We start from the raw sequence: 56,697 nt of genomic DNA on the forward strand, positions 1-56,697 counted from the left end.
TGGATCACCAACGGGTTCATTCCATCGTCGCGTGGCCGTGGATGATTGATTCACTATTGAATTAGAAATGGAATAAGCCACTGCATGGCAGCGCCGGAGACAAGCGACGGGCCTTTCGATGCCGTGTCCGCGCCGAGCTGCCCGTCATCAACGACGAGCTTATAAGCCATGAAAAACAAAAACGCCACTCCTGCCCATTGAATGATCCTGGTTAGATACGGCCAGTGGCTTAGCACTTCATGCAAGCCCAAACCGGTGAACAACAGCAACAACGCGAAGCCAAAGGTCGCCCCGGTAACATGCCGCATGCTTGCCGCAAGTCCGTACTGTGCGCCGGCGCCCAGCGCGACAATATTGACAGGTCCGGGTGAAATGGATGCAGCGAGCGCAAAGGCCGCCATGGAAAGGAAAATGCTCATCTACTACCTCTCGTCTACTAAGCCGCTTCCCTCATTAGGGAAGTCCTGAAGACCGAAGGTATAGGCGGCACGAGTCCCTGTATTGAAGAAAATTACCCTTTGAGTTTTTTAGAGCCGAGTCTTTGCAGGAAATATCCGCTCGTTAAACCTGGAGCAACACGCTCATTTCGATGCGCCATGCCGGCCTGCACCAGCGGCAAAGCGGTCCGCGCCGGCAAGTCCTTCTGCAAACACCGCAGCATAGCCACCCGCGCCTTCGTGGCGCAGTGCGCCGGTCAGATCATCGCCGAACGCGTTGTCATAGACCGAGCGCCGGTCGGCACGCATTGCCGCTTGTGGCAGCGCGGCCAACTCACGGGCAAGCTTTTCAGCGGCTGCGCGCGAGCCGTCGTGTTCCACCACGCGATTCGCGAGACCGATCGCCAGCGCCTCGCTGGCATCGACAGGTCGGCCGGTAAGAATCAGGTCCAGCGCACGCGACATCCCGATGAGCCGAGGTAGCCGCAGCGTTCCGCCATCGATCAGGGGTACGCCGAAACGCCTGCAGAAAACGCCCAGCACCGCATCCTCTTCGACAACCCGCAAATCGCACCACGCCGCGAGTTCCAGGCCGCCTGCCACAGCGTGCCCTGAGATTGCGGCAATGACAGTTTTGCCGAGCATCATTCGCGTGGGTCCCATCGGTCCGGGACCTGTGCCGTTGGCATGAATCTCGTTGCGCCGCGTGTCGTCATTCAGCGCAGTAAGGTCCGCGCCCGCGCAGAACGTGCCACCCGCTCCCCACAGTACAGCGACCGCCAGGGAGTTGTCGGCGTCGAAGGTTTCAAAGGCCGCGCGCAGGGCATCGGCGACCTGCCGGTCGACCGCATTGCGACGCTCCGGCCGGTCGAGCACGACCGTTGCAACGCGCGGATCCATCGGATGCAATTCGAGCCGGACGTGGTCGCCGAAACGAGTGACAGGTGGCATGGTTTGGCTCCCGGGCAAACGGTGTTCGAATTCGAAAAAGGATACGCCGCCGGCGTCCAGGTCGCACACGGGTGGGCGATGGTTCAAAAAATAATCGATGAGGGTTGTCGATTTCTCGGCGTGCTGTGCGTCGTGTGGATAGGGCCGTGATGCCAGGGCGGTGATCCGGCAATGCAACGCGACCCGGCCTGAACAACGTCGCTTTGTGCCCCTAATTATCGATATCGAAAATGGAGAGCGTTCATGACTTATGTAGATGGATTTGTCGTCGCGGTGCAGACCGCCAATCGCGAGACGTACAGGAAATTTTCCGAGGCGGCTGCGGTCGTCTTCAAGGAAAACGGTGCGTTGAATGTGGTCGAATGCTGGGGGGATGATGTTCCGGAAGGGAAGCTGACGTCGTTTCCAATGGCGGTCAAGCGCGCGGACGACGAGACGGTGGTGTTCTCATGGGTCACCTGGCCGTCGCGTCAGGTGAGGGATGAAGGGATGAAAGCGGTAATGGCCGATCCCAGATCGCAACCCGACACGAACCCGATGCCTTTCGACGGCAAACGGCTGATCTACGGCGGCTTCGAGGTGATCGTGAACGTGTGAGTAGCGACCGGGCGGTCCGGTCGCGACAGAAAAAGTACGGCCGCCCGTTCTACTTCGCAGAAGCCCGGCGCCGCGTACCCATGCCGGGCAGCCACTTGATCACGCCCGTCACAAGCGCCGTACCAATGAGAATAGTGACGCACGCGTTGATCCCCATTGAAAGCTGGTTTAACAGCTTTAAAAACGAGCGGTTTCATTGCGTGCATGCCGCCAAACCCCGACATAAAGGTGGAAAATTTCGAAGTTTTTTCTAATCGCAATAGAAGCATTCAACGCTTGGCTACATTCACCAATCCAATATTTCAAACGCTGTATCAATGAATAAAATCAGCGCAAGCAGATTGCATAAAATTCATCTGCTGCGATAAAAAATATCAGCGGAAACTCTGTCAGTTGACTATTTATCACCTAAAACGAAAACGAAAACGGTGCCCCTCCGCAAATTCCAATGCAAAAACCTCGGCCTGGGCCCCTATGGTCTTTGTAATCGGGATGGTGAAGGCCATTCCTCAGGTCCCAAATAGGTGTGGGTGCATAAACTACGAGATTACCGTCGGTCTGGAATGCGAAGATGGATCCACTGTTACCACCGGTATATGTGGCCCATACCGGGGTTGACCCGGCATAAACCGCAAAATTACCGTCACTTTGCATAACAGCATGAGTGACGCCCCTGTTTTGCGTGTATGCAGCCCAGACAAATGCGCCGCCGTTCTTGTATAGAACCAGGTTACCGTCAGACTGCAAAATAATGAAGTAAGCTCCAGCGGAGACGCTTTGCCCAGCCTGAAGCGATTGTCCGGAGGAGAGCACACGATTCTGGCTACCCGGTTGGATATTGTTGGGGTCTTGGGTATTACTCGCCCATATTGGCCGTTGCCAATAGATGGCGATGTTACCGTCGTCCTGTACCGCTAGCGTTGAATTGGGGCGAAACGTCCCGGTACTCCACACTACTTTGTTAGCAGAGTTGTAAAGGACAAAGTTACCGTCGGTCTGCATTACTGCGACCGTCGCACCTTTCCCGCCAGTCTTTGTAGCCCACACGGTGCTTGATGGTCCGTACATTACCAGATTACCGTCGGCATGGAGTGTCAGAACGTATTGGCTATTATCTGACCACAGTTGTGCACCCTGCTGAAGAGATTCTCCCGGATTGAGGTTGCGGGCAGAGACACTTCCAAACGACAAAAACCAGAGACTGATGACAATAAGCAGCAGTTTTTTCATTTTCTTCCTTCTAATCTTATAGGTGACCAGCGTCTCCGACTCAGTCTTTCAAAGCGTTGGGCAGTTTGATAACGGGGAGCTTTAAAGCGCTTTAATCGTAGCTGCGTTGTCATTGAATCTTTCATTAATATGCCAAAAAATGACAATCGCGGACTTGGGCGCACGTGAAACTGGCGGAAAATACAATCAGGAGCTGTCTTGGTTTGTGGCATGGCGCGCTGCGAACGGGAAGCATTTTCACGACATCGAACACCCTCTACATTGCCTCATGAAGATATTAAAAACTGTTGACGAATTAGACGAGGAAATACGCAAATGCGATGCTGTAAGCAGCGATACGGAGCTGAGAGCGTTGTTCCGCACTTTCAAGATGAAATATTCCAAGGCTGACGAAGATCCATTCAGCATGGCGTACGCGACTGCTCAATTTAAGCTTTACGAAGAGATATCCGGACAACCGTACCGACTTCAGAACGAAGAAACGAAATTTGATTTGGACGCGGTCGCTGTCAGGCCGTTTCCCTATAGCACCGGGAGCACGCAGGTAGTAGGAGACCAGCTTTTTGCAATCGGTTCGTTGATGCGTCGAATGAAGATCCCAAGCGGCGGCCGGATCCTGGAATTTGGGCCCGGATGGGGCAATACGACTATCGCATTTGCCAAGGCGGGATTTCAGGTCACAGCTGTCGACATCGAAAAGCGATTTTGCGAATTATTGGAACGCCGTGCCGCCCAGGCTCATGTGTCGCTGAGCGTTATCAACGATGACTTCATGTGGGCCGAGTCTGTTTCCGAACCGTATGATGCGGTTGTCTTCTTCGAATGTTTTCATCATTGCGCCGATCACATGCGTTTGCTGCGGGCCTTGCAAAAAACCCTGAAGATAAATGGGCGCATCTACTTTCTGGGGGAACCCATTACCCGCAGATTCCGCATCGCCTGGGGATTACGTCTCGACGGGGAATCGCTTTGGGCAGTACGTAAGCACGGTTGGCTCGAGCTGGGGTTCAATGAAACGTACTTCGAGAGGGCGCTGGCTGGAGCTGGTTTGCGCGGCATGAAATATCAGTCTTTAACAACGACCGCTACTGTTTGGGAAATCGGTCGAATCGACGAATTTCATCCGCGGGTCCTGGACGTATGGATTAGCAAAACGCTCTCAAGGCTGGCGTCTTTCGCATCGAGGGGACGGGACGTGCTACGCGCGAGAAAGGCCCGCAATTAATCGACAAAAGGCCGCACGGGCGGCCTCTCGTCGTCATATCTGAATGCTTTCCACATGGGCTTTTCCTTTCTCATAGAACTTGCTTCAAGAAAAAGTACGCCCGCCCGTTCTACTTCACAGAAGCCCGGCGTCGCGCACCCATGCCGGGAAGCCACTTGATCACGCCCGTCGCAAGCGCGGTCCCGATGAGAATAGTCACGCACGCCTTGATCATTCCGGGCGACACGTGCTCGGAGAGAAACAGCGCGCCCCACAGGATGCCGAAGATCGGGATGACAAACGTGACGCTGATCGTGCGTGCGGGGCCGGTTGCCGCGATCAGCCGGAAGAACAGCATATAGGCGATGCCGGTACACGCAACGCCAAGCGCGATCACGGCTTCCCACGACTGCGCCGAGATGGGGGTAGCCGGCCACCAGAACACCGCGAACGGCAGCAGCACGACGGTGGCGGCGGACATGGTGCCGGTGGCGACGACGAGCGAATCGACACCGGTGAGATTGCGCTTCGTGAAGCTCGCGGCAATCCCGTACAGCAGCGTGGCGCCGAGCGCAGCGGCCGCGGCAAGTGCGGTGGCCGCCGGCGTCACGCTCGCTCCTGTGCTGGCGCCCCCATCCATCTGATTCCAGACCAGCGCGACCACGCCGACAAAACCAATCACGAGCCCTGCAATGCGCAACGCGCTCAGGCGATCCTTCAGCCACAGGAATGCGACGATTGCACCCCATAGCGGCGTGGTGGCATTGATCACCGATGTCACGCCCGCCGACAGCGTGAGTTCCGCGAAGGCGAAGAGGCAAAACGGCGCGGCCGAGTTCAGGATGCCGACAACAAAAAGCGGCCATGCATGGGTGCGCATGACGCGCAAGGAGCCGCGCGCGGACCCGCGCATGAGTAGTACGGCGAGCAGGAACAACGCGCCGATGCCCACGCGCAACGCCATCAACGGCGCGACGCCAAAGTCGGTGACGCCGACACGGATAAAAAGGAACGAGCCTCCCCACAGAGCGGCGAGGATGAGCAACTGGACGATGTTTATAGGATTCATTTGAGGGCGTCGAGCGCAGTGGGGTCGCGACGCGGAACCATCGTAACGGTGCCGTGGCGCGAGATGGTTCAGTCCGGCGTGAAACGATAAAAGAGAACACGTGGTGGTTCGCTGTATGGCTGTCATCGTAGTCGTGGGGCCGGAACACGCCAAACGAACAATTCTCACGCCTATGTGAGAAAAATTGCGATCAGATTGCACAGCAAGAGAAATCCGCCCATGACGCAGGCCGTTCTCAGGGTTATCTCTAGTATCTCAATAAGTTTGCAAATTTGTATGATGACCACATCACCCAACAAATAAGAGACTGCATGTTCGAGAAGATTCCTGCGCAAGCCTTGAGCGACACGGTCGCGCAGCAGCTTCAGTTGCAAATCGAAAAGGGCAGCTTCGTAAAGAGCGGCAAGTTGCCCACTGAAGCCGTGCTCGCGCAGGAGTTCGGGGTCAGCCGCACGGTCATCCGCGAAGCGATCTCGCGGCTGAAGAACGAAGGCATGGTCGAGCCGCGCCAGGGCAGCGGCGTGTTTATTGTCGAGCGGGCAGGGATCAGGCCTCTGCGGATCGACTACGCGCAAGCGGTCGAACCGGGCGCGGTCGTGCAGATCCTGGCGCTGCGCCGGGCGATCGAGGCGGAAGTGGCATCGGAGGCGGCCATGCGCCGGACCGATGCGCAGATGGACGTGATCGAAGCAAAGCTGGCGCAGATCGATGTTGCTGTTGCGCAAGGCGAGGACGGCGTGACTGAGGACGTCGAGTTTCATCGGGCGATTGCCAGCGCCACCGGCAACCCGTATTTCCTGACCACGCTGGCATTCCTGAACCAGTATCTCGAAGCCGGCACGCTCGTTACGCGCCGCAACGAAGCGCTGCGAGAAGACTTTTCGCGGCAAGTCCGCGAAGAACACGCACGGATCGCGGCCGCCATTCGCGCGGGCGACCCCATGGCTGCGCGCAATGCCGCACAGACCCACCTTTACAACGCCGCTCGCCGCCTCGCGGAAGCCGGCATTTTCTGACCGGTTGATTCAAAGGATAACTAAATGTCCAGAAATGTGGGAGTGATCGGCTTGGGCGCAATGGGCCTGGGCGTCGCGCGTTCGTTGTTGCGCGCGGGCTTCAAGGTTCATGCGTGCGACGTGCGTACTCAAGTGCTCGACGCGTTCGCGGGCGAGGGCGGCATTGCCTGCGCCACGCCTGCCGAGCTGGGCGGCCAGTGCGAGGTGGTGGTGACGGTCGTTGTCAATGCGGCGCAAACAGAGACCGTGCTGTTTGGCTCGCAATTGCAAGCAGGTCAACGCGGCGCCGTCTCCGCGATGAAACCCGGCGGCGTGGTTCTGGCCTGTGCGACGGTGTCCCCGGCCTTTGCCATCGAACTCGGCAAGCGTGTGGAAGCAGCCGGCCTGCATATGCTCGATGCACCGCTGTCCGGTGGCGCGGCACGCGCCGCATCCGGCGAAATGACGATGATGACCTCAGGCCCCGCATCCGCGTATGAAGCTTGCGAGGATGTGCTCGAAGCGATTGCGGGCAAGGTTTACCGGCTGGGCGGTGAGCATGGCGCAGGCTCGAAAGTGAAGATCATCAACCAGCTTCTGGCGGGCGTTCACATAGCCGCGGCGGCCGAAGCCATGGCGCTTGGGCTTCGCGAAGGCGTGGACCCGGACGCGCTCTACGACGTCATTACGCATAGCGCAGGCAACTCGTGGATGTTCGAGAACCGCGTGCCGCACATTCTTGCGGGAGACTACACGCCGCTGTCAGCCGTCGATATCTTCGTGAAGGATCTCGGTCTCGTACTCGATACGGCGCGTTCGTCGAAGTTTCCGCTGCCCTTGTCGGCCGCGGCGCACCAGATGTTCATGATGGCGTCGACGGCCGGGCACGGCGGCGAAGATGACTCGGCCGTGATCAAGATTTTCCCGGGCATCGACGTGCCGAAAGGAGTCCAACAATGACCACGGCCCTGCTTGGCTGCATTGCCGACGACTTCACCGGCGCGACCGATCTTGCCAACATGCTCGTGCGCGGCGGCATGCGTGCTGTGCAGACCATTGGTGTGCCGGCATCGGATACGAGGATTGAAGCGGACGCGCTGATCGTCGCATTGAAATCGCGCACCATCCCCGCGCAAGAAGCGGTTGAGCAATCGCTGGCGGCGCTCGAATGGCTGCGTGCGCAGGGTTGCCGGCAGTTCGTGTTCAAGTACTGCTCGACCTTCGATTCCACCGATAAAGGCAACATCGGCCCGGTCGCCGATGCACTGCTCGACGCGCTGGGAGAGGACTTCACGCTCGCGTGTCCCGCGTTTCCGGAGAACGGCCGCACGATCTTTCGCGGCAACCTGTTCGTGGGTGACGTGCTGCTGAGCGAGTCGGGCATGCAGAACCATCCGCTCACGCCCATGACCGATCCGAACCTCGTGCGCGTGCTGCAACGCCAGACGAAATCGAAGGTCGGGCTGATCGCTTATGACGTGATCGCCAAGGGGCCGCAAGCCGTGCGCGACAGGATCGCCTTGTTGCGTAACGACGGCGTACGCATGGCCATCGCCGACGCAGTCTCGGATGCCGATCTCCACGTGCTGGGCAAAGCGTGCGCGGATCTGAAGCTGATCACCGGCGGCTCGGGCATCGCACTCGGCTTGCCGGATAACTTCCGCGCGGCGGATCTGTTGACTGAAGCGAGCCATGCGTCGGACCTGCCCAGGGTCGAAGGCGGAGCGGTCGTGCTGGCGGGCAGTGCGTCGAAGGCGACCAACGAGCAGGTCGCCGAGTGGCGCGCGACAAAGCCGAGCCTTCGAATCGATCCGCTTGCGCTGTCGCGTGGCGAGTCCGTGGTCGAACAGGCGATTGAATTTGCGGCGAAGCATGCCGGTGAAACCGTGCTGATCTATGCCACGTCCACGCCCGACGAAGTCAAGACCGTGCAGAAGGAACTGGGCGTTGAGAAAGCCGGACATCTGGTCGAACAGGCGTTGGCGTCGATTGCAGCCAGGCTTCGCGCTGCGGGCGTGCGGAAATTTGTTGTTGCGGGCGGCGAGACCTCGGGCGCGGTCGTGCAGGCGCTTGGCGTGAAGTCGCTGCGCATTGGCGCTCAGATCGATCCGGGCGTGCCGGCAACGCAATCCATTGGCGAAGAACCGCTGGCGCTCGCATTGAAGTCGGGAAATTTCGGCACGCAGGATTTCTTCGCGAAGGCGCTGAAGGCGCTCGACGGAGGCGCGTGATCATGGCGACGAACGAGAACCGTATACGCGAGGAAATCTGCGAGACGGGCGCGAGTCTTTACGAGCGCCGTTATACCGTTGGCACGGCTGGGAACATCAGCGCGCGGCTTGACGACGGCTGGCTGATCACGCCGACTGACGCCTGCCTCGGCCGACTCGATCCAGCCGATATTGCGAAGGTCGATGCAGCGGGTAACCACGTGTCCGGCGGCAAACCGTCGAAGACGCTGGCGTTGCATCGCAAGATCTACGAGAACAATAGTGAGGCGCAGGGTGTCGTCCACACGCACTCCACGCATCTGGTCGCCTTGACGCTCTCCGGTATCTGGCGCCGCGATGACGTCTTGCCGCCAATCACGCCGTACTTCGTGATGAAGGTCGGGCATGTGCCATTGATCGCCTACCGGCGCCCGGGCGACCCTGCCGTCGCGGAACAGGTCGCGGCGCTGGCGTCGACGGTGCGGGCCGTGCTGCTGGACAGGCTAGGTCCCGTCGTCTGGGAAAAATCGGTCAGCCACGCGTCATACGCGCTGGAAGAGCTGGAGGAAACCGCACGGCTTTGGCTCCTTGCGCGCTCGATCAACGCACCGGTTCCCGAGCCGCTCGACGAAGCGGCTATCGATGATCTGCGCAAGACCTTCAACGTGCGCTGGTAGCGCCCAAGGCCCCAAGTCACTTCACTGACGCAACAGAATCGCTGAATCGACGAACACGAAACTGCTTCCCGGAGACCAAGCATGACCCCTGACCAAGCTGTGCCTGGCGGCCCGCGCACGCCTGCGGCATCTGCCTACGACAACAAGGAACTCACCCGCACCTATTCGAAGGTGTTCTGGCGCATCGTGCCGTTTCTCATGCTGTGCTATGTGGTGGCCTACCTGGATCGTGTGAATGTGGGGTTTGCGAAGCTGCAGATGTCGCAGGATCTCGGTTTCAGCGAGACCGTATTTGGTCTTGGGGCAGGCGTATTCTTCCTCGGCTATTTTCTGTTCGAACTGCCAAGCAATATCCTGATGCACAAGATCGGCGCGCGTATCTGGATCGCGCGGATCATGATCACGTGGGGCATTCTCTCGGCGCTCTTTGTGTTTGTGAAGACCCCTACGCAGTTTTATGTCCTGCGTTTCCTGCTCGGGCTGGCCGAAGCCGGTTTTTATCCCGGCGTGATCCTTTACCTGACGTACTGGTTCCCGTCGCACCGGCGGGCGAAGATTGTTGCGGTGTTCATGTCGGCTATTCCTGTGGCGGGCATCTTCGGCAATCCATTGTCAGGCTGGATCATGCAGACGTTCTCGGACAGCCGGCACTTCGAAGGCTGGCAGTGGATGTTCCTGATCGAAGCGGTCCCGGCGCTGTTGATCGGCATTGCGACTATCCTTTATCTCGACAACAACATCCGCAGCGCGAAGTGGCTCAGCGAACGCGAGAAGCGCTTGCTGGAAGATGAAATCAGCGCGCAGCCCCAGCATGCCGGCGACAGCACCAAACATTCCCTGCGCGCGCTTTTCGCCGACAGGCGCATGTGGTGGATGTCGCTGATCTACTTCGCGTTCGTCACCGGGCAATACGGCCTGACGTTCTGGATGCCGACCTTCATCAATTCGACGGGCGTGAGCGGGGCGTTCAATATCGGCTTGCTGAGCGCGATTCCGTTTCTGGTCGCCATCGTGGTGATGAACGTGCTGGGCCACAGCGCGGACAAGCGGCGTGAGCGTCGCTGGCACCTGATCGTGCCGGCGCTTGCCGCAGCAGTCGGCTTCTCGGTGGCCGCATCGTTCTCGGGCAATACGGCAATATCGATTATCGCGCTCTCGGTTGCCGCCGCCGGTGTGCTGACATGCGTGCCATTATTCTGGTCGCTGCCCACGGCCTTCATGTCAGGCGCAGCAGCAGCGGCCGGAATTGCGGTGATCAATTCGATCGGCAATCTGGCAGGCTTCGCGAGCCCGTACATGATTGGTTACCTCAAGGATCTGACGCACAGCACGGCGACGGGCATGTATGTGCTCGCCGGGATGCTGGTGATCGGCGCCATTGCCACGTGGCTCGTGCCTGCCAAGCTTGTGAATCGCTGAACTCATTCAAGGAGTCGATGTTATGCCCCGTTTTGCCGCCAATCTCACGATGATGTACACCGAGCACGCGTTCCTCGACCGTTTCGCCGCCGCGGCGAAGGATGGTTTCAAGGCCGTGGAGTTCCTGTTCCCCTATGACTTCGCCGCAGCCGAAATCAAGGCGCGGCTTGACGAACACGGCCTCACGCAGGCCTTGTTCAACGCACCGCCGGGCGACTGGGCGGCAGGCGAACGCGGGATCGCTTCGCTGCCGGGACGCGAGGACGAATTCGCACGCGCACTCGATAAAGCGCTGGACTATACCGCCGTGCTCGGCAACAAGACCTTGCATGTGATGGCGGGTCTGATCACGCCGGAACAGTCGCGCGAAAAACATCGCGCGGTGTATCTGAAGAGCCTTGAACGGGCGGCGAACGCCGCACGCGCGGCGGGCATCACGATCGTTATCGAACCGATCAATACCCGCGATATCCCCGGGTTTTTCCTCAACCGCCAGGACGACGCGCAGGCGATCTGCGAGGAGATCGGCGCGCCGAACCTCAAGGTGCAATTCGATTGTTACCACTGCCAGATCGTGGAGGGCGACCTAGCGGTCAAACTCCGGCGCGACATGAAACGTCCGAATGCGGGCATCGGCCATATCCAGATCGCGGGCGTGCCGGAGCGGCATGAGCCGGACCTGGGAGAACTGAATTATCCGTACCTGTTCGACCTGATCGATTCGCTCGGCTACGAGGGCTGGATCGGCTGTGAATACCGGCCGAAAGCCGCCACCTCCGACGGGCTCGGCTGGATCAAACCTTATCTGCAACGTGCGTGAGGGCAACAACATGAACATCCTCATTACCGGCGGCGCCGGTTTCCTCGGACAACGGCTCGCTCGCCGTCTTCTCGAACGCGGCACGCTGCTGGGCAAGCCGATCACGGGACTCACGCTGCTCGACGTAGTGCGTCCACCGGACCTGGGCGACAAGCGCGTGCGCGCCGAGACCGGCGACATTGCGGATCGCAGCGTGCTGCAACGGTGCATTGGCGCGGACACTCATGCGATCTTCCATCTGGCGGCGATCGTGAGCGGTCAGGCGGAAGCGGATTTCGAACTGGGCATGCGTATCAATCTGGACACGTCGCGCCTGCTGCTCGATGTGTGCCGCTCGCTTGGCCACGCGCCGCGGGTGTTGTTCACGAGTTCGGTCGCGGTGTACGGCGGCACACTGCCCGACGTCGTCCGCGACGATACCGCGCTGAATCCGAAGTCATCCTACGGAACGCAAAAGGCGATTGCTGAGTTGCTGCTGTGCGATTATTCGCGACGCGGTTTTGTCGATGGCCGCGTGCTGCGGCTGCCGACCATCAGCGTGCGTCCGGGCCGGCCCAATGCTGCGGCATCGTCATTTGCCAGCGGCATCATTCGCGAGCCGTTGAATGGCGAGCGCGCGGTGTGCCCGGTCGGCGGCGACGTGCGTTTGTGGCTGCTGTCGCCAAAGCAGGCAATCGAGTCGCTGATCGCCGGTTGCGAGCTTGAACAGGCCGAGCTCGGCACATGGCCGGTCGTCAACATGCCGGGATTGTCGGTCAGCGTGACGGAAATGGTCGATGCATTGAAGGAAGTGGCGGGGGAGGAAGTGGCTGCGTTGATCGACTGGCAACCGGACCCGAAGATCGAAAAGATTGTCGGCAGTTGGCCGGGTGCATGGGAGACGCAGCGAGGCGAAAAGCTGGGGCTGGCGGCAGACCGCAACTTCAGCGATGTCATCCGCGCGTTCATTGAAGAAAGCAAACCCGCTGGCGCTTGAGTGCTCACTAAAGCCGAGCGTTAAGGGCATCCGCTAAAGCGTTAAAGGCGAGGCGCCCGCTAAAGTTCCAGCCGATACCCCACGCCGTAGACCGAAACAATCGGTTCGCTGTCGGGACGCACGACCTGCAGTTTGCGGCGCAGGTTCTTGATGTGACTGTCGATCGTGCGATCGGTCACCACGCGGTGGTCGTCGTAAAGCTGGTTGAGGAGGTAGTCGCGCGGGAAGATCCTGCCCGGCGATTTCATCAGCAAAGCCAGCATGCGCAACTCGACCGGCGTGAGCTTCAGTTCCTCGCCGTCGAGCCGTGCGCTATGGAATTGCTGGTCCACCTCAAGGCCCGTTGCCACGGGTGCGGCGGCAGCAGGTGGGGCGGCGCGGCGCAGGATTGCCTTCACCCGCGCGACGACTTCCCGTGGGCTGAAGGGCTTGCAGACATAATCGTCCGCGCCAATTTCGAGCCCGCGCAGACGATCCGCTTCATCCACACGTGCCGTCAGGATGATCACCGGAAGCGTGGAGAACTGGCGTACCTCGCGGCATATATCCATGCCGTTGCGCCCGGGCAGCATCAGGTCGAGCAGCATCAGCGAGGGCGGGGTGGTGCGAATGAACGGGATCACTTCGGCGCCGTCGCTGATCGACGTCGTTTCGAATCCTTCGATATGCAGATAGTCCGCCATGACCGCGGCCAGTTTCGGCTCATCCTCGACGATCAGGATACGAACGCCGCGTCGCTCGGTACTCATGCCGCCACTCCTTCCGGTTCAAAATGTGCCGTTATCCAGACACCGCCAAGCGGTGACGGCCTGGCAACCGTGGTCCCGCCGTGCGCGGTCACAATGGCCCGGCACAGTGCAAGGCCCAAGCCTGCGCCACCGCTCTGGCGGCTGCGCGATTCATCGACTCTATACAGGCGTTCGAACAAATGCGGCAACGCCTCGGCAGGCACGCCCGGCAGGGAATCCTGGATATCGAGCTGCCAGCCGCGCGGGCCGACGCTCACCGAGACACACACGCTTCCGCCCGGATCGGTATAGCGCAACGAATTGAGCAGCAGGTTTTTAAGCAACTGCACAAAGCGCGCAGGGTCGACCTGGAAGACCATGCCCGTTGACTCGATTGCCAACTCATTCGCCAACTCATTCGCCGACCCATCCCCGGACGCTTCCGGCAGCGTCAGGCTCAATGCGATCTGCTTGGCCCTGAACGACTCCCGCATCGCGTCGACCGATGCGCGCACCAGCTGGCCGATATCGGCCGGCACCTTCCGGTAGCTCAACGCACCGACATCGCTCAACGATAACTCGTAAAGGTCCTCGATCAATTTGTTGAGCATCGCGACTTCGTTTTGCAGCGAAGCCAGCGAATGGCGGTCAAACGCATGCACGCCGTCCTCGATCGCTTCCAGTTCGCTGCGCAACACCGCGAGCGGCGTGCGCAATTCGTGCGAGATATCGGCAATAAAATCCCGGCGCGAGCGTTCCGCGCGCTGCAGCGAATCCGCGAGTACATTGAAGTCGCCCGCGAGCCGGTCCAGTTCATCCCGGCGTCCGGCTGCCACGCGCGTGGTGTAGTCGCCGCCCGCGAGCCGGTGGGTTGCGATCATCAGGCGCTTGACCGGCGCCAGCACGATCCGCGCAAGCAGCATGGCAACGAGTGCCGCCACGATCACAGCCACGCCGGCAATCTCCCACGTGGCCCGCGCCTGCTGTGCCTGGAACGCGATATCGGCGGCGTCCGAGAGCGTGTTGGGCGCGTTGGCCGCGACCCAGCCGACTATCTTGCCGTTGTAGATCACCGGCTTCAAGGCGACGTCAGGCGGGGGTTCGGAGTCCGTGGTCGCGACCAGGTCATGGTTGGCGTCGAAGAGCGTGGCAGGCTGGGGAGCGCCACGTCCGCCGCGCCCTGGCGGCGGCCGCGGCGCAGGCGGACGGTCATAGGGCGATTCGTCGAACGTCACATCCCGTCCGACCCCGCGGTCGCGGCTTGCCGCCACCCCGGAGTCGGCGAACGCCGGGGCCGGCAGCCGCATTCCCCAATGCGGTCCCTCTTCCTTACCCGACAAAGGTCCGAGCATTTGCTGCACGCTGGCGCTGCCGGGGAAGGTGCGCCAGCTCGGCAGCTTGTTTGTCTGCGCCTCGACCATCTCCTGCCTGAGGGCCTGATCATGGGCGGCGTCGAGCAGCGTTACCCATTCTTCGGGATGCTGGCGCAGGAAATTCCAGCTGCCGTGAGCGGCATATTCGGCAGTCACCTTCGCCATGACGGCGTTCAGCCGTCCGGCGTCGCGCGCGCGGACGTAATGCAGGAAGCCGTTCTCGAAACTCAGGCGCAGCGCGTATCCCATTGTGAGCGAGATGGTCAGGCAGGCGATCAGCACCGCGAGGAACATCTTCCACGTAATGCCAAAGCGAATCTTGCCCGCCCGTGCCCGGGAGCGGGTTCCAAGTGCTTTCCAAATATTACGCGAGCTGCCGAGCGGCGTTTGGGCCGTGGGTGAGACTGCCTGTGCGCCGAGGGGTTCGCCATGTGTTTCGCTGTGCATTCGCGGATTCTAGTGGAAACAGGGGAGCTGTCCCACGTTCCAGGGACGTTCCCGGCCAACCTCCACGATTTCTCCTTCTTTTGTTCATTGTCAGTGCGTGATGCCTGACTAGTATCTGATCCCGCAGATAGCGTCATTCATTCCGACCCGCTCGGCTACCGACTCATTCACCTGCTCATCCACCTATTCAACCGCCGATTCACTGTCGATTCTGGAGAGAACACATGCATACCGCGTCGAGCGTGCAGCACACCCCGTCGAAGGTCTTCGGACGCGTTGCGGCGCCGCCCCGGGAAAGGGGTACGCGTTCCGCACCGAAAGCGCCCGAGGCCACGGCCGCGAGCGCTGCGCAGCGGGTCATCAAGCTGCGTGGCGCCCGGGTGTCGGAAACGCTGCCGCGGCCCTGGGGCGTGTGCTGCAGGATCGTGGAATGGGTCAATCGCGAAGGCCAGTATTCATGTCTTGCGGTACCGGGCGACGCGTCGGAAGACGAGATCCGCCATCGCATGCGCTCGCACAGGAACGGCCCGCAGTACCTCGTGACGGACGACCGCGAGTTGCCGGCGCGGGTGGTGTTGCCGCGTGCTTAGCGGCATGACGATAGCGGGCGACGCATCGCCCCGTTTGCGGGCGCTCATGATGACGCCCAGGAAGTTCCTCAGGAAACACAGATGAAAACACGCATCTTTTTTGTCGAAGCCAATCCGGCAATCCACGGGAATCTTCGCGATGTGCTGGAAAGCCGCTACCTGGACGTCCATACGCTCAGCAGCGGCCGCGCGTTGATCGGACGCATGCAGCACGACGTCCCGGCGCTGATCGTGCTGCGGGACGGCTTGCCCGACATGAGGGCGTCGGCCGTCCTGCGCGAGCTGGAACAGGCCGGCCATGACACGCCGGTGATCGTGATCGGAGACACGCTTGACTCGGTGGAACTGATCGTATGCCTTGAACTGGGCGCCGATGATTACGTCAGGATGCCTTGCAATCCACGCGAACTGCTGTCGCGGGTCGAGAACGTGTTACGCCGCGCGCCGCACAAATCGAACTCGCCGGTCGATGCCACGGGGCGGTGCGACATTGGGGACTTTGTCATCGACTTCCGCGCCCGCATGCTGACGCGCGACGGCGTGCCCGTCGCGCTGCATTCGAGCACCTTCGCATTGCTGCGCCTCTTCGCCGAACATCCGCTCGAGGTGCTGTCCCGACGGATCATCGCCGATAAATTGCGCGGCGCCGGCGAAGGGCACTGCGACCGTTCGCTGGACGTGCTGGTCTGCCGGCTGCGGCGGATTGTCGAACCCGACCCGTCCACTCCGCGCCTGATCCAGACCATTCGCGGGCGTGGTTATGTCTTCACTCCAGCCGGGCTGAGCGCCGGCGCTATCGACTTCGACGAACTCGATGTCATGCCGTCGGAACCCGCCTGGAAACGCGCCGAAGCAGTGAACAGTTACGCTTAGCCGCCGCGTGGTTCACTCTCTCTGAGCGTTCCCTCTGATCGCTCCCTCTAACCTAGGGTGCGGGAGGCTTGCCGGGTCAGCCGCGCAAACGCTGCGAGCACGCGGTTGCACGTGAGCGTTTGCCGCCATAGCTTCTCTTTCAGATACGCGGTCGGCACCCACTGCCACGGCAAGACCACATCGACCACGCCCCACGCGGGCCGCCACCGCTCGGCTACCCCGCGACGCCGGAAAAGGCTCAGGCTCGGAATGCCAAGATTCGACGCGAGATGGCCAATGCCCGAGTCGTTGCCGATAAACCAGCCCGACTCATACACGCAGCAAGCAAGCTCGTGCAGGTTCTCAAAACGGGGCGCGGGAATATCGAATGCCGCTAGATGGCGCCAGCGTTCGCGCTCATGCGGCGCGATCACGAACTGCACGTCATAACCGCGCTTGCGCAGACGCTGGGCAAGCCGCACGAACCGGTGCGAGAACCAGCGTTTGTCCTCGGTGCTGGCCTCGGGATGAATCATGACGCGCTTGCTGTTCCTGCGATGCACGAGGCCCGCAGGCGCTGTAATCCCGTTATCGAGCACCGGCTCGCGCAGCGCCAGGTCATCCCGGCAAAAGTCAGCGAAGCGCTGCGCCATGCAGCCCGGCCGGTTGCCGAACTCGACGTCGTGCAGCGTGACCACGTGAGGATGGACATCGACGAGATCGCGCAGCGGCTGGTTCCATTGCATCTGGAAAACCGTGTCGTAACCAGCGAACGTGGTGGTCAGGCCGTCCTGCGGAAGCGCGCATATGGCGACGCCGGGGAACCAGTGCCGAAGCGTGTGCGCGGGCGTGCCGTACACGGTGACGTCGACACTGTTGTCCATCAGGTTCCTTACGATCACCATCGACACCAGCGTGTCGCCTATCGCATTGGACGTGACGAACGCTACCCGGCCGACCGGGGCGCGCAGAGCCGACGAGAGATTGGTGGAATGGGTCATGCGTTCGTGCGTTCGTGCATTCATGCGTTGGAGGTGAGCGCACGCAGACGGTCGAAGGCGTCGCACACCTTGTTGACCGAGAGCATGTATTTCCAGTAACGCTCCTTGAGCCGGCCGGTCGGCAGATACGCGCTGCCGATCAGCACCTGGCCCACGCCCCAGCCGGGACGCCATGTGCGTGCCGTGCCACGGCGCATGAAGAGCGACAGCGTGGGGATCTGCAGGCTCGACGCCAGATGCCCGATCCCCGAGTCGTTGCCGATGAACCAGCCGGACTCGTAGAGCCACGCGGCGACCTGATCGAGCGGTCCGAGATCGGCGAGCGTGAGTCCGAATTGTTCAATGTGGGTCCAGTGCGCGCGCTCCTCCGGCGCCACGACGAACTGCGGGTCGAAGCCGCTGTCCCGCAGCTTGATCGCGAGTCCGATGAAGCGTGACGCCAGCCAGCATTTGTCGGACGTGCTTGCCATCGGGTGAATAGCGACGCGCAGCGAGCGCTGGCGATGCGTCAGGCCGGGCAGGGGCGTGATGCCGTTGCCTTTGTCGACGAGCGCGAGGCGCAGTTCGTCGCGGCAGAAGCGCGTCAGGCGTTCCGCCATCGACTCCGTCGAATTGGCGCTGCACAGATGGGCCAGGACGATGACTTTCGGATGCAGCCGCTCAAGGTTCACGAACGGCTTGTTGGCGTGAAGCTGGATTACGGTGTCGAAGCGGGCGAGTTTTTCGGCGCAATCGTCCAGGTGCAGTTCGGGTTCGATGTCCGTGCCGGGAAACCAGCTACGCATGTTATTGATTTGCTGGCCGAACACGGTGACCGCCACGCCGTTCAGCCTGAGGTTGCGTGCGACCGTCATCATCAGCAGCGAGTCGCCGAGGGCCGACGACAGGATCAATGCCACGCGGGACAGTGGCTGGGTTGCGTGCGACATACGTGCCTCTGGAGAGGCGCTCCGCTGCGGGGGAGCGCTTTGCGCTCAGGATGGATCCCTGAGCCGGAGGCAGTCTAAGATCACACTCCATTACGTGGGTTACGGCATAACTTACCAATACTTAAGAGCCCGGGCAATTTTAGGGCAAAAAAAATTCCGATGCAGCTCGGCGTGTCCCGGATCAATGGCGAACCAAAGCTTGCGGTAAGTCCGTGACCACCGTGTGTCTGTTCGCTGTTTCAGGTGTGTCCGCCGGCACGCGATCCGGCATCAGGCACGCGTGGCGCACGAGTTCGGGATAACGGAATCCGAGCCGGAATCCGAGCCGAGACATCCGCCTGACCAAGGGCGCGCAATCAGGTAGCAAATATCCACTCGCTCAAACGGGTAGCGGTAAAGCATGCTGCTACCCGCATTCAAATCAGATGGTTGAACACGCCTATTCGCAGGCCTATTCGCAAGCCTATTCGCCCCGTGTTGGAAAAAACGGCTTTCGGTGCAAGCGCCGCGTTATGGCAGCGGCGTGCGGGAAAACATTCGCAGAAACCGGTTGATTGACCGGCGTTAAGAACTATATTTAAGGGAATAAAAAAACACGGTCATGCAGGCGATAGCATTGATTGCAATCTGACTATCGACCCAACGCGCACCGGAAAGACGAGCGGACAGACAGGCCATCGCGACAATTCATTGATCGCCGCGCCCGTGTGTTCGCTAAAGGCGGTTCCCCGCCACGGCCGGCAACAGCCACATTGGGCACGTTGCAATCCGCGGGAGTGTCACACATTCGCCGGCAGGCGAGGAGGTTCCATCATGGATCCGGAAAGCGCCATTCCCTATGGCCGCAAGACTCAACACGCCCCTGCACTGAACGAAGTCCATATCCTGTGGATCACCGCGGGCCTCGGCTGCGACGGCGATTCCGTATCGATTACCGCCGCCACGCAGCCCAGCATTGAAGACGTCCTGCTCGGCGCAATTCCCGGACTACCGAAGGTTCATCTGCACAATCCGGTGCTGGCTTATGAAAACGGCGCGGAGTTCATGGCGCCGTTTCATGCTGCGGCGCGGGGTGAGATGGATAACTTCGTGCTGGTCATGGAAGGCTCGATCCCGAACGAGAAGATCAACCGGGAAGGATACTGGGCTGCCATGGGAACGGACCCCGACACGCATGAACCCATCACGATTCCGCAATGGCTCGATCGCCTGGCGCCTAAAGCGCTGGCTGTCGTCGGCGCGGGCACATGCGCGACCTACGGCGGCATTCATGCGATGGAAGGCAACCCCACGGGTTGCATGGGCCTGGCGGACTACCTTGGCTGGGACTGGAAATCGAAAGCGGGCCTGCCTATCGTGAACGTCCCGGGTTGTCCGGTCCAGCCGGACAACTTCATGGAGACGCTGCTATACCTGCTGTATCAACTGGCGGGCCTCGCGCCCATGATTCCGCTGGACGCGGCACTACGTCCAAAGTGGCTGTTCACGCGCACCGTTCATGATGGCTGCGACCGCGCGGGCTCCTACGAACAGGCTCTGTTCGCGACGGAATACGGGAGTCCGAACTGTATTGTGAAGCTTGGATGCTGGGGCCCGGTGGTCAACTGCAACGTGCCAAAACGCGGCTGGATCAACGGCGTGGGCGGTTGCCCGAACGTGGGCGGAATCTGCATCGGCTGCACCATGCCGGGGTTCCCGGACAAGTTCATGCCGTTCATGGACCAGCCCCCGGGCGCAGTCCTCTCGTCGAATCTCATCAAGTCCTACGGCGGACTCATTCGCAGTCTGCGCAAGCTGACCAATTCGACCGTCAACGACGAACCGAAATGGCGGCATAACCGTCCTACCCTGACGACCGGCTATCGTCGCTGAACGGCTGCGCGGAACACGCATGGGCACGGCTGCTGATCAGGATCACGGCGGTCCCTGCGAGAGACAGAGGTATCCAGGAGGGGGTCATGGCAGATATTGCGGCACCTGAATTGAAGTCCGGCAAGGCGTCAGAGCCTGCCAAACTGGTCGAGATGAACTGGGACCCCATCACGCGGATCGTAGGCAGTCTCGGCATTTATACAAAAATCGATTTCGAGCAGCGCAAGGTCGCCGAGTGCTACAGCACATCATCTATTTTTCGCGGCTACAGCATCTTCATGAAGGGCAAGGACCCGCGCGATTCGCACTTCATCACCAGCAGGATCTGCGGCATCTGCGGCGACAATCACGCGACCTGCTCGGTGTATGCGCAGAACATGGCCTACGGCGTGAAGCCGCCGAACATGGCGGAATGGATCGTCAATCTCGGCGAAGCGGCCGAGTACATGTTCGATCACAACATCTTCCAGGACAACCTGGTGGGCGTGGATTTCTGCGAGCAGATGGTCAAGGAAACCAATCCGGGCGTCTGGGCGAAAGCGCAAAAAGCCGCTGCGCCGCATGCGCAGATCCACGGCTACAAGACCATCGCGGACATCATGACCGCGCTGAATCCGTTCACGGGCGAGTTCTATCGCGAGACGCTGCATGTGAGCCGTTATACCCGCGAGATGTTCTGCCTGATGGAAGGCCGTCACGTGCATCCGTCAACGCTGTATCCCGGTGGCGTGGGAACGGTGCCGACCGTGCAGCTTTTCACGGACTACATCACGCGTCTGATGAAGTACGTGGAGTTCATGAAGAAGGTCGTGCCGCTGCACGACGACCTGTTCGACTTCTTTTATGAAGCACTGCCGGGCTACGAGGAAGTCGGGCGCCGCAGGATTCTGCTCGGGTGCTGGGGTTCGTTCCAGGACCCGGATGTATGCGACTACGACTACAAGACGATGACCGACTGGGGCCGCAGCATGTTCGTCACACCGGGCGTCGTGGTGGACGGCGAACTGGTGACCACGGACCTGGTCGAGATCAACCTGAATATCCGCATCCTGCTCGGCAGTTCGTTCTATGAAGACTGGGATCATGAGGAGACGTTTGTCCGGCAGGATCCGCTGGGCAATCCGGTCGATCGTAAACATCCATGGAACCAGACGACCATCCCGAGGCCGCAGAAACGCAAGTTCGACGGCAACTACACGTGGGTGATGTCGCCGCGCTGGTACGACAAGCGCACCGGCGACTACCTCGCGCTCGATACCGGCGGTGGTCCGATCGCGCGGTTGTGGACGACCGCGCTCGCGGGCCTGGTGGACATTGGCTATGTGAAGTCGACGGGTCACAGCGTGAAGATCTATTTGCCGAAGACAGCCCTTAAACCCGAAGTCGAGTTCGAATGGAAGATCCCGAAGTGGAGCAACGCGATTGAACGCGACCGCGCGCGCACGTATTTCCAGGCCTATGCGGCCGCTTGTGCGCTGCATTTTGCGGAGAAGGCGCTAGCCGAATTGCATGCGGGCCATACGCGCACTTTCACGCCGTTCCAGGTGCCTGATGAAGCCATCGGCTGCGGTTTCCACGAAGCGGTGCGCGGTGTGCTCTCCCATCATCTGGTGATCCAGGGCGGCAAGATTGCGAACTACCATCCGTATCCGCCGACCCCGTGGAATGCGAATCCGCGCGATATCTACGGCACGCCCGGACCGTATGAAGATGCGGTGCAAAACACGCCGATCTTCGAAGAGAACGGGCCGGACAAGTTCAAGGGCATCGACATCATGCGGGCGGTGCGCAGTTTCGATCCGTGCCTGCCGTGCGGCGTGCATATGTATGTCGGGGATGGCAAGACCATCGATGTCGCGCACTCGCCAACCTTCGGCGTTCCGCCGGGCATGAAGCCGGGAGGGCACTCATGAGCGACGCGCGCGTGCTTGAAGAACAACAACGGCGCATCGACGAACTGATTGCAGCACTGGAGACACTGGACGACACGCATGCGCGCGATATTGCGCAGGCGTTGTTGCAGGTGGTGCTCGAGTTGCACGCAAGCGGTCTTGCGCGGCTCTCCGAGATCGTGACCGAGGCGGATGGCGCCGATGGTCCGATCGTCGCCCGGCTGGTGCAGGACAAACAGGTCAGCGCTTTGTTGTTGCTGCACGGGTTGCATCCGCAGGACCTGGCCAGCCGCGTCGAGCAAGCGATCGATGGGCTGCGGGCGCCGCTGGGTGCGCAAGGCGTAAGGATCGAACTGGTCGATGCACGGGAGGACCTGGTGCGCGTTCGTCTGGCGGGCGTGCTGACCGGCAAGCACGTCACCCCTGCCGATGTGCAGAACGATATCGAGCGGGCGATCTTCGACCAGGCGCCGGACGTGGCGCGCATTGAAATAGACGGGATGCCGGACGTCAATGTCCACGAGCTGCGGTTTGTCGCAACACTGCCAACATCATGAACGCACGCGAGGATGGGCGACCTGGAGAACACGCGCACCGTGGCTGGGCAGCTGCGCTGCGCACGTTCGCCCGGCCGCCGGTGACGGCGCTATGTGAACTGTGTGGCGAACCACTCGACGGCACTCATCCTCATCTGCTCGAACTGGAGCAGCAAACGCTGCGTTGCTGCTGCCGCGCATGCGCGTTGCTGTTCGGCAACCAGCAAAACGCGCGCTATAAGCGGGTGCCGGAAAAAGTTCGCTGGCTTGGCGACTTTCATCTGAGCGACGAACAATGGGACGCGTTGGCGATCCCCATCGGCATTGCGTTTTTCTACCGGGATTCGGCGGCGCAACGCGTGATCGCGATGTACCCGGGTGCAGCCGGCGCGATGCAGTCTTCGCTTGACCTGAGCGCGTGGCAAGTTCTCGTTGCCGACAACCCCGTCCTCAATACCCTCGAACCCGATGTCCAAGCGCTGCTGGTGAATCGCGTGGAAGGCGCGCGCGAGTATTACCGCGTGCCCATCGACCAGTGTTATGCGCTGACCGGTGTCATTCGGGCGCGCTGGCGCGGAGTGTCGGGCGGTGTGGATGCGTGGCGCGCGATCCGTGCGTGTTTTGCAGCGCTGAAAGCCGGCGAGCGTTTGCCCGAGGGAGTGCCCAATGCCTGATCTTGACTTCGTCGTCGAGGGTGCGGAGATCGCGCTGCATTCGGTGTCGCCACTGCTGGTGTTCAAGCTGCGCGTGACCAGCAAGAGCGCGCCGAACGGGGCGGCCGCTCACGAGGAAATCGCGAGCCTCGCGCTGCATTGCCAGATCCAGATAGAAGCGACCCGGCGGACTTACGAGCCGGTCGATCAGGCGCGGCTCAGCGATTTGTTCGGTGTACCGCAGCGCTGGTCGCAGACCTTGCGGACCCTGCTGTGGACGCACGCCAATGCGGCGGTTCCGTCATTCACCGGTGCCTGCACGGTCGATCTGCCGGTGCCGTGCACGTTCGACTTCAATGTCGCGGCGGCGAAGTATTTCGATGCGCTGGGAGACGGGGAAATCCCGTTGATGCTGCAGTTCAGCGGAACGATTTTTTATCGTGAAAGCGACGGCACGCTGCAAGTCGCGCGTGTTCCGTGGCACAAGGAAGCCTCCTTCCGGCTGCCGGTCGCGACGTGGCGAGCGATGCGCGATTACTACTATCCGAACACCTCGTGGATGTGCGTGCAGCGCGGGGTCTTCGAGCGGCTGGAGCGTTACCGCATAGAGCGAGGCTTGACCGGTTGGGACGAAGCGCTCACGGCCTTGCTGGACGAGCGCCGCGCCGAACCGGCATGGCCTGCTCAAGGAGGCTTGCAATGAACGCCATCGAGGGGATTGTTCAGGCCGTGCTGTACGAGGGATACATGCTTTATCCGTACAGGCCGTCCTCGGTGAAGAACCGGCAGCGCTGGACCTTTGGCAGCGTGTATCCGCAGACGTGGGCCGACTGGTCCGGCAGCGATGCATCAATGATGCAGACCGAATGCGTGATCGAAGGCGACGACGAAACGCGCGTAACGGTGCGGCCGTGTTTCCTGCATCTGATCGAGCGCGACGTGCGTGAGTTGAACGAGCCTGCGGCGGCATGGACTGGACAGGATGAGTTGCCGTCGCGGTCGGTAGCTTCGCTGGAAGCGGGCGGCAGGCGCTTCGACGCGTGGCAGGAAGCCAGTGAGCAGCATGTCGAAGTCCCTGCATTGAGGCTGGGTGGATTGTGTATCGAGGGGCTGCGTCTGCCGTTTTCACTGGTCGGAAAGCGCGCGGTAGAGCCATTAATGGAAACGGACGGGCGCGTGCGCGGCGCGCTGGTGCGCACACGTGCTGCAATCGAAGGCCGGGTGGAATGCTGCGCCACGCGAATCGGCGAACGCACCTTCAGGCTCACAGTCCGCGTAGTCAACGTGACACCGGTTGACGAACCGCGGCGCCTGAATCGCGATGCCGCTTCGTCGTTCGCCTTGCTGTCATGCCATGCGGTGCTGGCGGTGGAGGGCGCTGAGTTCGTCTCGTCGATCGAGCCGCCGGACGAGCAGGCTGAAGCAGTCGCGGATTGCAAGAACATCGGGCTGTGGCCCGTACTGGTTGGTTCGGGCGAACGCCACGACACCATGCTCGCAGCGCCCATCATCCTCTACGACTACCCGCAGGTAGCGCCGGAAAGCGCGGGCGATCTCTTCGACGCCACCGAGATCGATGAGATCCTGACGCTGCGCATCCTCACCATGACCGACGCCGAAAAGCGCGAGATGGCCGCAGGCGATGAACGTTCCCGCGCGCTGCTTGAGCGCACGGAAAACCTGTCCGCGAGCGACTTGCAGCGTCTGCACGGGACCTTGCGCGACGTGCGCGTGGATACGGGCTGGCGCGATGTATCCGAGGAAACCGGCGAGGCCCCCGAAGACGCGGCTCCATGGGCGGAGCTTGACACCATGCCTCCTCTTGCTTGCGTCAACGTCGATGGCGTGGCGTTGCAGGTTGGCTCGCGCGTGGTACTGCATCCCCACGCCCGTGCCGACATCTTCGACCTGGCTTTGCGCGACCAGATAGCGACCATTGAATCGATCGAGCGTGACTTCGAGGACCACGTCCATGTGGCGGTGACGATCGACTGCGATCCCGGACGCGAATTTGGCCTTGCGCGCATGCCGGGTCATCGTTTCTTTTTCGCGCCTGATGAGATCGAGCCGTTGCGCGAGGAGCGGCCGTCATGACGTCGATCCTGGTGGCTGGAGTCGGCAACGTCTTCCTGGGTGACGACGGCTTCGGCGTCGAAGTCGTGCGGCGCCTGCATGAAAGACGCAATGATGCGTGGCCGCCGGAGGTCCGCGTGATCGACTATGGAATCCGCGGAATCGACCTGTACTACGCGCTGCTGGACGGCGTGGACCTGGCCGTTCTCGTCGATGCCACGCACCGCGACGGACCACCCGGAACGATGTATGTGATCGAGCCTTCCGCAGCGAACACCCATGAGCGTGTCACAGGCGATGTCTCGCCCGTCATGATCTCGCCGCACGATCTCGATCCGGCGCAAGTCCTTCAAGCCGTCCAGGCGATGGGTGGAGAGGTGGGCCGGATTGTTCTGGTGGGTTGCGAGCCGGAAAGCCTCGGCACGGAGGACGGGCGGGAGGGCCGCATGGGACTGAGCGACCCCGTCGCGGCGGCAGTGGAGGAAGCCGTGGAAACCATTGAAACAATGATCGGAAACATGCAGGCGCAGACCACCGTGGCCAACGCCGGGAGCGTGTCGCAGGACCACTGGAGAGCATGATGAAGCTCTTGCTGAAGTACTTGTTATTGTCCGGGCTGGTTGTTGGCGTTGCGGCGAACCTGAAGGATATCCGCCGCTATATCCGTATCCGCAACATGTGACGGGCACGGCCATGAGCCTGTGTCCGCCTCCGGTTCGCGACGAACCGCCCGTGATATTCCGGGCCGGTGAGGTGATTCGTGTGCGCGGACTCGTGCAGGGCGTGGGTTTCAGGCCTACAGTATGGCGTCTTGCACACGCTTGCGGCATCACCGGCGACGTGGGCAACGACGGCGAAGGTGTGCTGATCCACGCTTGGGCCGACACAAGTACGCTCGACGATTTCGTCGACCGCTTGCGCAGCGGTTGTCCGCCGCTTGGGCGTATCGATTCCATTGAACGACGTGTATTGCACGGGACGCCTCCGCCTTCAGGCGGGTTCCGGATTGTCGCGAGTACGAGCGGCCGTGCGCATACCGGCGTGGTACCGGACGCGGTGACTTGCCGCGCATGTATCGACGAGACGTTCGACCCGGCGAGCCGTCGTTATGGGTACGCGTTCACCAATTGCACGCATTGCGGGCCGCGCTTGTCGATTGTCCAGGCGATCCCTTATGACCGCCCGAACACGACAATGGCCGCCTTTGCGCTATGCGCCGCCTGTGCGAGTGAATACGATGATCCGGCCGACCGGCGCTTTCATGCGCAGCCGGTTGCGTGTCCTCTTTGCGGGCCACGCCTGTGGCTTGAGCAGGCCGATGGTTCGCTTGCGGAAGGCGATCCGCTGGACACCACACGCCGATTTATCCAGCGCGGCAAGATTGTGGCAATCAAAGGGCTGGGCGGTTTTCAGCTTGCATGCGCCGCGTCAGATCACGCGGCCGTTGCGAAACTACGCGCGTTGAAACGTCGCGAGCGCAAGCCGTTCGCGCTGCTGGCGCGCGACGTGGCAATGATCGAACGCTACTGCGTGGTGAGCGCAGCGGACGAGGTCCTGCTTGAAAGCCCTGGCGGGCCCATCGTGATCATGCCGATGATGTCGACGATCGGGCGCGGCATGCTTGACCCGTTTCCGGGCGTGGCGCCGGGTATTGGGACTCTCGGTTTCATGCTGCCTTCGACTCCCCTGCATCATCTGCTGATGCAATCGCTTGACGGCCCGATCGTGCTGACCAGCGGCAACCTCGCCGACGAACCGCAATGCATCGATAACAACGAAGCCCGCCAGCGGCTCGCAGGCATGGCCGACGCGTGGCTGATGCACGACCGCGACATCGCGCGGCGCGTAGACGATTCGGTCGCGCGGGTCAATTGCGGCGTATCACGCCTGCTGCGCCGCTCGCGCGGTTATGCTCCCGCGCCGTTGCGTTTACCGCGCGACCTTGCCGCTGCGCCGCCGGTTCTCGCGATGGGCGCACAGCAGAAAAACACGTTCTGCCTGCTGCGCGATGGCGAAGCGGTTGTGTCGCATCACATCGGCGAACTGGAGAATGGCGAGACGTATCGCGACTACATGACATCGCTCGCGCGTTATCAGCATCTGTTCGAACACGATGCCAGTTTCGTCGCAGTCGACCTGCATCCCGAGTATCTGTCGCGCAAGCTCGGTATCGATATCGCGCAGCAGCGGCATTTACCGCTCGCCGAGATCCAGCATCATCACGCGCACGTCGCAGCGTGTCTTGCGGAAAATGATATCGGTCTGGGCACTGACGTTCTTGGCATCGCGCTTGACGGGCTCGGCATGGGCCAGGACAACACGCTATGGGGCGGCGAATTTTTGCTAGGCGGCTACGTGGATTTCAAGCGTCTTGGGAGTTTTACGCCGGTCGCACTACCCGGAGGCGCCTACGCGATCCATGAGCCGTGGCGCAACACGTACGCGCATTTGTCCGCGAGCCTCGGATGGCGGCGTTTCGCGAAGCAATACGCGAAGCTCGACCTCCACCGCTTTCTCGCTGACCGTCCGCTGATGCTGCTCGATCAGATGATCGACGGCGGGATCAATAGTCCTGTTGCAAGCTCGGCGGGGCGTTTGTTCGATGCGCTCGCCGGGGCGCTCGGCGTGTGCCGCGAACGCGTTCAATACGAAGGGCAGGCGGCGATCGAGCTCGAAGCGTTGATCGATACCCATACGCTACATGATGAAGACGACGCGCTGGCGTATCCGTTTGACATCGTGGAAAAGGGTACTTTGCTGTTGATCGACCCAAAGCCCATGTGGATCGCGCTGCTCGACGACATGTCGCGCGCCACCCCCGTACCGGTAATGTCCGCCCGCTTTCACAAAGGGCTCGCCATGGCGATCGTTCGGATGACTATCCGTCTGATCGGGTTCACGCAGGTTCGTACCGTCGCACTATCCGGCGGGGTCATGCAGAACCGCGTGCTGTTCGAACAACTCAACGCACGTCTTGCGGCATGCGGAATCAATGTACTGACACATCGCCAGGTACCGTCCAACGACGGTGGCATTGCGCTGGGGCAAGCGGCAATCACTGCCGCGCGTGCCCTTGCGCCCGCGTTTGTTGAACCACGGAGTACGTCATGTGCCTAGGCATCCCGGGACAGATCGTCGAGATCAGCGACGCGGACAATGACCTCGCATTAGTCGATGTAGGAGGCGTGCAGCGGATCATCAACATCGCGTTCATCGTCGATGATGAACGGCCGCCGTCCGCCTGTGTCGGCAACTGGGTGCTGGTGCATGTCGGTTTTGCGATGAGCCGTCTCGACGAAGCCGAAGCCATGCGCACGCTTGCCCTGTTGCGTGAACTCGGCGAGGCGCAGGCGGAGATGGCCGCGATGATGGAAGGCGGTGGTGAGCCGCCACCTCGTGAGCCGTTAAACCACCATGATGGAGCGCGCCATGACTGAGCATACGGCGCTACAGGGTCTGTATCCGTTTCTTCACGGCGGGCGTCAGGACGCGGCGAAACTCGATGCCGCGCTGCTCGAATCGGTCGCGCAGAAGGCGCAGGCAAGCATTGAAGCCAAGCGCGCGTTCTTCGCCGATAACGCCGCCGCAGTGGTCGCTGTGGCGCATGCGATTGCGGATGTTTATCGCCATGACGGCAGGCTCTTTTCAATGGGTAACGGCGGTTCGAGTTGCGACGCCGCGCATATTGCGGTGGAGTTCCTGCATCCGGTGACGGCCGGGCGGCCGGCGCTCACCGCGGTCAACCTCGTCGCCGACACCGCGATGATGACGGCCGTGGGCAACGACGTCGGCTTCACGCATATCTATGTCCGGCAACTGGTGGCGCAGGCGCGTCGCGGCGACGGCCTGATCGGGGTGTCGACGAGCGGCAATTCCGACAACCTGCTCGCCGCATTCGCGAAAGCGCGCGAGATGGGCGTGGTGACCATTGGCCTGGCCGGGCACGACGGCGGCAAGATGGCGGCGCCCGGTGCGCTCGACCATTGCCTTGTAGTGCCGAGTGACAGCATTCATCGTATTCAGGAAACCCACGTCGCGATTTATCACATCCTGTGGGACCTGGTTCATACGCTGCTCGCCGATGAACGCGGCAGCCTGAATGTCCCTGACACGACGGCAGCGGAGCGCGTGTCATGAAATACGTCGACGAATTCCGCGATCCCGACAAAGCGCGAACGCTGACGCTCGAGATCCATCGGCTGGTCGAGCGGATCGTGCGCAACCGGGGCGGCCTTGAACGGCCGTTGCAGATCATGGAGGTCTGCGGCGGTCATACGCATTCCATCTTCAGGTACGGGATTCACCAGATGCTGCCAGCTGAGGTCGAGTTCGTCCATGGCCCGGGTTGCCCGGTCTGCGTGTTGCCGATGGGCCGCGTGGACGACTGCGTGGCGCTCGCCGAGCGCTCCGAAGTGATCTTCACGACCTTTGGCGACGCGATGCGCGTACCCGGTTCGCGCAAGAGCCTGCTGAAAGCGAAGGCGGACGGCGCCGACGTGCGGATGGTCTATTCGCCGCTCGATGCGCTTGCGATTGCGCGTGCGAATCCGCATCGCGAGGTGATCTTCTTCGGGCTGGGTTTTGAAACCACCATGCCAAGCACCGCGATGACCGTGCTGCTGGCTCACGCCCAACGCATCAATAACTTTTCGCTGTTTTGCAACCACATCACGATCATCCCCACGATCAAGGCCATTCTCGATTCCCCCGACCTGCATCTCGACGGCTTTCTTGGACCCGGACACGTGAGCATGGTGATCGGCACGCGGCCGTATCGGTTCATTGCGGAGCATTACCGGCGGCCAATTACTGTCGCCGGGTTCGAACCGCTGGACGTGCTGCAATCGGTGTGGATGGTGCTGCGGCAGATCGCCGAAGGCCGCTGTGAAGTGGAGAACCAGTACGGCCGGATCGTGCCGGAGGACGGCAATGCGCAGGCGCTGTCGGCGATCGGGCAAGTGTTCGAGTTGCGCGAATTTTTCGAGTGGCGCGGCCTGGGGTCGATCGATCATTCCGGCGTGCGGATACGCGAACGCTTCGCTGCTTACGACGCGGAGCGCAAGTTCCCCGTCGCCAACCTGAAGATCGCCGATCCGAAATCCTGCCAGTGCGGCGAGGTGCTCAAGGGCGTGATCAAGCCGCAGCAGTGCAAGGTATTCGGCACCGCCTGCACGCCGGAAACGCCGCTCGGCTCGTTGATGGTATCGAGCGAAGGCGCGTGCGCCGCACACTATCGTTATGCACGAATCGATACATCGGCGTTGTTCGCACACAAGCGTGTTACGCCGGAAACGGTTCAGCCTGGGGCGGGAGCATGAACGACCGGATCGGCAGGCTACGCGATGTCACGATCAATCTCGCGCACGGCGGTGGCGGCCGTGCGATGCGCGACCTGATCGAGGACGTGTTTGTCACCGCCTTCAATAACCCAGCGCTCGCCGCGCTCGAAGACCAGGCGGTGTTTTCGCTCGCGGATTTCGTGCGGCTTGGCGACCGGCTGGCGTTCACTACGGATAGCTATGTCGTCGACCCGTTGTTTTTCCCGGGCGGCGACATAGGGACGCTCGCGGTATCGGGCACGGTCAACGACCTTGCCATGTCGGGGGCAAAACCACTGTTTCTATCGTGCGGGATGGTGATTGAAGAGGGCCTGGCGGTTGATGTTCTGCGCCGCGTGGCGGCAAGCATGCAGCGTGTCGCGATCGAAGCGGGCGTGTCTATTGTTACCGGCGACACCAAGGTGGTTGAACGCGGCTGCGCGGACAAGCTGTTCATCAACACGGCGGGTGTGGGCGTCGTGCCGCCCGGCGTGAATATATCGGCGCGGCGTGCGCGGCCCGGCGACGTGGTGATCGTTAACGGCTTTCTGGGTGATCACGGTGCAGCGATCCTGGTTGCGCGAAAGCAGCTTGCATTGCAGTCCGATCTAGCAAGCGATTGCGCGCCGCTCGGGTCCCTGGTCGACGCAATGCTGGGTGCATGCAAGGACATCCATTGCATGCGTGACGCAACACGCGGCGGGGTAGCGACGGTACTGAACGAGTTCGCGGTGTCGTCGGGTGTCGCGATTCGCATTCAGGAAAACGCGCTGCCTATCCGCGAGGAAGTGAAGGGCGCTTGCGAAATCCTTGGGCTTGATCCGCTGTACCTGGCGAACGAAGGCAAGCTGGTTGCGATAGTCCCGGCACACGCCGCGTCAAGCGTACTCGCGACGATGCATGCGCACCCGAGCGGCACGCGGGCGGCTGTGATCGGCGAGGTCGTTGCGCAGCCGGCGGGCATTGTGGTGCTGCATACGGTGTTCGGCGGACAGCGAATCGTCGACATGCTGACGGGCGAGCAACTGCCGCGGATCTGTTAGGGAGCTTCAGGCATAGGGGACGCAGCATCATGCATGAACTGAGCATTGCGAATAGTGTCGTCGAGCTCTGCGCCGAACGCGCGATGGGCGCTCGGGTGCTGCGCGTGACGCTGGAGATCGGCCGGTTGTCGGCGGTGATGCCGGACGCGATCCGTTTTTGCTTCGATGTCTGCGCGAAAGACACCGTGCTTGAAGGCGCGGCGCTCGATATTGTCGAGACACCGGGTCTGGCGCGTTGCCTGGACTGCGGCGCAAGTGTGGAGATGACCGACCTGCTCGCGCGCTGCGCGTGTGGAAGCGTCAACCTCGAACTGCTGGCCGGCAGCGAGCTGAAGATAAAACAGATGGAGGTGGTTTGATGTGTACCACATGCGGTTGCTCGAAAGGTGCCGGCACGGTGATCACAGACCCTGAGACCGGCGAGCGGATTGAAACGCCGGCGGAAGGGGAAAGCGGCGCGGTGCGTGAGCCGGGTTCGTGGCGGCAGGTCGCGGGAGGTGCAGCAGGCGTGAGCGTGGCTGCGCATCTGCATGCGCGCGCCCATCGGCATGTTCATGCAGCTCACGTTCATGCACACGACGGGCACGTGCACAGGCATGAGAACGAGCACGAAGCAGCGATAGCCGCGGCCATTCACGGCACCACGATCACGCTCGAACAAGACGTGCTCGCGAAGAACCAGTTACTCGCCGAACACAACCGTGGCTGGCTCGCGAGCCGCCATATCACCGCACTGAATCTGGTCAGCTCGCCGGGGGCGGGCAAGACCACGCTGCTCGAACGCACCATCCGCGATCTCCAGGATCTGCAGAGCGTCCGAACAATCCAGGTCATCGAAGGCGATCAGGCGACGCTCAACGACGCCGAGCGAATTCGCGCGACCGGTTGCCGCGTGGTGCAGATCAACACGGGCACGGGCTGTCATCTGGATGCCGGTATGGTCTCCCGCGCGCTGGCGCAACTGGATCCGCCTTCGCATGCGTGGCTGATGATCGAGAACGTCGGCAATCTCGTGTGCCCCGCGTTGTTCGATCTTGGCGAGCAGGCGAAGGTGGTGATCCTGTCGGTGACCGAGGGAGAAGACAAGCCGCTCAAGTATCCGCACATGTTCCGCGCAAGCCGCCTGATGTTGCTGAGCAAGATCGACCTGCTGCCGCACTTGCGCTTCGATGTAGCGCGCTGCATTGCGTATGCCCGGCAGGTGAATCCATCTATTGAAGTCCTGCAGGTGTCGGCGCAAACCGGGGAGGGGATGAAGGCATGGTATGCGTGGCTGGAAGCGGCTGCAATGGCTGAAGCCGGCGAAATGGTGCGCTAGGCTGCGAGAGGCGCGGCGGCTGGATGGTATTGAAGGGCAAATTGAAGGGTAAGAATCCGGGGCTTGTGATGCTAAAGCAAATGTCTCAGCTTTTTAATGACCGCCCAACGGGTCTGCGCCGCAAGATCACCGGTATTTATGTGCTGCTGCTCGCCTTCAATATAGTCGCGTGGGCATGGGCGCTGACGGCTTTTCACGGGCAGCCCGCGCTGCTGGGAACGGCGCTTTTGGCGTACACGTTCGGGCTGCGCCACGCGGTGGACGCGGACCACATTGCCGCTATCGATAACGTCACCCGCAAGCTGCTGCAGGTCGGCCGCAGTCCGCTTGGCGCCGGCTTGTTTTTCTCGCTCGGCCACTCGACGGTAGTCGTCGCGCTGACCGTGGGCGTTGCGTTCGCCGCGACCGCGCTGACGACGCATTTCGATGACCTGAGAGGTGTCGGCGGTCTGATCGGAACGAGCGTGTCGGCGCTGTTCCTGTTCGTGCTGGCCATCGCGAATCTCGTAGTGCTGGCGTCCGTGATCAGGACATTTCGCGCGGTGCGCCGAGGGGAACCGCTGGTCGAAACCGATCTCGACCTGCTGCTGAACAATCGCGGCTTCCTCTCGCGCTTGCTCCGGCCGTTGTTGAGACTGGTATCGCGTAGCTGGCATCTTTATCCGGTGGGGTTCCTGTTCGGGCTCGGGTTCGATACCGCGACCGAGGTTGCGTTGTTCGGCATATCGGCGGCGCAGGCGTCACATGGCCTGTCGTTCTTGTCGGTGCTCGTGTTGCCGATCCTGTTCACGGCGGGCATGTCGCTGGTCGATACCACCGACGGCATCCTGATGCTCGGCGCGTATCGCTGGGCCTTTGTCCGGCCCATGCGCAAGCTCTACTACAACATGACGATCACGTTCGTTTCAGTGGTGGTCGCGGTGTTGATCGGCGGTATCGAGGTACTGGGTTTGTTCCAGGGCAGCTTCGGGCTCAAGGGCCCGTTCTGGGATTCCATCGGCAGCCTCAACGATCATTTCGGATTGTTGGGCTACATCGTCATAGGCATATTCATTGTGAGCTGGATCGTCTCCATAGCGATCTACAAGCTAAGGCGCTACGACGATATCGCCGTAAAAACGCTGTGACGCTACCGCCAGGCGCTAGAATTCACGCGAGCACAACAAGTGCCGACGCCTTCAGGCACCATCCACCGGAAATAGCTAAGCCCGGCCGTGGTTCAACCCGGCCCGCCGAGGCATGTTTTACTAGCGTATAAACCGTTGTAACGTTATTGGAATCAAAGAAGGAACTCGCATGCTCAAACTTCATCCGCGACTGCAACTCGATCCGGATGCGGCGTCCGGGCGACGCTGGCCTGTGACAGGATATCCCCTCGCGCTGAAGATCACGGCGGCCTGGCATGCCCTTGCGCTGGCGGGCTTTGCCACCGCGCCGGAGATGTGGCCATGGTGGCTGGCGGGCACGGCGGTCAACCACGCGACAGTGACGGCAGCGGGATTATGGCCGCGCTCAACGCTGCTCGGCGCCAACTGGACTCGCTTGCCCGCCACCCCGCGCAATGCAAACGCCATCGCGCTCACGCTCGACGACGGTCCTGATCCACTCGTCACGCCCCAGGTCCTCGACCTCCTCGATGCGCACCAGGTTCGCGCCACATTTTTCCTGATCGGCGAACGTGCGCGTCAATATCCGGCGTTGACCCGCGAGATCGTCGCGCGAGGGCATGGCGTGGAGAACCACTCGCAGAAGCATGTGCATACATTTTCAGTGACGGGCATGGGCGCGCTAAGCCGTGAGATCGATATGGCGCAACGCACGCTGACTGAACTGACGGGCGAGCGGCCGGCTTTTTTTCGCGCACCGGCGGGCTTGCGCAATGTCCTGCTGGAGCCGGTCTTGCAAAAGCTCGATCTGAGACTGGCCGCCTGGACACGACGCGGCTTCGATACCCGCGAGCGCAACCCGGAAATCGTCGCACGCCGTCTGCTGCGCGATCTGGCGCCGCGCGACATCCTGCTGCTCCATGATGGCGACGCCGCCATTACCGACGACGGTCAACCTGTCTTGCTCTCTGTATTGCCGCAAGTCTTCGATGCCGCCAAAAAGCGGGGACTGCACTTCGTTACCTTACGAGAGGCATTCTGATCTCACCGGCAGTACCGCGCTCCTGCGCCATCGAGTAAGAGACGTTACGCATTGTACGAAGCCGGGCAAGGCACCGATTAAGTCACGCATTACCGACTTGCGCCTTATCCGAACGCTTGGCATAACGTAATCCTCCGATGCTCTCCGTAAGGTTCCGGAGGAAGCGTTGTTCCCGATGAGCGTCGCGACTGCCGAAAACTCCGGGGGCGCAGCGCTCACATGCGGCCTGCCGACATCAGTTCCGCAAAAAACGCGCAATGCCGATCCCGCAATCGCGAGGCCACAGGGCTGCTTTCGCGGATCACCCGGACGACCGGATAAACGACTGGTGAACGGAGGAGGGACAACAGGTGATCTTCAGTACAGCGGCAACAACATACATTCGGTAACTTTTTCGATTTGGATAAAAAGGGTGCGACGGCTAGATTTGCATTGTTCACGCTTGAATTTCTATTGGGGCGCTCAATCAATTATGAATTTCCGTCGTATATGTGAGACTTACGCATGCGCGAACCGGTTTTCTGGCTGATTTAACAAGCAATTTTCAGTATGATTCGCCCCTCAACGCGGAGCCCGTCCAAGTACGGATAATTCGTTTAACCGCTTCATGTACCGCTTCACGCTTCATGTACCGCTTCATTTACCCCGTCATGCACGCCCTATGGCATTAAACAATCGGCACAAACTGCCGTTAAGTCCGTATGGGAATCGGTATATCTACCGGTGGTCTCTTGACAGCCGTTTGAACATCTTCTGGCGGGAGCGGGTTTATTCATGGGCTGCAGGCGGATCCTGGTGAGGTACTGGTGCCTTTCAAATCGTAAACATCATATGCACGATCTGCGCTGGACCATACCCGTTGCCCGATGGTCCGCCGTCGCGGCTGCGGCGACCGCCGATATCAGCTTCATCGAGCCGATGGTCCGCCGTCGCCTGAGCAGCCTGTCCCGAAGCGCCCTGAAGGTCGCCCATGACTGCGTGGCTGAGCAAGAGCGCGTGCGGGTGGTGTTCGCCTCGCGGCATGGTGAACTGCGGCGCACGACAGAGATCCTGCGCGCGATCAGCACGGGTGAGCCGGTTTCCCCGACTGCGTTCAGCCTGTCCGTCCTCAATGCAATGACCGGCATATTCGGCATCGCCCGCGGCGATCATTCGCCTGCCAGTGCGATTTCCGCCGGGGCGGAAACGCTTGGGTTTGCCTTGCTCGAAGCGCATGCGCAGTTCGAAACGGACCCGTCGTCCCCGGTGCTGGTGATCTATGCCGACGAGCCGGCCGATGCCGCCTACGGCACGATTGAAGACGAGGTGCAAGGCGGTGCGCTCGCGATCCTGCTGGACGCATGCGGTGCGGGACAGCTTGCATGCACAATGTCGGGTACAGGGAGCCTTTGCGGCGCTCCGGAACCGGCATGTGCACCTCCCGCCATTTCTGACTCTTTCCTTACGCAGAGCGAAGCGGTCCAACGCTGTCTCAATACACGGGCGCCCGCCACGTGGCAAAACGCCGGTACTACCTGGCATTGGAGCTGGCATGAACGCGCGGCTTAACAAAGGCTGGCGGCTGCTTGCCACGGGCATGAGCTTCGTGGTGTTCGGCGTCTGCGGACTGCTGTTCTCGGTGCTGGTGTTTCCGCTCGCGTGGCTGTGGCCGCATCGCGCGTCGCGTCAGCGTGTGGTCACGACCATCATTCACTGGTTCTTCCGGGCGCTGGTCGCCGTTTTGCAGTGGATCGGCGTGATGGAACTGGAAGTCACGGGAGCGGTCGCCTTGCGCGACGCCGGCCCCGTGATTGTGGTTGCCAATCACCCAACCTACCTCGACGTAGTCGTGCTGCTCGCGCTCACACCTTCTGCGTGCTGCGTGGTCAAGAACGCGCACTGGGGTAATCCCTGCTTCTGGGGCATCGTGCGGGCGGCCGAATACGTGAGCAACGTCGACCCGATCGAACTCGTTGAAGCCAGCGCCCGCCAGATTGCTGCGGGTTATACCATGATCATTTTCCCGGAAGGCACGCGTAGTCCCGGGCCGAACCGGTTGCACGCATTCTCGCGGGGTTTTGCGCATATCGCCCTCAAGGCAGGCACGCCGATCCTGCCCGTGCTGATGGATTGCGACCCGCCGGCCTTCACCAAGCAGATGCGGTGGTATCACGTGCCGTCGCGGGCGTTCCGCATTCGCGTGAGCGTGCTTGAGCCAGTCGCGGCCGACCAGCTCACGGCGCATGATGCGTCAACTGATGCATCGCATGAAGCTCCTTCTCCGGCCCTTGCCGCGCGCACTTTGACCAGCGCTATTGAGGCACACATTAACCAGCGGCTGTTCGACTATGGATTCTTTGAAACTGGAAATTAAGCAGCTTCTGATCGATGCACTCGATCTGGAAGACCTGAGCCCTGCTGACATCGACGACGATGCGCCGCTGTTCGACACCGATGGCATCGGGCTCGATTCGATCGATGCACTCGAGATCGGCATCGTGCTGCGCAAGCACTATCAATTGAAGATTGCGGCGAACGACGAACGCACGCGAGAGCACTTCCGTTCAATCAGCACGCTCGCCGCGCTGGTCGCCAGCCAGCAAGGCGGGCTGAGTGCCACGAACGATATCGGGGACAAGGGGAGTAAATCGTGACCGAGACAGAGATCCTTGAGCGCATCCGCGCCATCTTCAAAGAGAACTTCGCGATCGAGCCCGATCGCGTGACGCCGCAAGCGCATCTGTACGAGGACCTCGACCTGGATAGCATCGACGCGGTCGATCTCGCTATCAAGCTGCAGGAAATGACCGGACGGCGCATCAAGCCGGAAGAGTTCAAGTCGGTGCGCACGGTCGGCGATGTGATCGGTGCGGTGGAATCGCTGCTGGCGGAACAGGGGTGATGCAAGCGGAGCATTCACGTTCCGGCGAGCAGGGTGCCGCGGGGCCGGAGGCTGAGGGCCCGGGTTTGCATGCGAGGCCCCTTGGCTGGCTGCGATCGGTTCTGCAAGTTGCGCTGAAGGTCGCTTACCCGTTGATGATCCTGTGTGCCTGGAGATGGGATTCGCCGCGTTACATTGGCGCTGCGCTATTTGCCTTGCTTTGGCTGCAGCGCTGGGCCGGGACGGGTACGTTCGCCAAGTCGCTGCGCCAGCTTAGCGCGACGGACTGGTGCGTCGTGGGTCTTTTAAGCTGCGCATCGGCGGGGATCGTATTGTCCGGCAGTGAGTTGCTGTTGCATCTGTATCCGTCGTTTGTGAACCTCGGACTGCTGGTCGCGTTCAGTGCGACGCTTGTGCGCGGGCCATCCATGATCGAAAAATTCGCGCGCATGGGGAACCCCGGGCTTGGCGCGCATGCGGTGCGGTACACGCGCCGGGTCACGCAAATGTGGTGTGTGTTCTTCATTCTGAACGGTGCGTTTTCCGTCTATACGGCGTTGTTCTGGACGCCTGCTGCATGGTCGCTTTACAACGGCGCGATCGCGTATGGCCTGATCGGCGTGTTGCTGGTTGGAGAGATCGTGTGGCGCTACGTGGCCGTGTTGCCGCGAGCCGCGCGCTCGGAGGCGGCATGATCGCGTTGCATGAAGTGTTGCTGGCAAGGCGCGATGCCCGCACGCCCGTTTGCCGCGACGGTGCCGACGTACTCGATTTCGCCATGTTCCTTGCACGAGTGCGGGCCATCGCCGCGCATTTGGGCAAGCAGCCGGCGCAACGCTATGCGTTGTGCATTGACGATCCGTTCAACTTCGCCTGCGTGCTGTTTGCGTTATTTGCCTGCGGCAAGGAACCGGTCATTCCAGCGCATGCAGCGCCCGGTTATCTGGCCGATCTCTCAAATGCCTACGATGCTGTCCTGAATGATTCCGACATGCCTGCGCTGGACTCACGGCCGGAGCGCGTCAATCCTTCAGCATCCATTGATCCACACGCGCCGCTCACGCTGTACACCTCCGGCAGCAGCGGCGCACCGAAGCCGATCCGCAAGACGCTCGCGCAATTCAATGCCGAAGTTCATACGCTAGAGACGCAGTGGGGCGAGCTTGTCGGCGACGCGGCCGTGCTCGGCAGCGTCCCGCATCATCATATCTACGGGCTGCTGTTTCGCGTTTTCTGGCCACTCGCGGCCGGGCGCGCGTTCGACCGGGCGCTAAGCATTGACCCGCAACATTTGCAGGCGCGGATCGCGCAGTGCGGGCCGGGATCCCCGGTCGTGGTGTCCACGCCGGCGCAACTATCGCGCTGGCCTGAACTCGATGGTTTCGCCAGCCTGAGCCCTGCACCGCACGTGTTTTTTTCATCGGGCGGCCCGCTTGCGGCAGACACGGCAAGCAAATATGCCGCCGCCTTCGGCGGGGCGCCCATCGAGATCTATGGCAGCACGGAGACGGGCGGTATTGCATGGCGCCGGCAGGATCAGACGGATGCATGGCAAGCGTTGAACGGTATCGAGGTCCACCGCGGTGACGACGGCGCGCTCAACCTGCGTTCGCCGCATCTGGGCCATGACGACTGGCATCGTACCGACGACACCATCGCGTTCGACACGGACGGACGCTTTCGTCTGCAAGGCCGGCTCGACCGCGTGATCAAGCTCGATGGCAAGCGCGTGTCGCTGCCCGAACTCGAAGCCCGCCTCGGGCTGCATCCGTATGTAGCACAGGCTGCGGTTGTGTCGCTTGAAGGGATGTCGCGCGAGCGTGTCGGCGCGGTGGTGGCGCTGACCGAAGCCGGCAGTGAAGCATTTCTGGAACGAGGGCGGGTGGTGCTCGCCAAGATGCTGCGCCGTCACCTTGCAGCGTATTTCGATATCGTCGTGCTGCCGCGTTCCTGGCGGTTCCGTTTTGCGCTTCCGTTCGATGCCCGCGGCAAGTTGCCGGCGGCCGCTGTTGCCGGCGCGTTCACTGCCCGTGCGGACGGCGTGGAAGTGCTCTCGGAAGTTCGCAGCGAAACCGCGCTGCACTACGAACTTCGCGTGCCGCCGACGCTCGCGCATTTCGCCGGCCACTTCCCCGGCTTGCCGATCCTGCCGGGTGTTGTACAGGTCGACTGGGCAATGCGACTGGCAGCCGAGCAAGTGCCGGGCGTGCGTGCGCTGGCATCGATCGATCAGTTGAAATTCAAGGCTCCGGTGCCGCCGGGCGCGCTGCTTGATCTCACGCTGACGCATGACGCGTCGCGTCACCGCGTGCAATTTGTGTATCGGCTTGGGCGCCGCGATTGTGCGTCCGGTGTCATTGTTTATCGGGGGACCGCATGAGCCTTGTGTCGTCCAACCGGCCGTGCATCATCATCCCGATCTATAACCACAAGGACGCGATCAGCGCGACCGTCGCGAATCTGAGCGTGCACGGGCTGCCGCTTTTTATCGTCGATGACGGCAGCGACCAGGCCACCCAGGATGTGCTCGCCTCGCTTCGCCAGCAGTACGCGGACACGCTTACGTTGATCCGGTTGCCCCTCAACGCCGGCAAGGGCGCGGCGGTGATGACGGGCCTGCGGGCAGCGCGGAAGGCGGGTTTCACGCATGGCCTGCAGATCGACGCGGACGGACAGCATGATCCTGCCGATCTGCCTCGCTTCATCGAAGCCGCGCGTGCGGAGCCGGGCGCGGTGATTCTCGGTCGCCCCGTCTACGACGAATCCGTACCGAAGGCGCGTTTCTACGGCCGTTATCTGACGCATGTGTGGGTGTGGATCGAAACGCTCTCGTTCACGATCCGCGATTCGATGTGCGGTTTTCGCCTGTATCCGCTTGACGCCGTGTGCACGCTGATCGACGAGGTCCGGTTGCCGACGCGCATGGATTTCGACATCGAGATAGTGGTGCGGCTGTACTGGCGCCGCATAGCGTTCCGTTCGATCCCGACGCGCGTTACCTATGCAAGCGATGGCGTTTCGCACTTCGACGTGCTGTGGGACAACGTGCGCATCAGCCGTACTCATACGCGGCTTGTCGCGGGCATGCTGATGCGGCTGCCAATGCTGCTTGCACACAAGTTGATGCCGCGCGCGTCGGCCGCATCATCGAATGAAAACGAGCAGCACTGGTGGCATATCGCAGAACGCGGCAGCCATCTCGGCATGTCCTTGCTCGCGCTCAGCTGTCGTCTCTTCGGCACGCGCTTCACTGCGTTGTGGCTGCATCCGATCGTCGCGTATTTCCTGCTGACGGGGAGCCGCGCTCGCGCTGCGTCACGCAGCTACTTCATGCATCTTCAGCAAACCGCGCCGCAGGATGGAACGCCCCAGCCCGGATGGTGGTCCGCGTATAAGCACATGCTGGCCTTCGCGCGATCCGGCTTCGATAAACTCGCTGCATGGTCGGGTCGCGTCAGCCTGGACGACGTGAAGTTCGAGGACCCGGCCGCGTTCGAAGCGTTGAGCGCGAGCGGCCGTGGCGCACTTGTGATCGGCGCGCATCTCGGCAACCTCGAGATGACCCGGGCGCTTGCCACGCGCGGCGCGCGTGCGAAGATCACCGCGGTTGTCTACACGGAACAGGCACGCCGTTTCAACAGCGTGCTGGCATCGGCGAATAGCGATTTCGCGCAACGTCTTGTCGAAGTGAGCGACTTCGGCCCCGAGACGGCGATGATGATGCAGGATCGGGTGGAGGCAGGCGAGTTGCTGGTGATCGTCGGCGACCGCGTGCCCGCGCGTGATGCCGGCCGCACGACCGAGGCGCAGTTTCTTGGTTCGACAGCGGCGTTTGCGCAGGGCCCTTATGTGCTCGCCCATGCGCTCGGTTGCCCCGTGTACCTGTTTTTCTGCCTCAAGGAAGAGCAGGGATACAGGCTCTACTTCGAGCCGTTCGCGGAGCGCATCGAGTTGCCGCGCGGGGAACGTGCGCAGCAACTCGCCGCGTGGGCACAGCGTTATGCGTCGCGTCTCGAACACTATTGCCGCAAGGCGCCTTATCAATGGTTCAATTTCTTCGATTTCTGGGCGCGTCCCAATGGCAATGCTAATGACACCAGAGGCGCGAATGGCCGAACATGATCCGGGCGGCAGGATGGGCGACATGGACGGGTTGGCGCGCACCGCCGCAGAAGCCATCGTCATCGGCGGCAGGCGGCTGACGATTGAAGAAGTCGTATCGATCGCCAATGGGAGAACGCCTGTCGCGCTGAGTGCCGACCCGGCCTGGCGCGCACGCATTGAACGCGGCGCCGATTTCCTGCGCCGCCATCTTCTGCAGGGCGCAACCGTCTATGGCGTCAACACCGGTTACGGCGACTCATGCGTGGTCGATGTACCCATGGAACTGGTCGAAGTCCTGCCCCTGCAATTGCTGCGTTATCACGGCTGCGGCATGGGCCAGCATCTCGACGACGCGCAGACGCTTGCCGTCATCGCCGCGCGGCTCAATTCCCTGGCGTACGGGTTCTCGGGCGTACGCCACGTGCTGCTTGAACGGCTTGCCGACCTGATCAATCATCGCGTGCTGCCGCGGATTCCATCGGAGGGATCGGTGGGGGCGAGCGGTGACCTGACGCCTTTGTCCTACGTGGCGGCCGCGCTGGTTGGCGAGCGCGACGTGCGGTTTCGCGACGAGTTATGCGATGCCCGCAGCGTCTGGGCCAGGCTTGGTCACACACCGCTCACGCTAGCACCTAAAGAAGGGCTTGCGTTGATGAACGGCACCGCGGTCATGACGGGCCTGGCGTGCCTCGCGTTCGCCCGGGCCGCTCACCTGACACGGCTTGCCACACGCCTGACCGCGTTGTCCACCGTCGCGCTCGACGGCCGCGCCGCGCACTTCGACCCCATGCTGTTCGAAGTCAAACCACATGCAGGGCAGGCCGAAGCCGCGGCATGGATACGCGAGGATCTCGCCGGCCGCGAGGACACGCCGGGGCATCGCCTGCAGGATCGCTATTCCATCCGCTGTGCGCCACACGTGATCGGCGTTGCGCGCGATGCGCTGTCATGGGTGCGTCGCGATGTCGAGAACGAGTTGAACAGCGCCAACGACAATCCGCTGATCGATCCCGATGCTGAACGCGTGCTGCATGGCGGCAACTTCTACGGCGGCCATATTGCCTTCGCGATGGACGCGCTGAAAGTGGCGGTCGCGAATCTTGCCGATTTGATGGACCGCCAACTGGCGCTGCTCGTCGACGATAAATTCAACAACGGCCTGCCGCGCAGCTTGTCGGGTGCAGCGCCTGAGCGGGCATCGATCAATCATGGCTTCAAGGCGGTGCAGATATCGTCGTCGGCATGGACGGCGGAAGCGCTCAAGCTGACCATGCCCGCCAGCGTGTTCTCGCGCTCAACCGAAGCACATAACCAGGACAAGGTAAGCATGGGCACGATTGCCGCGCGTGATTGCCTGCGTATCCTGGAGCTGACCGAGCAAGTCGCCGCAGCCCATACGCTTGCTGCCGTGCAGGCTGCGCGCTTGCGTCTGCGTTTAAACAATACGACACCCATCCCCCCGCCGTTGCACGCGTTCATGGAGAGCGTGACAGCTGGGTCCCCTTTCGTCGATGAAGACCGCGCGCTCGAAAGCGACCTGCGCGCGTTGACTGCACGGATCGCTGCGTGTGACCTGGTCGAGGGTTATGGTGGAAAGGATCAGCATGAGTGAAGCTGCGGCCCCCAGGGTCCTGACGGCGAGCGCGGCAGTTGAAGTACCGTTCCACGACGTCGACGCCATGAACGTCTGCTGGCATGGCCACTACTTGAAGTACTTCGAGATCGGCCGGGCGGCGTTGCTGCGTTTGTTCGACTACGACTATCGCGAGATGCAGGCGTCGGGTTATCTCTGGCCCATCGTCGAAGTGCATCTCAAGTACGTGCGCCCGGCGACCTACGGGCAGCAGATCGAGGTGCGCGCGCAATTGCTGGAATATGAAAACCGATTGAAGATTGGCTACGAGATAGTCGATGCCGCTTCAGGCGGGCGGCTGACGAAGGGCTATACGATTCAGGTTGCCATCCATGCCGCGACGCAGGAACTGCAGTTCGTGTCGCCGCCCGTGATGATCGAGAAACTGGAGCGCGCATGGGCACGTTGACTTGGCGCAATGCGATTGCCATTTTGTTCATCGCGTTCTCCGTGCCGGTGTTTGCGGCGCAGCCTGCATCGGCGAGCAATACGGGTCTGGTTTCGCAGATAGCAGGACATCTTGCACGGGCCAAGGGCGTTCGCGCGCAGTTCACGCAAACCCAAACGCTGTCCGCGATGAAACAGCCGCTGGTCAGCACGGGTTCACTCGTTTTTTTCCGCGAACGAGGCGTGATCTGGCAGATCGATACTCCGTACAAAGCAACCTATGTCATCACCGATACCGGCGTGAGCGAAGTCAACGCAAACGGCCAGCGGACGAGTTCGAATAGCGGCAATGGCGTGCGCGGCGTCGCACAGGTTTCCCGGATGATGCGCGCGATGCTGGGTGGCGATCTCTCGGCGCTCTACGCACAATTCGACGTGCACGCGGACGGCACACCGGCGCAATGGCGTATGCAGCTGACCCCGAATCAACCGCAACTCGCCCAATCGATCAAAGGCCTTGAGATGAGCGGCGCAGACTACTTGCAGGCGCTGCGCATTACGCTCGCCAATGGCGACGTCACGCGCATCGACTTTGCGAACAGCACGGCGATGACTGAGTTGCCGCCGGCCGATCGCGCGCTGTTCGGAGCGCCGTAAATGCGGGTTCCGCAATCACAGGCCGCAAAACCGGCGTGGGGCATGCGCGCCGGGTGGTTGCTGCTCGCGCTCGTCGCAACGCTTTATTGCGTGTGGCGATTTGCGGGGCCGTCGCCGCTGCAGACGAACCTGCTTGCGCTGTTACCCGCAACGGAAGCGGATCCGGTCGCTGAAAAAGCCGTCGATACCCTCGCGACCGCGCTGGGTGATCGGACGGTTTTCCTTGTGACGAGCCATGACGCAGCGCACGCCAAAGACGCGGCGCAAGAACTTGGCGCGACGTTGTCGGCAAGCAAAGCGTTCGGCTCGGTGACCGCGGAGCTGCCGCCATTCGATTTGTCGAAGATTGCCGGGTTGTACATGCCGTATCGATTCGGTCTGCTTGCACCCGCCGATCGCACCGCGCTCGCAGACGGCACGGTCTCCTTGCACGACACGCTCGCGCGACGCCTCTATAGCCCGCTGCGCAGCGGCCTCGCGACCCAGCTTGCGGACGATCCGTTCGGCTGGCTCGAACACTGGCTTGCGGGCTTGCCGCTGGCGACCTCGAACCTGGAGGTTGAAGACGGTTTGCTGGTGGCGCATCAAGGCAATGCAACCAGCGTTCTGGTCATGGCGACGTTGCCGGGTTCGGCATATGAATCGAAGGTCCAGCATGCGGTCCACGAAGCCGTGGCGCACAGCGAAGCTACCCTCAGGCAGAGTTTTCCCGATGTGACCCTGGCCCGCACCGGCGCTGTTTTCTACGCGGAAGCGGCGCGCGCCGCCTCGGAGCGGGAAGTGCATCTGATTGGTGTCGCGTCGCTCTGCGGGATTGCGTTGCTGATGTTGTGGGTGTTCCGTTCGCCGCGGCTGATCCTGCTCGGTTTCGTTTCGACCGCGCTCGGCATTGTCTGCGCGCTCGCCGCCACCATGCTGATATTCGGCAAGCTGCATCTGCTGACGCTCGTATTCGGCGCGAGCCTGATCGGCGAGGCAGTCGACTATTCGATTCAGTATTTTGTTGTCTACCTCGGTGCCGGGCGCGACTGGGATGCACAGCGTGGCGTGCGCGCCGTGCGGCCCGCGCTGACGGTCGCGCTCGCCACAAGCCTGTTGGGGTACGCCATTCTCACGTGGGTGCCCTTTCCCGCGCTCAAGCAGATCGCTTGTTTTGCGATCGTGGGTATCTGCACAGCGTTTGCGTCAGTGCTGTGGCTATTGCCCGCGTTGCTGGTCCGTGCGCCCAAGCGCCGTCCGCAGCGCGTATTCGCCGGGGCGGCCCGTCTGCTTGGTGCATGGCGTGCAGTGATCGGCGGACGACGGGCGTGGGGCGTGGCGGCTCTTCTGCTGATTGTTGCCGTGCCGGGCTGGCTGCGGCTCACGAGTGACGACGACATCCATCTGCTGATCCAGCGCGACCCCGTGCTCATGGCGCAGGAGCAAAAGGTCCGCGACGCGGTCGGCTTCGACAACAGCACGCAGTTCTTCGTCGTGCGCGGCGAGACGCCGGAGGTAGTGCTGGAGCGCGCCGAAGCGCTGGACGCGAAGCTCGACGGTTTGACGGGCGCTGCGAAGCTGAGCAGCTGGCAGTCGATAACGTCGTTCGTCCCGTCTGCGAAGCGGCAAAACGAGGACCATACCCTGCTCGGTCAACGTGTATTCAATGATCCGTCCGCGTTACGCGCGACACTTCTTCAAGCCGGTTTCCGCGATGAAGTCGCTGACGCGTGGCTCGCGGCCTATGCGAAGTCGGACCGTGCGGTACTGAGCGTCGATAGCTGGCTTGCGGCGCCGTGGTCGCAGCCGTTCCGTCATCTGTGGCTCGGAAGAGTTGACGCGGCATCAGCGTCAGGCGGTTATGCCGCCGTCGTGATCCCGCAAGGCGTGACGCCGGCGAACGAGCCTGTGCTGATCTCCACGGCACACGCATTGCCAGGCGTAAGCTTTGTCGATAAAGCCGCGAGCGTGTCGACGCTGTTCGGCGCTTATCGTGTCGACAGCGGCATCTGGCTGGCGGGCGCGCTGCTAAGCGTGCTCCTGCTGATGATGGCGCGCTACCGGCCGCTAGGCGGCATTGTCGTCACGCTGCCGGTGTTGCTGGCGGTGGGCGTGACGCTCGCTGTGTTTGGCTATGCAGGCGTGCCGTTGAATCTGTTCAACTGGCTGGCATTGATGCTCGTGCTGGGTGTGGGCGCAAACTATGCCGTATTCCTGCGCGAGGGCACCGCGCGTGCGGACGCCGATCTCGGCGCGGTATGGACGGGCGTGCTGCTGTCGGCGGCAACGACTCTGCTTTCCTTCGGCCTGCTCGCCATGAGCGCGATGCCCGCGCTGAGGAGTTTCGGCGCGACGCTTGGGACTGGCATCGCGGTGTCGGTGCTGCTTGCGCCGATCGGCATGCCATCGGAACGAAGGAGGGCCGCATGAACGGGCCACGGGTTTATCTGCATGCGCTGGGACTGATCAATGCGCTCGGCGATAGTTTGGACTCGATCGTGCCGGCGCTTGCAGCCGGTATTTCCCCCGGCATGGGGACGATCCATACCGGCATCGGCGATACATTTACCGGCAGTGTTACCGTGCCGCTCGATCTCGCGCCTCCGGACTCGTTGGCGCGTTACGACTGCCGCAATAACCGGCTGCTGCTCGCTGCGCTTGCGCAGATTGCGCCGGCGGTAGAGGCCGCGCGCGAACGTTACGGTGCCCATAGGGTTGGCGTGGTGCTTGGCACAAGTACATCGGGCATTGAAGCGGCCGAGGCCGCATTCGTGTATCAGGCGCAGGCAGGCAAGTTGCCGGTGAACTTCGACTACCGGCAAGTCGAAATTGGTACGGTGGCGCCGTTCGCCGCCGCAGCGCTTAACCTCCACGGCCCGGCATTCACGATCTCGACCGCGTGCACCTCAAGCGCCAAGGCGTTCGTCTCCGCGCGCCGGTTACTCCAGTTGCACCTGTGCGATGCGGTCGTGGTCGGCGGTGTGGATTCACTATGTGAATTGACCGTGCAGGGCTTCGCGTCGCTCGAATCGACCAGTGCGGTCCGCTCTAATCCGATGAGCCGCAATCGCTGCGGGATCAACGTGGGCGAGGGCGCGGCCGTGTTCCTGATGAGCCGCGACGAAGGCCCGGTGGTTCTTGCGGGCATCGGCGAATCAAGCGATGCGCATCACATTTCCGCACCCGATCCACAAGGTACGGGCGGTGAAATTGCATTGCGCGCCGCCCTGGCGGACGCCGGTCTTGCGCCGGCTGATATTGCTTATGTGAACCTTCATGCAACGGCGACGCGCAAGAACGACGACATGGAAGCGCACCTGATGGCGCGGGTGTTCAAGCGCGGCGTCGCGGCCAGCGGCACCAAGCCGCTGACCGGGCATCAACTTGGCGCAGCGGGCGCGACCGAGCTCGGCTTCGCGTGGCTCACACTGGCACGCGACGGTGTCGCTCTACCGCGTCATCTGTGGGACGGCGAGGCCGACCCGGCGCTGCCGCGGCTTGATCTGGTCGAAAGCGAGCGTTATCTGCCGCGCATGGCGGGCGCGCAGTATGTGATGAGCAATTCGTTTGCGTTCGGCGGCAGCAACGTCAGCCTGATCCTCGGCCGGTGATGACGGTGACGACCCCTATGAATAACGACAGCTTTGGCTCCATTGAAACAATCTTGCCGCACCGGGGCACGATGCTGTTGCTCGACGGCGTCAGCGCCTGCACGGACGAAACCCTGAGCGCTTATGCCAGCGTGCGAGCGGATGCCTGGTATGCCGTTGCCGACGGTGCAATGCCGGCGTGGATAGGCATCGAACTGATGGCGCAGGCAATTGCCGCGCACGTCGCCTTGCTCGCCATGCGCGCAGGCGGTCGGGCACGTCCCGGCGTGCTGCTCGGATCACGCCGGTATGAGGCGCATATGCCGGTGTTTGCATGCGGTGCCCGGTTGCGCATCGAAGTGAAGGAACTGCTACGCGGTGAAGAAGGCCACGGCGCGTACGAATGCTCGATCCATCACGACCCGCATCGGGATCACGGCAACGTGTGCTGCGCCGAGGCGGTCATCAAGGTGTATCAACCGGCTGATTTTCAGTCGTTCATCCAGGGGAGTGTCGGATCATGAGCCGGCGTGTTCTTGTAACGGGCGCAAGCCGTGGCATTGGCCGCGCGATAGCGTATCAACTTGCGGCAGACGGTTTTACGGTCTCCGTGCATTGCCGCAGCGGCCGCACTGAAGCTGACGCTGTTGCGACCGGCATTGCCGCGCAAGGCGGCACGGCACGGGTGCTGCAATTCGATGTGCGCGACCGTGCCGCATGCCGCGAAGTGCTCGAAGCCGATGTGGCGAGCCATGGCGCGTATTACGGCATCGTCTGCTGCGCGGGTGTGACGCGTGACGCGGCGTTCCCGGCGCTGACCGAAGAAGACTGGGACATCGTGATCGAAACCGGTCTCGACTCTTTTTATAACGTCGTGCATCCGCTGACCATGCCGCTCGTTCGTGCAAAGCAGGGCGGGCGCATCGTGACGATCGCCTCGGTCTCGGGCGTGATGGGCAATCGCGGTCAGGTGAACTACAGCGCGGCGAAGGCCGGGCTTATCGGCGCTACGAAGGCGCTCGCTGTCGAACTGGCGACGCGCAACATCACCGTGAATTGCGTGGCGCCAGGGCTGATCGACACCGGCATGCTTGAAAATGTACCGCTCGAACAGGCATTGAAGACGGTGCCGATGAACCGTGTCGGGCAACCGGCCGAGGTTGCGTCCGTGGTGAGTTTTCTCATGTCGGATGCGGCCTCGTACATCACGCGGCAGGTGATCGGCGTCAATGGCGGGATGATCTGATGAAGCGCGTAGTCATTACCGGCATGGGTGGCGTCACGGCGTTCGGCAACGCCTGGGACGAGATCGAGGCAAACTTGAGGAGCGGCCGCAACGCCGTGCGCCGTATGCCCGAGTGGGATTACTTCGAGCTGTTGCATACACGGCTCGCTTGCCCCTTGCCCGCCTTCACCCCGCCCGCTTATTACCCGCGCAAGAAAACCCGTTCGATGGGACCCGTGTCCCTGTATTCCGTGCGCGCGAGCGAACTGGCGCTGGCCGATGCAGGTCTCGCCGACGACCTCACGATCAAGGACGGCCGCATGGGCGTGGCCTACGGATCGTCCTCCGGATCGGTCCAGCCAATTCGCGCATTCGGCAAGATGATCGAAACCGGTTCAATGAGCGACGTGACGTCGAACAGCTATGTGCAGATGATGCCGCATACCACGGCGGTCAACGTGAGCCTGTTCTGGGACCTGAAGGGCCGCATTGTGCCGACATCGTGCGCGTGTGCTTCGGGCAGCCAGGCGATTGGTTACGCCTACGAGATGATCGCGGCCGGCAAGCAGACGCTGATGCTCGCGGGCGGCGCGGAAGAATTGTCCGGGCCCGCCGTCGCCGTGTTCGACACGCTCTACGCCACCAGCACGCGCAACGACGAGCCTCATCTGACGCCGCGTCCCTTCGATGTCGCCCGCGACGGCCTCGTGGTCGGTGAAGGTGCAGCGACCCTGGTGCTCGAAGAGTATGAACACGCGCTCGCACGCGGGGCGCGCATTCATGCGGAGGTGATTGGCTTTGGCTGTAACTCGGACGGGGCGCACATGACGCAGCCATCGGCCGGCACCATGGCCTTCGCGATGCAGCTCGCGCTGCGCGACGCGCAACTTCCGGCCGAAGCCATTGCTTACGTCAACGCGCATGGCACGTCGACGGATCGCGGCGATGTAGCCGAAAGCCACGCGACCGCGCAAACCTTCGGCGCGCGTTTGCCGATCAGCTCGCTGAAGAGTTACGTCGGCCACACGCTGGGTGCGTGCGGGGCGCTGGAGGCGTGGTGGACCATCGAGATGATGAAACGGAACTGGTATGCACCGACGCTCAACCTGACGCAGGTCGATCCGGCTTGCGCGCCGCTCGACTACATCGTGGATAGCGGCCGTACCATCGATGCCGAATATGTCATGAGCAACAACTTCGCGTTCGGTGGCATCAATACGTCGCTGATTTTCAGGCGCCTGCCATGAGTGCGGTAATGCCTGCATCCACGCCTGCGCCTCGTGGCTTGTCACGCGTGGTCGTGACGGGCATGGGCATTGTGTCGTGCCTGGGTAACACGCTGGATGAAGTCTCCGCTGCCTTGCGCCACGGCCGAAGTGGAATTACGCGCGTCGATGCATGGCGTGAACTCGGCCTGGCTAGCCAGGTGGCGGGCGTGGCGTCGATCGCGGACGAGCCGCCGTTCGATCGCAAGCTCGAGCGTTTCATGGGCGACACGGCGCGTTTTGCATGCCATGCGGCGCGTAAAGCAATACACGATGCCAATCTCGCCCCCTCTCTGTTGCGTTCACCGCGTGCCGGCGCGGTGATCGGCTCGGGCACCGGCGCGCTCTCCGCCTATGACACGGCGATTGCAATTGCTCATGCGCGCGGTATCGAGAAAGTGCCGCCGTATGCGGTCCCGCAAGTGATGGGCAGCACCACGTCGGCGAACGTGGCGCAGGTGTTCGGGCTGGAGGGCATGACCTATTCGCCGTCGTCGGCCTGCACCACATCGGCTCTCGCGATCGGACAGGCGATGCAACTGATCCAGACCGGCCGCCAGCAGATCGTACTCGCGGGCGGCAGCGAAGGTTTGCACGACAACACGACCCTGTTGTTCGACGCAATGGGGGCATTGTCGAGGCGTTTTAACGACGTCCCGGAACGCGCCTCGCGTCCCTATGACAGCACGCGCGATGGTTTCGTGATTGCGTCGGGCGGGGGCGTGCTGGTGCTTGAGTCGCTGGACCATGCGTTGTCACGGGGCGCACGCATTCACGCTGAACTGACGGGCTTTGGTCATTGCACGGACGGTGCGGGCATGGTGAGCCCGCATGCATCGGGCATCGCACGCGCCATGCGTGGCGCACTCGACGAAGCAGGCACACGTCCGTCCTATATCAACACGCACGCACCTTCCACGCGCCTCGGTGACATTGAAGAGCTGCATGCGTTGTGTGATGTATTTGGCGAGGACGTCCCGCTGTTTTCATCGACGAAGGGATTGTCCGGTCATCCGCTTGGAGCATGCGGCGTGCATGAGGCGATCTACGCCTTGCTGATGATGCGTGATGGGTTTGTCGCCGGGACAGGGCCGATAGAAACACCCGATCCGCGCTTGAACGGCATGCCGCTCGTGCGCGCATCGCGGACCTTGAAGATAGATACAGCAATGTCGATTTCTTTCGGCTTCGGCGGCAGTTGCGCCAGCCTGGTCTTCGACGCGTGGAAGGGTGTTTGAAAAGCGGCGTGCGTGGGGATGGTGTTCTGCTCAAGCAAAACTGCGATAAAGGCCGATTCAAACGGCCTTGACCGCAGCCACATTGACCAGCGTTTCACGACGCTTGCCCGGTAGCGGCCGATGCAGGCCAAGCCGTTCGAGGAGCCCGAAGTCCGCGGCACGGCTCCACCACAGGTAGGGCATGGAAACGTTTTGTGAACCGAATGTGAAGCCGGCGTTGCGGATCATATCGAGCTAAGCGCCGGCGCTTTTCTGCACGTGCATGGGATGGCGAAACAGCAAGCGGATCACCCAGGACTTGATATACGCATCGGTGGATTCAGCGAACAGCAACACCCCACCGGGTTTCAGAACCCGGCGAAATTCACCCAGGGAGCGGCCTTGATCCACGAGATGACGAAAGGTCTGATGGCAGAACACAATGTCGGCGCTCGCATCGGGCAAGGGCAGGCACGCGCAGTCACCTTGAAGCAACTCGATCTCGCTTTCGCTTGCCCAGCCGTCGTCCTTCGAGCAAGCCTGCGCAACATCCCGGGCTGCCAGGAGCGAAGGCTCATGGAAATCGACTCCGATAATGCGGCCGGGCCTGAACGCGTTACCAAGCAGCCGGAACGCCTGGCCTTGCCCGCAGCCCACATCAACAATCACAGGTGCCGCGGGCAAGGTTGTATCGACCAGGCGCTTGAGATCGTCGATCGCTACCCGCAGCACGTGATGCTCCCACGTTGCAGTACGCAGGAACCAGAGCCCGAAGGCCGTCTCCGGCACGAAGGAAACGCTGGATATTTCGGATGACGACACGAGTCTCTCTCCGGCAACAGGGAATGCGAAAGCATGCGAACAGGGCGCACGCCATTGTAATGCCAAGCATGGAATGCATAGAAGCAAGAGCGGGAAAGATGAGCGATGCAGATGGGCCACTTGAATGATCGACGCAATGTGCGCCGCACGAAACTCCACAGATAGCCCCCGGGCCAAGCGAGGCACCTTTGAACACTGATTCTTCGAAGCTGGACACGACTGTCGATGTAGCCATTATTGGCGCCGGCCCCTCGGGTGCGGTCGCGGCCGCGCTGCTGAGAAAGGCGGGCCGTTCGGTGCTCGTGCTCGAGCGCCAGCACTTTCCGCGCTTTTCGGTCGGCGAGAGTCTGCTGCCGCAAAGCATGGCGTACCTGGAAGAAGCCGGCATGCTGCAGGCGGTCGTCGAGGCCGGGTTCCAGTACAAGAACGGCGCGCATTTTATTTATCGCGACCAGTCGTCGTCCTTCGATTTCCGCGATAAACATTCGCCGGGATGGGGCACGACCTACCAGGTCGAACGCGCGGTATTCGACGACCTGCTGATCCAATGCGCTGCAAAGCAGGGCGCTGAAGTGCGTTTCGGCCACACCGTACAGGCGATGCAAACCGGCACCGCCCCCGTGCTGGACGTGATCGATGAAGCGGGCGTTGCCTACCACGTGCACGCGCGTTTTGTACTCGATGCAAGCGGCTTCGGCCGTGTATTGCCGCGTCTCCTGAATCTTGAAGCGCCTACGCGGATGCCTGCGCGTGCGGCCATCTTTACGCATGTGCGCGATGGCATTCCGGCTGGCGCCACGGACCGGAACAAGATCTGTGTCGCGACGCATCCAGAGCATCGCAATGTCTGGTTCTGGATGATTCCGCTGGCAGGCGGACGTTCGTCGGTCGGGTGCGTAGCCGAAGCGAGTTTCCTGGAGGTTCCCGAGAACGAACGCGATGCAAAGCTGCGCGGGCTGATCCAGCAGGAGCCAACGCTCAACAGGCTCATCGGGGATGCGCCGTTCCTGATGCCGGTGCGGCATATCGGCGGATATTCGGCGAACGTCGAGCGGCTCCATGGTCCGGGTTACGCGCTGCTCGGTAACGCCGGGGAGTTCCTCGATCCGGTGTTTTCGTCGGGCGTCACGATCGCGCTGCGCTCCGCGCATCTGGCGGTACAAACGCTTGAGCGGCATTTCAACGGCGAGGTGCCCGACTGGCAAGCGGCTTACGATGTGCCACTAAGAAAGGGCATTGATACGTTCCGTGCTTTCGTCGAACGCTGGTACACGGGCGAGTTGCAGGACATCATCTTTTATCCGCATAAGACACCGCATATCCAGCGTTTTATCAGCGCGGTGCTGGCGGGCTACGCGTGGGATGAATCAAATCCGTACGTGGCCGATCCGGTGCGCAGGCTCAATGCGCTGCATGAGATTTGCAAGGGTTCCTGATCCGGCACAGGTTGCTTTAAAACCAGCGCCTTCAGGCGGTGTGGATCAGCCCGGCGCGTGCCCGATCAGACGAAGTCGCGACACGCCGCCGTCGGGCAGAATATTGAAGCGCACATGCGTCACCGGCAAGATCCGCTCGGGCGTGAACGAATGCAAACGGTCCATTCCCAGCTTCTGCTCGTCGAGCAATACGGGCCAGAACATCGATTGCGTGATCAGGGATTCGTCGGTCCCGGCCGTGACGAACGCGCCTTGCAGCGAGCAACGGTCCGCGAAATTGCCTTTGAAATGCGCGGTGTCGACATCGATCTTGCTGATCTCGCCAGGCACCGCGAGTTCGACGATGCACCAGTCACAGCCCGGTTCGCGACGCCGGCGGGTTTCCCAGCCTTCGCCTATGTTTGCCGCACGCGTGGGCAGAAGCAGATTTGACGCCAAGCCGAAATGCTGGTCGTTCACCGCGATGATCCGTGCACCAATCATCGCTGACGCGAGATTGAATTCGGCGTCCGGCGCGAGTTCGCGGCGCGGACGGCCGAATACGCGCAATCGCGCGACACCTCCGTCCGGGTAAATATTCAGTCGTACGTGCGTGTAGACCACGCCCGCGGCCGCTTCGATCGCGCGAAAGTGATGCGCGTTGCCGCTCAGCGCCATCGCGGGCAGCACTTCGGTCCATTGCGCGCCGGCGGGCGGAATGTCGTCATCCGAGCGGCACGCGTCGATCGATGCCGCTGGAGGAAAGTTGCCGGTGAAATGGCTCGTGTCGATATCGACGCCCATCAGTTCGCCCGCCACTCCCAGCTTCACGATGCAGAAATCGTGGCCGGTCACGCGCTTGCGCCGCGATTCCCAGCCGTCCATCCATTTGCCGTTGTCATCGTATTTACCAGGGATGAACACGGCCGGTTCCGGAGCCAGCATGCGGGCCATCGGTGCAAAAAAATCGTCACTGGTAAGCACCGCTTGCGCGCCGAGACGTGGGTCCGCGAGGTTGATGCCCGCGCGCGTAAACGCCGGAGCGTTAGAGTCGAAAGTGGGAATTGCCATGTGCGTGAGGGTCTATCCGGGATTGTTGAAATGAAGAACGCTCAGGCGTCCGGAACCCACGATTGCGTGCCTTGCAGATCGGATACGAAGTCGTCGAACACGGCGATCTCAACCGGTTGCGGCGTGTTGTCGCCTTGCCCCTGAATCTTGACGATGTCCTGCGGACACGCGGAAAACGCAACGAAGCAATCCATTTCGGCGCGTAGCGTGATGTACTCGCCAGGCTTCGTCACGGTGGGCAACGTATGCAGCGTGATGCCGTCCGGCTGCACGCGGATATTCATGAAGATATTGAACGACGCGAGGTTCTGGCGCGGTGGCGTGACGCCGAGTTCAAACATGCCTTCGAACATGTTGTCGCAGCAGTTGCGATGATAGCCGCGCACGCCGAGCAATTCGTAGCGCTTGCGATCGCAAGCCGCCATGAAGGTGTCGTGGACGCCGGGCGTCGTGTCCTCCACGACGGTCAGCACCGGATGACGCTGATTGGTCACGAAGCTGTCGCCAATCACCGGATTGAGCCGCTGGTTCCACACGCGCGTGGTCTCCATGCACATGTATTCGTTCAGGTCGTACGCATTCCAGGCCCAGCAGTCCACGACTTGTGTGCCATGGGTGTTGATGACGCGCACGGCTTGACCCGCTTTCAGTCGGACTGCCTTGCCGTGCCCGGCGGCAACGGTCTGTGTAGGTTGATTCGTATAGCTCATGAGCGTGAATTTTCCGGAGTAAAACGATAGAGAAACTGCTGAAGTCGCGGCGACGACGGTGTATCGAGCACTTGTGCTGGCGGCCCCTGTTCGACGATGTGTCCGCCATCCATGAAGATCACGCGATCCGCGACATCGCGCGCAAAACCGATTTCATGCGTGACGACGATCATCGTCGTGTCGTTCGCGGCAAGTCCGCGCATCACGGCCAGCACTTCGCCAACCAGCTCGGGATCGAGCGCGCTGGTCGGCTCGTCAAACAGGATTACCTCGGGCGCCATCGCGAGCGTGCGGGCAATGCCGACGCGCTGCTGCTGGCCACCCGACAGGTTCGCGGGCATCGACGTGTGCTTGCCGCTCAGGCCAACCTGGCGCAGCGCTTCTATGGCGAGGTCAGTGGCGGC

The 56,697-nt window shown here is 61.7% G+C and carries 55 protein-coding genes and 2 pseudogenes (1 of these 57 only partly in view); 45 read left to right on the forward strand and 12 right to left on the reverse strand.

Features of this window, described 5'->3' with window-relative positions; genetic code table 11:
* Positions 1–68 precede the first annotated feature (68 nt).
* Positions 69–419: pseudogene (locus tag AWB69_RS29810) on the reverse strand (LysE family translocator); the annotation flags it as partial.
* Between the two features lie 162 nt (positions 420–581).
* Complete coding sequence (locus AWB69_RS29815) at positions 582–1,388, reverse strand: crotonase/enoyl-CoA hydratase family protein (RefSeq protein ID WP_062090478.1); 807 nt, start codon at positions 1,386–1,388, stop codon at positions 582–584.
* Between the two features lie 243 nt (positions 1,389–1,631).
* On the opposite strand from AWB69_RS29815, the gene AWB69_RS29820 reads away from it, so the two are divergent.
* Complete coding sequence (locus tag AWB69_RS29820) at positions 1,632–1,985, forward strand: DUF1428 domain-containing protein (protein WP_062090424.1); 354 nt, start codon at positions 1,632–1,634, stop codon at positions 1,983–1,985.
* Between the two features lie 408 nt (positions 1,986–2,393).
* Here AWB69_RS29820 and AWB69_RS29825 read toward each other — a convergent pair whose 3' ends face one another.
* Complete coding sequence (locus AWB69_RS29825) at positions 2,394–3,215, reverse strand: hypothetical protein (protein ID WP_062090425.1); 822 nt, start codon at positions 3,213–3,215, stop codon at positions 2,394–2,396.
* Positions 3,216–3,354: 139 nt separating this feature from the next.
* On the opposite strand from AWB69_RS29825, the gene AWB69_RS29830 reads away from it, so the two are divergent.
* Positions 3,355–4,440: a class I SAM-dependent methyltransferase gene (locus AWB69_RS29830; protein WP_062090426.1), complete on the forward strand. Its 1,086-nt coding sequence runs from the start codon at positions 3,355–3,357 to the stop codon at positions 4,438–4,440.
* A gap of 109 nt (positions 4,441–4,549) precedes the next feature.
* Here the strand turns inward: AWB69_RS29830 and AWB69_RS29835 are convergent, their stop codons facing one another.
* Positions 4,550–5,488, reverse strand: coding sequence for a DMT family transporter (locus AWB69_RS29835; RefSeq protein WP_062090427.1), 939 nt, complete (start codon positions 5,486–5,488; stop codon positions 4,550–4,552).
* 311 nt (positions 5,489–5,799) lie between these two features.
* Between AWB69_RS29835 and AWB69_RS29840 the strand changes: the two genes are divergently transcribed.
* The 7 genes from AWB69_RS29840 (at position 5,800) to denD (ending at position 12,585) form a co-directional block, all read left to right on the forward strand.
* A complete protein-coding gene (locus tag AWB69_RS29840) occupies positions 5,800–6,504 on the forward strand; it encodes a FadR/GntR family transcriptional regulator (protein ID WP_062090428.1) in 705 nt (234 codons plus the stop codon).
* Between the two features lie 24 nt (positions 6,505–6,528).
* A complete protein-coding gene (ltnD, locus tag AWB69_RS29845) occupies positions 6,529–7,443 on the forward strand; it encodes an L-threonate dehydrogenase (RefSeq protein WP_062090429.1) in 915 nt (304 codons plus the stop codon).
* Complete coding sequence (gene otnK / locus AWB69_RS29850) at positions 7,440–8,714, forward strand: 3-oxo-tetronate kinase (RefSeq protein ID WP_062090430.1); 1,275 nt, start codon at positions 7,440–7,442, stop codon at positions 8,712–8,714. The genes ltnD and otnK overlap by 4 nt, the downstream gene beginning before the upstream one ends.
* 2 nt (positions 8,715–8,716) lie before the next feature.
* Complete coding sequence (gene otnC / locus AWB69_RS29855) at positions 8,717–9,370, forward strand: 3-oxo-tetronate 4-phosphate decarboxylase (protein WP_062090431.1); 654 nt, start codon at positions 8,717–8,719, stop codon at positions 9,368–9,370.
* A gap of 81 nt (positions 9,371–9,451) precedes the next feature.
* Entirely contained in the window at positions 9,452–10,789 is a 1,338-nt protein-coding gene (locus AWB69_RS29860; protein WP_062090432.1) for an MFS transporter, read from the forward strand.
* A gap of 22 nt (positions 10,790–10,811) precedes the next feature.
* Complete coding sequence (gene otnI / locus AWB69_RS29865) at positions 10,812–11,609, forward strand: 2-oxo-tetronate isomerase (RefSeq protein ID WP_062090433.1); 798 nt, start codon at positions 10,812–10,814, stop codon at positions 11,607–11,609.
* Positions 11,610–11,619: 10 nt separating this feature from the next.
* Positions 11,620–12,585: a D-erythronate dehydrogenase gene (denD, locus tag AWB69_RS29870; protein ID WP_062090479.1), complete on the forward strand. Its 966-nt coding sequence runs from the start codon at positions 11,620–11,622 to the stop codon at positions 12,583–12,585.
* Between the two features lie 59 nt (positions 12,586–12,644).
* On the opposite strand, the gene AWB69_RS29875 is transcribed toward denD, so the two are convergent.
* Together AWB69_RS29875 and AWB69_RS29880 are read right to left on the reverse strand one after the other, a co-directional pair.
* Entirely contained in the window at positions 12,645–13,334 is a 690-nt protein-coding gene (locus AWB69_RS29875) for a response regulator (RefSeq protein WP_062090434.1), read from the reverse strand.
* A complete protein-coding gene (locus AWB69_RS29880) occupies positions 13,331–15,133 on the reverse strand; it encodes an ATP-binding protein (RefSeq protein WP_231937281.1) in 1,803 nt (600 codons plus the stop codon). The genes AWB69_RS29875 and AWB69_RS29880 overlap by 4 nt, the downstream gene beginning before the upstream one ends.
* A 224-nt stretch (positions 15,134–15,357) precedes the next feature.
* Here AWB69_RS29880 and AWB69_RS47215 point away from each other — a divergent pair, with 224 nt between their 5' ends.
* The gene (locus AWB69_RS47215; protein WP_062090435.1) at positions 15,358–15,723 is read left to right on the forward strand and encodes a DUF2866 domain-containing protein; all 366 of its coding nucleotides are present in this window, start codon (positions 15,358–15,360) and stop codon (positions 15,721–15,723) included.
* An 81-nt stretch (positions 15,724–15,804) separates the two neighbouring features.
* A complete protein-coding gene (locus AWB69_RS29890; protein ID WP_062090436.1) occupies positions 15,805–16,596 on the forward strand; it encodes a winged helix-turn-helix domain-containing protein in 792 nt (263 codons plus the stop codon).
* Between the two features lie 47 nt (positions 16,597–16,643).
* Here the strand turns inward: AWB69_RS29890 and AWB69_RS29895 are convergent, their stop codons facing one another.
* On the reverse strand, positions 16,644–17,576 hold the full coding sequence (locus AWB69_RS29895) for a glycosyltransferase family 9 protein (protein WP_062090437.1): 933 nt from the start codon (positions 17,574–17,576) through the stop codon (positions 16,644–16,646).
* Positions 17,577–17,596: 20 nt separating this feature from the next.
* Positions 17,597–18,505, reverse strand: coding sequence for a glycosyltransferase family 9 protein (locus tag AWB69_RS29900; protein WP_062090438.1), 909 nt, complete (start codon positions 18,503–18,505; stop codon positions 17,597–17,599).
* Between the two features lie 813 nt (positions 18,506–19,318).
* Here AWB69_RS29900 and AWB69_RS29905 point away from each other — a divergent pair.
* The 33 genes from AWB69_RS29905 to AWB69_RS30060 all read left to right on the forward strand — a co-directional run bounded on the left by AWB69_RS29905 (position 19,319) and on the right by AWB69_RS30060 (position 52,296).
* Complete coding sequence (locus AWB69_RS29905) at positions 19,319–20,377, forward strand: NADH-quinone oxidoreductase subunit B family protein (RefSeq protein ID WP_062090439.1); 1,059 nt, start codon at positions 19,319–19,321, stop codon at positions 20,375–20,377.
* A gap of 86 nt (positions 20,378–20,463) precedes the next feature.
* Complete coding sequence (locus AWB69_RS29910) at positions 20,464–22,290, forward strand: nickel-dependent hydrogenase large subunit (protein WP_062090440.1); 1,827 nt, start codon at positions 20,464–20,466, stop codon at positions 22,288–22,290.
* Positions 22,287–22,826: a NifU family protein gene (locus AWB69_RS29915; RefSeq protein ID WP_062090441.1), complete on the forward strand. Its 540-nt coding sequence runs from the start codon at positions 22,287–22,289 to the stop codon at positions 22,824–22,826. Before AWB69_RS29910 ends, AWB69_RS29915 begins: the two co-directional genes overlap by 4 nt.
* Positions 22,823–23,479: a DUF5947 family protein gene (locus AWB69_RS29920; protein ID WP_062090442.1), complete on the forward strand. Its 657-nt coding sequence runs from the start codon at positions 22,823–22,825 to the stop codon at positions 23,477–23,479. Before AWB69_RS29915 ends, AWB69_RS29920 begins: the two co-directional genes overlap by 4 nt.
* Positions 23,472–24,161 carry a DUF6084 family protein gene (locus AWB69_RS29925; RefSeq protein ID WP_062090443.1) on the forward strand — a complete coding sequence of 230 codons (690 nt, stop codon included), beginning with the start codon at positions 23,472–23,474 and terminating at the stop codon, positions 24,159–24,161. Before AWB69_RS29920 ends, AWB69_RS29925 begins: the two co-directional genes overlap by 8 nt.
* Positions 24,158–25,552, forward strand: coding sequence for a hypothetical protein (locus AWB69_RS29930; protein WP_062090444.1), 1,395 nt, complete (start codon positions 24,158–24,160; stop codon positions 25,550–25,552). The genes AWB69_RS29925 and AWB69_RS29930 overlap by 4 nt, the downstream gene beginning before the upstream one ends.
* Positions 25,549–26,112 (forward strand): hydrogenase maturation protease, encoded by a 564-nt coding sequence (locus tag AWB69_RS29935; RefSeq protein WP_062090445.1) that lies wholly within the window; start codon positions 25,549–25,551, stop codon positions 26,110–26,112. Before AWB69_RS29930 ends, AWB69_RS29935 begins: the two co-directional genes overlap by 4 nt.
* The gene (locus tag AWB69_RS50890; RefSeq protein WP_407923064.1) at positions 26,109–26,213 is read left to right on the forward strand and encodes a DUF6893 family small protein; all 105 of its coding nucleotides are present in this window, start codon (positions 26,109–26,111) and stop codon (positions 26,211–26,213) included. The genes AWB69_RS29935 and AWB69_RS50890 overlap by 4 nt, the downstream gene beginning before the upstream one ends.
* An 11-nt stretch (positions 26,214–26,224) precedes the next feature.
* Positions 26,225–28,648: a carbamoyltransferase HypF gene (hypF, locus tag AWB69_RS29940; protein WP_062090481.1), complete on the forward strand. Its 2,424-nt coding sequence runs from the start codon at positions 26,225–26,227 to the stop codon at positions 28,646–28,648.
* Positions 28,639–28,968: a HypC/HybG/HupF family hydrogenase formation chaperone gene (locus AWB69_RS29945; RefSeq protein ID WP_062090446.1), complete on the forward strand. Its 330-nt coding sequence runs from the start codon at positions 28,639–28,641 to the stop codon at positions 28,966–28,968. The genes hypF and AWB69_RS29945 overlap by 10 nt, the downstream gene beginning before the upstream one ends.
* Complete coding sequence (locus tag AWB69_RS29950) at positions 28,961–29,668, forward strand: D-sedoheptulose-7-phosphate isomerase (protein WP_062090447.1); 708 nt, start codon at positions 28,961–28,963, stop codon at positions 29,666–29,668. Before AWB69_RS29945 ends, AWB69_RS29950 begins: the two co-directional genes overlap by 8 nt.
* A complete protein-coding gene (gene hypD, locus AWB69_RS29955; RefSeq protein ID WP_062090448.1) occupies positions 29,665–30,849 on the forward strand; it encodes a hydrogenase formation protein HypD in 1,185 nt (394 codons plus the stop codon). Before AWB69_RS29950 ends, hypD begins: the two co-directional genes overlap by 4 nt.
* Positions 30,846–31,892: a hydrogenase expression/formation protein HypE gene (gene hypE, locus AWB69_RS29960; RefSeq protein ID WP_062090449.1), complete on the forward strand. Its 1,047-nt coding sequence runs from the start codon at positions 30,846–30,848 to the stop codon at positions 31,890–31,892. Before hypD ends, hypE begins: the two co-directional genes overlap by 4 nt.
* A 29-nt stretch (positions 31,893–31,921) precedes the next feature.
* The gene (hypA, locus tag AWB69_RS29965; RefSeq protein ID WP_062090450.1) at positions 31,922–32,251 is read left to right on the forward strand and encodes a hydrogenase maturation nickel metallochaperone HypA; all 330 of its coding nucleotides are present in this window, start codon (positions 31,922–31,924) and stop codon (positions 32,249–32,251) included.
* A 38-nt stretch (positions 32,252–32,289) separates the two neighbouring features.
* The gene (hypB, locus tag AWB69_RS29970) at positions 32,290–33,210 is read left to right on the forward strand and encodes a hydrogenase nickel incorporation protein HypB (protein WP_269447502.1); all 921 of its coding nucleotides are present in this window, start codon (positions 32,290–32,292) and stop codon (positions 33,208–33,210) included.
* Between the two features lie 68 nt (positions 33,211–33,278).
* Complete coding sequence (locus AWB69_RS29975) at positions 33,279–34,337, forward strand: HoxN/HupN/NixA family nickel/cobalt transporter (RefSeq protein WP_062090482.1); 1,059 nt, start codon at positions 33,279–33,281, stop codon at positions 34,335–34,337.
* A 169-nt stretch (positions 34,338–34,506) separates the two neighbouring features.
* Positions 34,507–35,358, forward strand: coding sequence for a polysaccharide deacetylase family protein (locus tag AWB69_RS29980; RefSeq protein ID WP_062090452.1), 852 nt, complete (start codon positions 34,507–34,509; stop codon positions 35,356–35,358).
* Positions 35,359–36,189: 831 nt separating this feature from the next.
* Positions 36,190–36,906, forward strand: a complete 717-nt coding sequence (locus tag AWB69_RS29985) for a beta-ketoacyl synthase chain length factor (RefSeq protein WP_062090453.1) — start codon at positions 36,190–36,192, stop codon at positions 36,904–36,906.
* Complete coding sequence (locus tag AWB69_RS29990) at positions 36,890–37,711, forward strand: lysophospholipid acyltransferase family protein (protein ID WP_062090454.1); 822 nt, start codon at positions 36,890–36,892, stop codon at positions 37,709–37,711. The genes AWB69_RS29985 and AWB69_RS29990 overlap by 17 nt, the downstream gene beginning before the upstream one ends.
* Complete coding sequence (locus tag AWB69_RS29995; RefSeq protein ID WP_062090455.1) at positions 37,686–37,991, forward strand: phosphopantetheine-binding protein; 306 nt, start codon at positions 37,686–37,688, stop codon at positions 37,989–37,991. Before AWB69_RS29990 ends, AWB69_RS29995 begins: the two co-directional genes overlap by 26 nt.
* Positions 37,988–38,239, forward strand: coding sequence for an acyl carrier protein (locus AWB69_RS30000; RefSeq protein ID WP_031359256.1), 252 nt, complete (start codon positions 37,988–37,990; stop codon positions 38,237–38,239). The genes AWB69_RS29995 and AWB69_RS30000 overlap by 4 nt, the downstream gene beginning before the upstream one ends.
* Positions 38,239–38,913 (forward strand): COG4648 family protein, encoded by a 675-nt coding sequence (locus AWB69_RS30005; protein ID WP_062090456.1) that lies wholly within the window; start codon positions 38,239–38,241, stop codon positions 38,911–38,913. The genes AWB69_RS30000 and AWB69_RS30005 overlap by 1 nt, the downstream gene beginning before the upstream one ends.
* Entirely contained in the window at positions 38,910–40,598 is a 1,689-nt protein-coding gene (locus tag AWB69_RS30010) for an AMP-binding protein (protein ID WP_062090483.1), read from the forward strand. The genes AWB69_RS30005 and AWB69_RS30010 overlap by 4 nt, the downstream gene beginning before the upstream one ends.
* Positions 40,595–42,340 (forward strand): glycosyltransferase family 2 protein, encoded by a 1,746-nt coding sequence (locus AWB69_RS30015; RefSeq protein WP_062090457.1) that lies wholly within the window; start codon positions 40,595–40,597, stop codon positions 42,338–42,340. The genes AWB69_RS30010 and AWB69_RS30015 overlap by 4 nt, the downstream gene beginning before the upstream one ends.
* Complete coding sequence (locus tag AWB69_RS30020) at positions 42,327–43,934, forward strand: HAL/PAL/TAL family ammonia-lyase (RefSeq protein ID WP_062090458.1); 1,608 nt, start codon at positions 42,327–42,329, stop codon at positions 43,932–43,934. The genes AWB69_RS30015 and AWB69_RS30020 overlap by 14 nt, the downstream gene beginning before the upstream one ends.
* The gene (locus AWB69_RS30025; RefSeq protein WP_062090459.1) at positions 43,927–44,364 is read left to right on the forward strand and encodes an acyl-CoA thioesterase; all 438 of its coding nucleotides are present in this window, start codon (positions 43,927–43,929) and stop codon (positions 44,362–44,364) included. The genes AWB69_RS30020 and AWB69_RS30025 overlap by 8 nt, the downstream gene beginning before the upstream one ends.
* Positions 44,352–44,999 carry a LolA family protein gene (locus AWB69_RS30030; RefSeq protein ID WP_062090460.1) on the forward strand — a complete coding sequence of 216 codons (648 nt, stop codon included), beginning with the start codon at positions 44,352–44,354 and terminating at the stop codon, positions 44,997–44,999. Before AWB69_RS30025 ends, AWB69_RS30030 begins: the two co-directional genes overlap by 13 nt.
* Complete coding sequence (locus AWB69_RS30035; RefSeq protein WP_062090461.1) at positions 45,000–47,408, forward strand: MMPL family transporter; 2,409 nt, start codon at positions 45,000–45,002, stop codon at positions 47,406–47,408. It abuts the gene before it with no gap.
* On the forward strand, positions 47,405–48,589 hold the full coding sequence (locus AWB69_RS30040; RefSeq protein ID WP_062090462.1) for a beta-ketoacyl-[acyl-carrier-protein] synthase family protein: 1,185 nt from the start codon (positions 47,405–47,407) through the stop codon (positions 48,587–48,589). Before AWB69_RS30035 ends, AWB69_RS30040 begins: the two co-directional genes overlap by 4 nt.
* A gap of 17 nt (positions 48,590–48,606) precedes the next feature.
* Positions 48,607–49,092 carry a hotdog family protein gene (locus AWB69_RS30045; RefSeq protein WP_231937282.1) on the forward strand — a complete coding sequence of 162 codons (486 nt, stop codon included), beginning with the start codon at positions 48,607–48,609 and terminating at the stop codon, positions 49,090–49,092.
* Complete coding sequence (locus AWB69_RS30050) at positions 49,089–49,814, forward strand: 3-ketoacyl-ACP reductase FabG2 (RefSeq protein WP_062090464.1); 726 nt, start codon at positions 49,089–49,091, stop codon at positions 49,812–49,814. The genes AWB69_RS30045 and AWB69_RS30050 overlap by 4 nt, the downstream gene beginning before the upstream one ends.
* Complete coding sequence (locus AWB69_RS30055) at positions 49,814–51,040, forward strand: beta-ketoacyl-ACP synthase (protein ID WP_062090465.1); 1,227 nt, start codon at positions 49,814–49,816, stop codon at positions 51,038–51,040. Before AWB69_RS30050 ends, AWB69_RS30055 begins: the two co-directional genes overlap by 1 nt.
* The gene (locus tag AWB69_RS30060; protein ID WP_231937283.1) at positions 51,037–52,296 is read left to right on the forward strand and encodes a beta-ketoacyl synthase N-terminal-like domain-containing protein; all 1,260 of its coding nucleotides are present in this window, start codon (positions 51,037–51,039) and stop codon (positions 52,294–52,296) included. The genes AWB69_RS30055 and AWB69_RS30060 overlap by 4 nt, the downstream gene beginning before the upstream one ends.
* Before the next feature lie 57 nt (positions 52,297–52,353).
* Here the strand turns inward: AWB69_RS30060 and AWB69_RS30065 are convergent.
* A pseudogene (locus AWB69_RS30065) lies at positions 52,354–53,097 on the reverse strand (class I SAM-dependent methyltransferase).
* A gap of 188 nt (positions 53,098–53,285) precedes the next feature.
* Between AWB69_RS30065 and AWB69_RS30070 the strand changes: the two are divergent.
* Positions 53,286–54,533: an NAD(P)/FAD-dependent oxidoreductase gene (locus tag AWB69_RS30070; RefSeq protein ID WP_062090467.1), complete on the forward strand. Its 1,248-nt coding sequence runs from the start codon at positions 53,286–53,288 to the stop codon at positions 54,531–54,533.
* A gap of 45 nt (positions 54,534–54,578) precedes the next feature.
* Here AWB69_RS30070 and alc read toward each other — a convergent pair whose 3' ends face one another.
* The 3 genes in view from alc to AWB69_RS30085 are tightly spaced (at most 41 nt apart) and all read right to left on the reverse strand, a layout consistent with a single transcriptional unit that may run on beyond the window.
* Positions 54,579–55,583, reverse strand: a complete 1,005-nt coding sequence (alc, locus tag AWB69_RS30075; protein ID WP_062090468.1) for an allantoicase — start codon at positions 55,581–55,583, stop codon at positions 54,579–54,581.
* A gap of 41 nt (positions 55,584–55,624) precedes the next feature.
* Complete coding sequence (locus tag AWB69_RS30080; RefSeq protein WP_062090469.1) at positions 55,625–56,293, reverse strand: DUF1989 domain-containing protein; 669 nt, start codon at positions 56,291–56,293, stop codon at positions 55,625–55,627.
* Positions 56,290–56,697 carry the 3' portion of an amino acid ABC transporter ATP-binding protein gene (locus AWB69_RS30085; RefSeq protein WP_062090470.1) on the reverse strand. 396 nt of this gene lie beyond the right edge of the window, so only the last 408 of its 804 coding nucleotides appear in the window; its start codon lies beyond the right edge, outside the window; the stop codon is at positions 56,290–56,292. Before AWB69_RS30085 ends, AWB69_RS30080 begins: the two co-directional genes overlap by 4 nt.

The organism is Caballeronia udeis, assembly GCF_001544555.2.
GTDB lineage: Bacteria > Pseudomonadota > Gammaproteobacteria > Burkholderiales > Burkholderiaceae > Caballeronia > Caballeronia udeis.

Bases quoted from the DNA above. Each gene is read 5' to 3' on its own strand.
- AWB69_RS29815 (WP_062090478.1), bottom strand. From the start codon at position 1,388: ATGCCACCTGTCACTCGTTTCGGCGACCACGTCCGGCTCGAATTGCAT.
- AWB69_RS29820 (WP_062090424.1), top strand. From the start codon at position 1,632: ATGACTTATGTAGATGGATTTGTCGTCGCGGTGCAGACCGCCAATCGC.
- AWB69_RS29825 (WP_062090425.1), bottom strand. From the start codon at position 3,215: ATGAAAAAACTGCTGCTTATTGTCATCAGTCTCTGGTTTTTGTCGTTT.
- AWB69_RS29830 (WP_062090426.1), top strand. From the start codon at position 3,355: ATGACAATCGCGGACTTGGGCGCACGTGAAACTGGCGGAAAATACAAT.
- AWB69_RS29835 (WP_062090427.1), bottom strand. From the start codon at position 5,488: ATGAATCCTATAAACATCGTCCAGTTGCTCATCCTCGCCGCTCTGTGG.
- AWB69_RS29840 (WP_062090428.1), top strand. From the start codon at position 5,800: ATGTTCGAGAAGATTCCTGCGCAAGCCTTGAGCGACACGGTCGCGCAG.
- ltnD (WP_062090429.1), top strand. From the start codon at position 6,529: ATGTCCAGAAATGTGGGAGTGATCGGCTTGGGCGCAATGGGCCTGGGC.
- otnK (WP_062090430.1), top strand. From the start codon at position 7,440: ATGACCACGGCCCTGCTTGGCTGCATTGCCGACGACTTCACCGGCGCG.
- otnC (WP_062090431.1), top strand. From the start codon at position 8,717: ATGGCGACGAACGAGAACCGTATACGCGAGGAAATCTGCGAGACGGGC.
- AWB69_RS29860 (WP_062090432.1), top strand. From the start codon at position 9,452: ATGACCCCTGACCAAGCTGTGCCTGGCGGCCCGCGCACGCCTGCGGCA.
- otnI (WP_062090433.1), top strand. From the start codon at position 10,812: ATGCCCCGTTTTGCCGCCAATCTCACGATGATGTACACCGAGCACGCG.
- denD (WP_062090479.1), top strand. From the start codon at position 11,620: ATGAACATCCTCATTACCGGCGGCGCCGGTTTCCTCGGACAACGGCTC.
- AWB69_RS29875 (WP_062090434.1), bottom strand. From the start codon at position 13,334: ATGAGTACCGAGCGACGCGGCGTTCGTATCCTGATCGTCGAGGATGAG.
- AWB69_RS29880 (WP_231937281.1), bottom strand. From the start codon at position 15,133: ATGCACAGCGAAACACATGGCGAACCCCTCGGCGCACAGGCAGTCTCA.
- AWB69_RS47215 (WP_062090435.1), top strand. From the start codon at position 15,358: ATGCATACCGCGTCGAGCGTGCAGCACACCCCGTCGAAGGTCTTCGGA.
- AWB69_RS29890 (WP_062090436.1), top strand. From the start codon at position 15,805: ATGAAAACACGCATCTTTTTTGTCGAAGCCAATCCGGCAATCCACGGG.
- AWB69_RS29895 (WP_062090437.1), bottom strand. From the start codon at position 17,576: ATGACCCATTCCACCAATCTCTCGTCGGCTCTGCGCGCCCCGGTCGGC.
- AWB69_RS29900 (WP_062090438.1), bottom strand. From the start codon at position 18,505: ATGTCGCACGCAACCCAGCCACTGTCCCGCGTGGCATTGATCCTGTCG.
- AWB69_RS29905 (WP_062090439.1), top strand. From the start codon at position 19,319: ATGGATCCGGAAAGCGCCATTCCCTATGGCCGCAAGACTCAACACGCC.
- AWB69_RS29910 (WP_062090440.1), top strand. From the start codon at position 20,464: ATGGCAGATATTGCGGCACCTGAATTGAAGTCCGGCAAGGCGTCAGAG.
- AWB69_RS29915 (WP_062090441.1), top strand. From the start codon at position 22,287: ATGAGCGACGCGCGCGTGCTTGAAGAACAACAACGGCGCATCGACGAA.
- AWB69_RS29920 (WP_062090442.1), top strand. From the start codon at position 22,823: ATGAACGCACGCGAGGATGGGCGACCTGGAGAACACGCGCACCGTGGC.
- AWB69_RS29925 (WP_062090443.1), top strand. From the start codon at position 23,472: ATGCCTGATCTTGACTTCGTCGTCGAGGGTGCGGAGATCGCGCTGCAT.
- AWB69_RS29930 (WP_062090444.1), top strand. From the start codon at position 24,158: ATGAACGCCATCGAGGGGATTGTTCAGGCCGTGCTGTACGAGGGATAC.
- AWB69_RS29935 (WP_062090445.1), top strand. From the start codon at position 25,549: ATGACGTCGATCCTGGTGGCTGGAGTCGGCAACGTCTTCCTGGGTGAC.
- AWB69_RS50890 (WP_407923064.1), top strand. From the start codon at position 26,109: ATGATGAAGCTCTTGCTGAAGTACTTGTTATTGTCCGGGCTGGTTGTT.
- hypF (WP_062090481.1), top strand. From the start codon at position 26,225: ATGAGCCTGTGTCCGCCTCCGGTTCGCGACGAACCGCCCGTGATATTC.
- AWB69_RS29945 (WP_062090446.1), top strand. From the start codon at position 28,639: ATGTGCCTAGGCATCCCGGGACAGATCGTCGAGATCAGCGACGCGGAC.
- AWB69_RS29950 (WP_062090447.1), top strand. From the start codon at position 28,961: ATGACTGAGCATACGGCGCTACAGGGTCTGTATCCGTTTCTTCACGGC.
- hypD (WP_062090448.1), top strand. From the start codon at position 29,665: ATGAAATACGTCGACGAATTCCGCGATCCCGACAAAGCGCGAACGCTG.
- hypE (WP_062090449.1), top strand. From the start codon at position 30,846: ATGAACGACCGGATCGGCAGGCTACGCGATGTCACGATCAATCTCGCG.
- hypA (WP_062090450.1), top strand. From the start codon at position 31,922: ATGCATGAACTGAGCATTGCGAATAGTGTCGTCGAGCTCTGCGCCGAA.
- AWB69_RS29975 (WP_062090482.1), top strand. From the start codon at position 33,279: ATGCTAAAGCAAATGTCTCAGCTTTTTAATGACCGCCCAACGGGTCTG.
- AWB69_RS29980 (WP_062090452.1), top strand. From the start codon at position 34,507: ATGCTCAAACTTCATCCGCGACTGCAACTCGATCCGGATGCGGCGTCC.
- AWB69_RS29985 (WP_062090453.1), top strand. From the start codon at position 36,190: ATGCACGATCTGCGCTGGACCATACCCGTTGCCCGATGGTCCGCCGTC.
- AWB69_RS29990 (WP_062090454.1), top strand. From the start codon at position 36,890: ATGAACGCGCGGCTTAACAAAGGCTGGCGGCTGCTTGCCACGGGCATG.
- AWB69_RS29995 (WP_062090455.1), top strand. From the start codon at position 37,686: ATGGATTCTTTGAAACTGGAAATTAAGCAGCTTCTGATCGATGCACTC.
- AWB69_RS30005 (WP_062090456.1), top strand. From the start codon at position 38,239: ATGCAAGCGGAGCATTCACGTTCCGGCGAGCAGGGTGCCGCGGGGCCG.
- AWB69_RS30010 (WP_062090483.1), top strand. From the start codon at position 38,910: ATGATCGCGTTGCATGAAGTGTTGCTGGCAAGGCGCGATGCCCGCACG.
- AWB69_RS30015 (WP_062090457.1), top strand. From the start codon at position 40,595: ATGAGCCTTGTGTCGTCCAACCGGCCGTGCATCATCATCCCGATCTAT.
- AWB69_RS30020 (WP_062090458.1), top strand. From the start codon at position 42,327: ATGGCCGAACATGATCCGGGCGGCAGGATGGGCGACATGGACGGGTTG.
- AWB69_RS30025 (WP_062090459.1), top strand. From the start codon at position 43,927: ATGAGTGAAGCTGCGGCCCCCAGGGTCCTGACGGCGAGCGCGGCAGTT.
- AWB69_RS30030 (WP_062090460.1), top strand. From the start codon at position 44,352: ATGGGCACGTTGACTTGGCGCAATGCGATTGCCATTTTGTTCATCGCG.
- AWB69_RS30035 (WP_062090461.1), top strand. From the start codon at position 45,000: ATGCGGGTTCCGCAATCACAGGCCGCAAAACCGGCGTGGGGCATGCGC.
- AWB69_RS30040 (WP_062090462.1), top strand. From the start codon at position 47,405: ATGAACGGGCCACGGGTTTATCTGCATGCGCTGGGACTGATCAATGCG.
- AWB69_RS30045 (WP_231937282.1), top strand. From the start codon at position 48,607: ATGAATAACGACAGCTTTGGCTCCATTGAAACAATCTTGCCGCACCGG.
- AWB69_RS30050 (WP_062090464.1), top strand. From the start codon at position 49,089: ATGAGCCGGCGTGTTCTTGTAACGGGCGCAAGCCGTGGCATTGGCCGC.
- AWB69_RS30055 (WP_062090465.1), top strand. From the start codon at position 49,814: ATGAAGCGCGTAGTCATTACCGGCATGGGTGGCGTCACGGCGTTCGGC.
- AWB69_RS30060 (WP_231937283.1), top strand. From the start codon at position 51,037: ATGAGTGCGGTAATGCCTGCATCCACGCCTGCGCCTCGTGGCTTGTCA.
- alc (WP_062090468.1), bottom strand. From the start codon at position 55,583: ATGGCAATTCCCACTTTCGACTCTAACGCTCCGGCGTTTACGCGCGCG.
- AWB69_RS30080 (WP_062090469.1), bottom strand. From the start codon at position 56,293: ATGAGCTATACGAATCAACCTACACAGACCGTTGCCGCCGGGCACGGC.